We start from the raw sequence: 57,671 nt of genomic DNA on the forward strand, positions 1-57,671 counted from the left end.
GCTTGGGCGTACCCCGCTCCACGCGATTGCGCCCGGACGTCTGCCGCGGTACAGCGCCGCATCGGCTTGTTGCATCGACGCTTCGAGTGCCTGCGCGATGGTGAATACATCCGATACGCCGACTGTGACGGTGCAGCGAATGGATTCGTTCAGACTGCTTTCCGCCACCGCGCTCTGTTCAACCGCCGCGCGCATCCGCTCTGCCAGGTGCAGGGCGCCGGCTTCGTCGGTGTCCAGGCACACCACCGCAAATTCCTCGCCGCCCAGCCGGCAGGTGAGATCGCCCTGACGTGCCGCGGCGTGGAGTACGTCGGCCACGTGGCACAGCACGAGATCGCCCACGGTGTGGCCGTGGGTATCGTTGATGCGTTTGAAGAAATCGATATCCACCATCAGCACGTACGCAGGCCCGGCGCGCCGGGAGCGGAAGTGCGCATTCAGCCCGTCGGTGAGCCCGCGTCGGTTCAGCAGATGAGTGAGCGGGTCATGGGCGGCCATGGTGCGCAGTTCATCGGTAAGGCGGCGCAGCACCAACCATACGGCGCATGGGGGAAGCACGGTCGCCAGGAAGGACATGTAGATATAAAAGGTGCGCTGGAAACTGGTATTCAAATCCAGCGCTGCCAGGCCGCCGGTGAGAATCAGCCAAAACTTCGCCGCATTCAGTGCACCGATGCCGCTGATTAAAATAGCGACCACCACCATTTCCACGCCCAGGTCTTTCGCAACGTTTTTCCTGGCATACAAGACGGCCACGGTCATCGCGAGAAACAGCAATGCGCACGAACCGCCAGCAAGGCGTGGCGCTCTTCACTGCCGAGCAGCCATTGCACCAGCACCTGCAACGCCGTGTAGCCTCCGGCCAAGCCAAGCAGCGGCTGCCACACGGGAGTAGGGCGATCAAAAAAGCGCAAGGCGCCGAGCACATAGGCGACTGGGGCGCAGAGCGTCATGGTGTGGTTGACGACACTCATCAGGCTCCAGCTCGCTGGCCCATCAAGCAATTGCAAGATATAGGCAAGCCCGAGCAACAGGTTGCCCAGCGCAAAGACTTCCATGCCCATTTTCTTGCCGTTGAGCCGCGTGCTGATCAGTAGAAACATCACGCTGAAACACAGCAGGTGCACGCAGAGCATGCTGAGGATAACGGTGGTGACCATGGATTCGCGCAAGTGGAAGACGGCTATAGGAGCCGAGCATTGAATGAATGACGAGGGCGCGCGCTAAAAACGGCGGGCGCGCTGGCGCATTCGGCAGGGCTGTCTGGAAGGATAAATCCTAGTCGTATCGCATGTAGGAAGGCAATCTGCCAGCCAACCGCTCCGCGTTGCGTCATGGGCGCTACAATGGCGCCCACACCGATCCCCGAATCGGCCATGCCCGGAGCCCGCTTCACGATGTTCACCCTTGTACACCTGGAAACCCCGCCGCCCGAGTCCCTGAAAAGTCAGGTGCTGCAGCTGGTGGTGGATGACTTCAGCGACATCAGCCCCGTGCCGCTGACGCCGAGCAATCCGCTTTATCAGCTGTACCAGTACGTGATCGGCTACGAGGTGCACTTGTATCTGCAGGCTATGGACAGCGCGCTGGCCAGCACGGCGCGGTTGATTCTGGCGCTGGATGATGAAGACCCGTCCCAGGTGCTGGGCTTTGCCCTGTACCTGCCCAGCGAGGATGACCGCGACGCCTGCACGCTGGCTTACCTGGCGGTAAAAACCAGCCACCGTCAGCATGGAATGGCCAGGGCTACGCTGCGCGAGATCGTCGCCCGCCGCCCGCATATCGAGGTGGCCTGCGCAGTAAGCAAGGTGCCGACCTTCGAGGCCTTGGGCTTTCAGGTGCTTGCTGCGCAAGGGCCGCACGTTGTGCTTAGTACGCGCAATTACCGCTCGGGCGGCATGGTGGCGGTGCAGGATCTGGCGCCGATTTACCAGGCCAAAGAAGTGCGGCAGATTCACGCCTATCTGGTGAAACAGCACGGCGAGAGCGCCATGGGCGAGGCCGAAAGCCAGCGTGATCACCTGCTCGACGAGATGGCCTTTGAGGCCCAAGCCTTGGTGAAAGAACGTTTTCCGACGCTTCACTGAGCCCAACCCGACTACAACACCGTGCGGCCGATTACTTCCGGCGCACCGCTAAAGGAAACCGCCGCCATGGCCTCTGCAGACAAACAGCAAAAACGCGCCCAGCGGGCCAAAACCAAGGCCAAGCAAAACCGCATGGGCAAGGCCAAAGCCAATGTCGTGCACCCGGTGCTGGCCAATCCGCTGATCGATGAGCCGTTCGATGATGTGGAAATCGATCTGAGCACCTTCGACTTCAAAGACATCGAAGAAACGGGTTCGACCCTGCGCACTTCGACGATCTGTTCCAGGCCATGAAAGTCGGCGAAGGCATCAGCCTGCTGGCGATGTGCGTGGTGTTCCTGCAATACCCGGTGCTGGAATTGGTGATTGCGGAGGAGGCCGAAGAGCCGGCGACCGACTTTATGATGGGCCTGCTGATTACCTATCGCGGCATCTTCCACGATGAAGACGAAGACACGGCGGTGGAGTGGATCGGCGGTGACGCCTTCCAGAATGCGTACAACGAGGCGTCGAATATTCTGCTGAAAAAGAATGCGCGCAGTGCGGGTGCCCGGGGTTAAACGCGCTGGTGGAAAGGAAACGGGACGGAGCAAGTCCGCCCCGTTTCGGATGCCGCTTTAAATCTGTTGCCCCACATCGATCCGATTGCCATCGGGGTCTTCGAACACAAACGCCCGTAAACCGTACTCCTGGTTTTCAGGCCTTTGATTACCCGTAGCCCGTGCTCCACGCAGCGCGCGTGCAAGCGGTCGACGTCATCCACCATCAGATGGGCCACATTGAAACTCGTGGCTTTGTACTGGGTTGCAGGGTCAGGTGCAGCTCGCCCTGGTCCCGTTTGAGAATCATGAAACCGACCGGACTGCCGTTCTCAAAGGTCTTGGTAAAGCAACAACGGCGTTGCCGTTTAGCGTGCGTCGTCTGTCCGCTCGTGCCAGGCGCGGTCGCTTAAGGATCATTTAGAGTCGGCGCTTTCTGGGGTCGTTGGTTCTGATGGGTGCCTGGCTGTTGACGGGAGCGAAGGCGTACTCAATAATGGATTAACGCTTAACGTTAAGGATTAAAGCGTGATTGTTGATTTTGCTTGTAGGGATACAGAGGTGTTGTTTGAAACCGGTCGCTCAAGGCGTTGGAACAACATCCTTAACGTTGCGACCCGCAAGCTTGCAATGTTGCATGCCGCCGTTGAGCTTCGCGACTTGCGGGCACCGCCGGGCAATATGCTGGAGGGCTTGCTGGGCAACAAAGCAGGGCAGCACAGCATTCGAATCAATGGTCAATTCCGCATCTGTTTTGTCTGGACAGAGGCGGGCCCCACACATGTCGAAATTGTCGATTACCACTAAGGAGGTCGACCATGCCTGTTAACGGTATGCCCGCAGTTCACCCGGGCGAAATACTGCGTGAAGAGTTTCTGGTGCCATTGGGCATCACTCCCACCGCACTCGCACGTGCGCTGCATGTGTCCACGCCAACCATCAATGACATCGTTCGGGAGCGGCGTGGCGTAACCGCCGATGTGGCGATCCGCCTGGGCCGCTATTTCGATACCACGGCACAGTTCTGGATGAACCTGCAAAGCGAGTACGCACTGATTACAGCTTTGGCTGCATACGGCGAAGCGATCGAGCAAGAGGTCGAGCCACGCGTGGCTCAAGCCTGAGGGGCATTTCGCGAGACTAAGGCCCAGCGCCTGATAAGTGCGCTAGCTCTACAACCCGTTTCCGACAATTCACCATGGCATCGCGCAGCAGGCGATCTTTCGGTTTGCGGTGACGTTGCTGTTTCCGCGCTAACGCCTATTCGAGGTGCGCAGCAAACCCGGTCTGGCCTTCGGCAATGCCGGGCGCAGGGTGAGTGCCGGAATCTCGTAGTCGCCGGCGTTCTGCCGGCGGTAGGGAATAGGCGCGGTGGTCTGCAGGGTGTCCAGGCGTTCGCCGAGTTCGTTGCACGCGGCGGCATAGGCGGCTTCATCGACGCGGCTGCTGCGGTACAGCAAAAACGGCGGCAGCACGTCGAAGCCGGGATAGAACAGCATGCCGTGCTGGATGGGAAATAGCAGGTCGTCCATCGGCCCGTTTACGCCGCGCCCGTCGTAGTGCGAGGCCCAGCCGCCGGTGGTTACCACCAGCATGGCGCGCTTGCCGGCCAGGTTGCCTTCGCCGTAGCGGTCGCCCCAGTGGGAGCTGGAGTGCTCGCCCACGCCATAGCCGAAGCCATAGGCGTACACCCGCTCGAACCAGCCTTTGAGAATCGCCGGCATCGAAAACCACCACAGCGGAAACTGGAAAATCACCGTGTCGGCCCAGCGTAGTTTTTCCTGCTCGGCCGCGATGTCGGCGGCTTGGCGGCCGGCGGCATAGGCGTGTTTGGAGTCAAGCGAGGCGTGGAAGGGCGTGCCTTCTTGCCAGTCAAGGTTATCGCCGCCGTCGAGCGTGGCTTTCCATTGCATGGCGTACAGGTCGGATACTTGCACCGTATGGCCGGCCTGTTCCAGGTGGCTGACGGCAAAGTTTTTCAGCGACCCATTGAGCGAGGTGGGTTCGGGGTGCGCGTACACATACAGGATTTTCATGGGGCGATCTCCAGGGCTAGTGGCGGCCATGCTCGGCGCTTGCCTGGTATAGTGGAAATGAATATCTGATATTCCAGGTATAGCTATGAATAATCTGCGTCGTATCGACCTCAACCTGCTGCTGACCCTCGATGTGCTGCTGGCCGAGCACAACGTCACCCGGGCTGCGCAGCGTCTCAACTTTTCTCAGCCGTCCATCAGCGTGCACCTGGCTAAGCTGCGCGAGATTTTCGACGACCCGTTGTTGCTGCCGGGGCCGCGCGGTATGCGCCCAACGGCGCGGGCCGAGGAACTGCGTGCGCCGTTGCGCGACGCCCTGGCGGCGTTGGAGCAAGTGGTGGCGCCGAGCAGCCCGTTCGACCCGGCAGCTGCCGAGCACACCTGGCAACTGGCGGTGTCCGACTACGGCGAGCAGACCATCGTGCAACCGGCGCTGGGCAGGCTGCTGGTCAGCGCGCCAAATACGCGGCTGGCGTTGGTGGCCCTGGCACCTTCGCGCATTGCCAAACAGCTGGAGCAGGGCGAGGTGGATCTGGTTTTTCATACGCTGCACGACTCGCCGCCAAGCCTGCGCCATCGGCTGCTGTTCAAGGAACGTTATGTACTCGCCGGCCGCCGTGACCATCCCAAGCTCAAGCGGCGGCCGAGTCTGGCGCAGTTCTGCAAGCTGGACCATGTGCTGGTGTCGCCAGTGGGCAGCGGGTTTGTCGGGGTGACCGACGAGGCGTTGGCGCAGGTGGGGCTGACGCGCCGGGTGGTGTTGTCGGTGCCGCGCTTTCAGTCGGTGGTGGCGGTGCTTACCAGCACCGATCTGGTGGCCATGCTGCCGGAGCGGCTGGTGCTCGGTAACTCGGCATTGCGGCTTTACGAGCCGCCGGTGGCGGTGCCGGGCTATGAAATGGCGATGCTCTGGCACGAGCGCTCGCACCGCGATCCGGCGCACCAGTGGTTACGCGAGCAGTTGGTCAACTAGAGGAAAAGTGACTGGCCAACCGCATGGGTTGGCCAGAGGCGCCGCAGTCGTTTAGATAAACGCTTGCTTGGCGGCGCCGCGCGGCAGGCGATTGCGGCCGGGCATTTGTTGCAGGCGCTGTTGCCATTCGGCACGCGGGCTCAAGGTCGGGGTGGCCTTGGCGATTTCGGCAGCGGCGGCTGCAGCCTTGGCGGCTTTGGCGGCGGCGCGCAGTTCAGCCAGGGTTGGGGTTTTGCGAGCCGGTTCGCTGGCGACTTTCTCAACCGAGCGCTGGCACAGCTTGCATGAAACCTGGGCGATATCCTGAGTGGTTTCCAGGCTCGCGCCTGTGCGGCCACAGGCAATCGATTCCGGTGACGCGCTGTAGTGAATGGCCAATGGGGTGTCTCCTGCATTTACGGGGCGGCGGATTTTACACAGTCAGTGGGCAAAGGGATAAATTCGCCGGAAAAACCACGGGCTGGCGCGACTATCGGTAGGGCTTCACGCGCGCCCCCCCGGTGCAAACCCCCGCGCTTTCTGATTTGATTGCCGGCACAACAGGGGCGACTGGAAGCGCTCCCATAACTGACCCCGGTGCACGAGTAAGTGGTTCTGAAAAACTTTACCCGAGACGAGCTTGAGGCCGAGGTCACTCGCCTGCGTTCCGCGCTTGAGGAAGCCGGACGCGCTCCCCAGCATTTCGCCGAGCAGGTGCTCGAAGAAACCCAGGAACGCTATCGGCTGGCCGGCAAAGCCACCAACGATGCCATCTGGGATTGGGACCTCACCGCCAACCAGGTGCTCTGGAACGACGCCCTGGAAGAGGCTTACGGCCATCCGCTGACCGCCATCGACACCACCGGCGATTGGTGGCTCGCGCACATCCATCCTGATGACCGTGCACGCATCTCCACCTCCATCCATGCGGTGATCGATGGCACGGGCAGCGCCTGGACCGATGAATATCGCTTCTGCCGCGCCGATGGCTCCTACGCCGAAGTGCTCGACCGTGGCCATGTCATCCGCAATGCCCAGGGGCTGGCAGTCCGCATGATTGGCGCCATGCTCGACCTCACCCAGATGCGCAGCGCGCAAGCAGCCCTGCACCGCAGCGAAGAGCGTTTTCGCACCATTCTGGAAACCAGCGAAGCCGCGTTTGCCATCGTGCAGGTGAAGTACGATGCCGACGACTATCCGGTGGACTACTGCTTTGTCGAAGCCAACGAGGCGTTCGAGCGTCAGGCCGGGGTCAACCTCAAGGGCAAGTGGGTGACCAGCTTCGCTCCGGACCTTGAGCGTTTCTGGTTCGACACTTATGGCCATGTGGCCAAGACAGGCGAACCAGCCAATTTCGAAAGTTATGCCAAGGGCTTTGAGCGTTGGTTCGACGTGCGCGCCGTGCGCGTGGGTGACCCGGCCGAGCGGCAAATCGCGATTCTGTTCAGTGACGTCACCGAGCGCAAAAACGCCGAAGCACGCCTGCGCGTGAGCGAGGCCGTAGCCCGCGAAAACGGCGAGCGGGTGCAGTTGGCGTTGGCGGCCGGGGCCATTATCGGCACCTGGCACTGGGACTTGCCCACCGACTGTTTCACCGTTGACGAACCCTTCGCCCGCGCCTTCGGCCTCGACCCGGCCTTGGGTCGTAGCGGGCTAAGCCTGGAACAGATCATCGCCACCGTGCACCCCGAAGACCGCGACGGGTTGACCACCGCCATCAACGAAGTGATCACCCGTAGCGGCGCCTATGCCCACCAGTACCGGGTGCGACGGGTGGACGGCAAGTATTACTGGATTGAAGCCAACGGCCGCGTAGAACACGGAGCCGACGGCACGCCGCTGAGCTTTCCCGGCGTGTTGATCGACGTGGAAGGTCGCCGCGCCGTGGAGGCCGAACGCGACCGCGCCATCACCGCGTTGCGCGCCTTCAACGACACCCTGGAACAACGGGTTGCCGCGCGTACCGCCGAACTGATGCAGGCCGAAGAAAAACTGCGTCAGTCGCAGAAGATGGAAGCGGTCGGCCAATTGACTGGCGGCCTGGCCCATGACTTCAACAACCTGCTGGCCGGTATTTCCGGCGCGCTGGAACTGATGGGCGCGCGCCTGGCTCAAGGCCGCACCCAAGGCATCGAAAAATATATCGCCACCGCACAAAGCGCCGCCAAACGCGCGGCGGCGTTGACGCACCGGTTGCTGGCCTTCTCCCGCCGGCAAACGCTCGACCCGCGCCCCACCGACGTGAACGCATTGATGGTCGGTATGAGCGAGCTGATTCAACGTACCGTAGGCCCGAGCATTCTGGTGCGCACCGTGCAAACCAGCGGCCTGTGGCCGGCGCTGGTGGATATCAGTCAGCTGGAAAACTCGCTGCTCAACCTGTGCATCAATGCGCGCGACGCGATGCCCAATGGCGGCCATATCACCGTCGAAACCGCTAACCGCCGCATGGGCGGCGAGGCGGCTCGCGCGCTGGATATTCCCGAGGGCGAATACCTGTCGTTGTCGGTGACCGACACCGGCATCGGTATGACCCCGGAAATCATCGCCAAGGCCTTCGACCCCTTTTTCACCACCAAGCCGCTGGGGCAGGGCACGGGGCTGGGGTTGTCGATGATTTACGGGTTTGCCCAGCAGTCCGGCGGCCAGGTGCGCATTTATTCGCAGGTGGGGCAGGGCACCACGGTGTGCATTTACCTGCCGCGCCACTACGGCGATGCGGCGCTGGAAGAAAGCACCGCTGGCAACGCCTCGGCAATCGTCTCCAAGGGCGGCGCGACCATTTTGCTGGTGGATGACGAGCCGACCGTGCGCCTGTTGTTAACCGACGCGCTGGGCGATCTGGGTTACACGCTTATCGAGGCGGCCGACAGCCTGGCCGGTTTGAAAGTGCTGCGCTCGGATGTGCATATCGACTTGCTGATCACCGACGTCGGCTTGCCCGGCGGCATGAACGGCCGGCAAATGGCCGATGCCGGGCGCGAGCTGCGGCCCGCGCTGAAAACCCTGTTTATTACCGGCTATGCCGAGCACGCCGCCTTCTGGCATGGCCGCCTGGAGCCGGGCATGGAAGTGCTGACCAAGCCGTTCGCCATGGACGCGCTGGTGACGCGGGTAGCGGAGTTGATGGGGGCTTGAACACACAAACGTAGGGTTGCAAATACTCGCCTATTTGATGAAAATGCGAATAATTGCTAAATACTAGCCGTGTGCATCCGCATGTCCGATTTGCGCGTCACCTCCCAAGACCCCTTCCATATCCTCTATGCGGAAAACCACCGCTGGCTGCAGGGGTGGTTGTTGCGTCGCTTGGGATCGCATGCCGATGCCGCCGATCTGGCGCAAGACACTTTTCTGCGTACCCTGAAATCCCAGCCAATAACCCTGATCGAAGAACCCCGCGCCTTCCTGTGCGTGGTGGCCAAGCGTGTGCTGTGTTCGTTCTGGCGCCGCAATGAGCTGGAGCGCGCTTACCTGGAAGCCATCGCCGGCCTGCCCGAAGCGGTGGTGCCGTCGGAAGAAGAGTTCGCCTTGCTGCGCGAAGCCGTGGCCACCATCGACGCGATGCTCAACGACTTGCCCAACAGCGTGCGCCACGCCTTTCTGCTTAACCGCCTGGAAGGCCTGACCCATCAGCAGATTGCCGAGCAATTGAATGTGTCGCTGGCCACGGTGGAACGCTGGATAAAACGCGCCGTCACCCAGTGCTACCTGGCCACCCTGCGATGAACGCCGAACACCCGAGCCTGACGCCGGCCGTGAAAGCCGCCATCGAATGGCTGGTGTTTCTCGATTCCGGCCGCGCCAATCCCACCGACCAGCACCGCTTCAGCACCTGGCTGGCCGCCGATAGCGATCACCGCCGCGCCTGGGAAACCGTTGCCGGCGCCGTACAAACGCCGTTCACACAATTGGCCGACGCCCAGCGCCGTTTGCCCGGCAGCGTGCAAGCCACCACCCAGGTGCTGCGCAGTTCCGGCATTTCCCAGGAGCGTCGGCGTCTGTTACGCGGCGGGGTAACGTTGGCCTTGCTAGCGGGCTTGCCCAGCGTGCTCACCCTGCAACGACGCATGCCGCTGGAAGGCTTGCTCAGCGATTTCTACAGCGGCACCGGCGAGCGTAAACAGGTGCAACTGGCTGACGGCAGCCTGCTGACCCTGAACGCGCGCAGCACCGCCAATGTGCTGTTCAGTCGCGACAAACGCCAGGTGTCCTTGCTGCAAGGCGAGCTCAGTATTCAGGCCGTCAGCGATACACAGCGCCCGTTCGAAGTGCTCACCGCGCAAGGGCGCATCAGCACGCTGGCCGCGCGTTTTGTGGTGCGCCAATTGCCCGAGCAAACCCTGGTCAGCGTGCAGCAAAGCAGCGTGCAAGTGTTCAGCCAGAGCGGCCAGCACGGGCAGGTGAATGCCGGGCAAACGCTGCTGTTCAGCAACGCCGAACTGTTCACCGCAACCGCCAGCCGTTCCCGTGACGACGCTTGGCTGGACGGTCGCCTGGATGTCGACGATGAATCCCTCGGCGCCGTGGTCGATGCCCTGCGCCCTTACCGCTACGGTTTGCTGCGGGTGTCACCAGCCGCCGCCGGCCTGCGCGTATTCGGCGTGTTTCCGCTGGACGACAGCGACCGCACGCTGCAATCCCTGGCCCAGGTGCTGCCGATTACGGTGCAGCAATACGGCCCGGTCACGCTCATCGATCTGGCTTGATCAAAAAATAATTCAAAACGCGTGAGGGGTTTTTCCCGCTCACGCGACATAGCAGGAAATCTCTCTAATCTCCTGCAAGGAAAGTCCCTCCCATGCGTTCTCACTCACCTCGCGCAGCGCGCCTGGCCATGGCGGTTGCCTTGGCCTTTACCGGCGGCCTGACCACCCTGAGCCCGATCACCGCCCACGCCGAAGAGGCGGTGCAGCGCTACGACCTGGCGGCCATGCCGCTGGAGCAGGCGCTGCGGCAGATCGCCCGGCAGAGTGGGCGCAGCATCGTCGCCGATCCGGCGCTGGTGCACGGCCGCACGAGTGCGGCAGTACAAGGTGACTTCGGCGCCGAGGCCGCCGCGCAGAAAGCCTTGAGTGGCAGTGGCCTGGCGTTGCGCGTGACCGACAACGGCACCCTGACGGTAGAGAAAATCGAAGCCGCCAGCGACGCCCTGCAACTGGGCGCCGCCAGCATCGAGGGCACCGCGCAGCAAACCGCGTTCGAACCGGTGCCGGGCTATTTCGCCAGCAACGCCAGCAGCGCGACCAAAACCGACAAGCCGATTCTGGAAACCGCGCAAGCCATCAGCGTGGTCACTGCCGAGCAAATCGCCGACCGTAAAGTCGATCGCGTGGAAGACGCCGTGGCCTATGCCTCCGGCGTGCGCGTCGGCGCGTCGGGCCTGGACCCGCGTTTCGACATGATCAGCATCCGCGGCTTTACCACCACCGAAAGCGCCGACTTCCTCGACGGCCTGCGCCAGCCCGGCAGTGGCTGGTTGTCGGTACCCTCGGTCGAGGCTTACAGCCTGGAACGCATCGAAGTGCTGAAAGGCCCGGCCTCGGTGTTGTACGGGCAGATCAGCCCCGGTGGCATGGTCAACCGGGTGAGCAAGCGCCCGAGCCTGCTGGCTAAAAACGAAGTGGAAGTGCAGGACGGTAACTACGACCACAAGCAAGGCCAGTTCGATATCGGCGGCAAGCTGGATGACGACGGCGACGTGCTGTTCCGCACCGTGGGCCTGTACCGCGATGCCAATTACTCCATCGAACAAATGGACAACAACGCCCGTCTGCTGGCGCCGTCGCTGAGCTGGCAGATCGACCCGGATACCAAGCTGACCCTGCTGGCGCAGTACGAAGAACGCCAGACCGCTGGCTCGCCGATGCTGTACAGCGACAACGGTCACCTCACCAATTTTTGGCCCGGCGACGAAAAGTTCGACAAGCTGCAGCAGCGCCGGTCGACCTTCGGCTATGAGTTCGAGCACACCTTCAACGAGACCTTCAGCCTTGAGCAGAACGTCCGCTACTCGAAGCTCAACACCACCAACCAGTACCTCAATTTCGCGGACAGCGGCGACGGCAATACCTTTAACCGCAGCTCGGAAGGCAGCTACGAGGACATGACCTCGCTGTCTACCGACACGCGCTTGCTCAGTCGTTTTGCGACCGGCGATCTGCAGCACACGCTGGTCACCGGTGTGGACTACGCCTGGCTCGACACCTCGTTGCTGTACGCCTACGGCGATGCGCCGGACATTACCCGCAGCAACCGGACCACCACCAATACGTAGGCCGGCCTACCGATGTGCAAGTGGACCGCGATGGCCTGGAATTTCGCAGCGGCGTGTATGTGCAAGACCAGATCGAACTGAACCGCTGGCGCTTGTCCGCCGGCCTGCGCCGCGATTGGGTGCACCAGCGGTCCAACGGTATGGAGTGGGGCGCGGATATCACCGACACCCGCATCGACAACCAGAAAACCACCGGCTCGGTCGGCGTGCTGTACCTGTTCGATAACGGTGTAGCGCCCTATGCCAGCTATGCCACCTCGTTCCTGCCGCAAAGCGGTGGCCCGGCCGGCGGCGGCAATTTCCAGCCCACCGAAGGCAAGCAATACGAGATCGGCCTCAAGTACCAGCCGCCGGGTACCAGCACGATGCTTACCGGCTCGCTGTATCACCTGACGCAAACCAACGTGCTCACCCAGGACCCGGCAGACATCAACTTCCAGGTGCAGAAGGGCGAGCAGGTGAACAAAGGCCTGGAGCTGGAAGCGGTGTCCGATCTCACCGACCGCTTGAGCATGACCGCCAGCTACAGCATCACCAACGCCGAAATCACCAAAGACACCGAATTCAAAGGCAAAAGCCCATCAACGTGCCGCGCAACCTGGCGTCCGTGTGGCTGGACTACAACTTGCCCATGGGCCTGGGATTCGGCGCCGGCGCTCGTTACACCGGCAGCAGCTACGCCAATGAGGCGAACACCGAAAAGAACGAGGACTACACCCTGTTCGACGCCGGCGTCCACTACGACTTCGGCGCAAGCCTGGACGGCGTGCGTCTGGCCTTCAACGCGCGCAACCTCACCGACCGCCGCTATGTCACGTGCGAAGGCGACTACTGCTACCGCGGCGAAGCCCGCAGCGTAGTCACCAGCCTGAGCTACAGCTGGTGACGGCCGTTACCTGGCTGCACCGCGCCGCACTCGCGCTGGGCCTGCTTATGTTCGGCAGCGCCCAGGCCGATCCGGTAACCCTGGACGGCACCGAACAATGGCTGATGAAAAGTGCCGAGGGCCGTGACTACCGCATCATGATCAGCCTGCCGGAGGGCGAGGTGCCCTATACCGGCGGTTACCCGGTGGTGTACGTGGTCGACGGCAACGCCCTGTTCCCGGCACTCCACGCCGCCAAGCGCGCGCAGGATGCCTACAAGGGCTCGATTGTGGTCGCCATCGGCTACCCCAGCGACACGCCCTACGACTACAACCGCCGCGCCTTCGACCTGTCGCCCCCGCAACCGGCCGAGCGCAACGACCCGCCGCAAGGCGGCCAGGACCTGTTTCTCGACTTTATCGAAAGCGCCTGATGCCCAAGGTGAATGAACGCTTCAAGGTCGACCAGGACCAGCGCAGCCTGGTGGGCTGGTCGTTCGGTGGCATGTTCGGCATTTACGCGCTGTACACCCGGCCGACGCTGTTTCAACACATCTACGCCGTGAGCCCGAGCCTGTGGTGGCGCGACCGTTTCTTGCTGGCGCCGGAGCGCACGTTCACCCAGCAAGCACACGACGGAAAAATCGACCTCACCCACAGCAGCCTTACGTTGCTGATGGCCGAGCGCGATATGCCGCAGGAAATTCAGGACGCTCGTTCGCTGCAAATTCGCCTGGAAAACCTCTCGCAGTACGGCTTGCGCAGCGACTTTCAGATCGAGGCGGGGGAGGACCATATGTCCATTCCGTTCCGCATTTCGAATCGGGTGTTGGGGGAGTTGTTGAGTACGCGGCGGTATTGAGCGAGCCCGAGCGGGCGGCGTACGCCTCACGATTCTGGATCCCAGCCTGCGCTGGGATGACGGGGATTTTTGTCCAGAACACCGTCATTCCCGCGCAGGCGGGAATCCAGACTCTTGAAGAGGATCGAGTTCGAAATCCCTGAGTCATTTACCGCGCTTTCACCAACACCGCCTGCTCCCGATACCGATCCGCAAACACCTGCTTTAGATTCGCCACCTTCGGCAAATCGTTAATCACGATATAGGGGTAGTTGGGGTTCTCGGTGAGGAAATCCTGGTGATAATCCTCGGCCGGGTAAAAGCTGGCGTGCTCTTCAACACGGGTAACAATCGGCCCGCTAAACGAGCCAGCACCTTCCAACTGCGCGATATACGCCTGGGCCACTCGCGCTTGCTCGCTGCTGGTGGGGAAAATGGCTGAGCGGTATTGCGTGCCATGGTCCGGGCCCTGGCGGTTGAGTTGGGTGGGGTCGTGGCTCACCGAGAAGAAAATCTGCAGCAACGTGCCGTAGCTCACCTGGGTGGGGTCGAAGGTCACCTGTACTGATTCGGCATGGCCCGTATCGCCGCTGCTCACCAGCTCGTAATCGGCGGTATCGGCCTTGCCGCCGGCATAGCCGGACACCGCGTTTTGCACGCCCCGCACATGCTGAAACACGCCCTGCACACCCCAGAAGCAGCCACCGGCAACACTGCCGTTTCGCTGTGCTGGTCGCCGGGCGCTTCGTCGACGGCGGGCGGCGCGAGCACCACCGCTTGTTCACTGGAGTAGGCGCGGCTTTGCCAGAGCAACACGCTGCTGCTGATGATCAGCGCCGCCGCGAACAAGCCAAACAGGCCGCGCTGGCCGGATAACGTAGAAAAACTGTGCATGCTCGGTGCCTCGTCAATTAGCCGAAGGTGAAGGCGTAAGCCGCTACGCCGGGGTCGAGAAATTCGATGCTGAAAGTGTGCTCGTCTACGTCGCCGGGTTGGCGCACCAATTGGTACAGGCGCTGTTCAGTGACCACGCCGCTGCCGTCATCGCCCACATCCATGCCGTGGGCGGCGCCGGGTGCCTGACCGTCGACCGTGACCTTGAACCGCACCGGTTGGCCATTGCTGCCGGGGCCGAGCACCAGGTGCAGGTCGCGGGCCTGGAAGCGGTAAACGATGCGTGCGCCAGGAGCGGTGGCTGTGGCTTGTTCTTCGCCCACATTCCAGCTGCCATCCAGGCCCCATTGGTTCAGGCTCGGTTGGTTGGGTGCCTGATAGCGGTTGCTCTGGTCGTGGCGGGCGCCGCCGGGGGAGGCGAAATTTTCTGCGCGGCCATAGCCCACGTAGGTTTCCGGTGAGCGCACGACGGCCAGGTCGCCGGCCATTTGTTCGCCGCTGGCCTGCACGGTGCTCAAACCGGGGCTCACTTGCTGGCCCGCTTCCTTGAGCAACTGCTGAATCACCCGTTCCGAACGGGCATATTCGCCTTCGCCAAAGTGGTGAAAACGCACGCGGCCCTGGGCGTCGATAAAGTAATGCGCCGGCCAGTACTGGTTGTTGAAGGCGCGCCAGATGGCGTAGTCATTGTCGATGGCCACCGGGTAGGTGATGCCCAGGCGCTGCATGGCCTGAGTGACATTGCCCACGTCGCGCTCAAAGGCGAACTCCGGCGCATGTACGCCAATCACCACCAGGCCCTGGTCGCGGTATTTCTCTGCCCAGGCTTTTACGTAGGGCAATGAGCGCAGGCAGTTGATGCAGGAGTAGGTCCAGAAATCCACCAACACCACTTTGCCCTTGAGGCTTTCACTGGTCAGCGCCGGGCTGTTCAGCCACTGCACGGCGCCATCCAGCGACGGCAGCTGAGCTTCCACCGGCAGCGAACTGCCGCCGGAATGCGCTGCCGCCATCATCATGCCGCCGCCTTGCATCATCGCCGGTGCGGGCTCTGGGGGACGCAACTGGTCGACCAGTTTCTGTTCCAAGGTGCCGGTGGAGGCGGTGGACAACTGCGCGAGCACGCCGGTATCAAAGCCCAGCGCGATGGCTGCAACGCCCACTAACATGGCCGCGCCCAACCCACGGCGCACCCATTCGCCAGCGCCGAGGGAGCGCTTCAAGGCTTTGAATACCCGACCGCCCAGCAGCAAGGCCACCGCCAACGACGTCGCCGCGCCGGCCGCATAGGCCAGCAGCAACAGCGTGGAGCCGGTGTTGGCGCCTTGCAGCGCGGCGCCGGTCAGCACCAGGCCGAGAATCGGCCCGGCACACGGCGCCCACAGCAAACCGGTGGCGATGCCCAGCACAAAGGAAGTGGCCGGTTGCGAACGGCCCTGGGTTTGCGCCGCTTCGCTAAGACGATTGCCAGCGGCCACCAGCGGCCGGGTCAGGCGGTCGGCAATCTGCGGCAACAGCAACGCCAACCCAAACACCGCCACCAGCAACAAGGCCAGCCAGCGCCCGTATTGGTTGGCCGCCACCACCCACGCGCCGCCCACCGCCGCCAGCGAGGCGACCAGAGTAAAGGTCAGCGCCATGCCGGCCAGCAGCGGCAAGCCACTGCGGCGGAACGGTTGCCCGGCGCTGGCAAACACAAAAGGCAGCACCGGCAAAATGCACGGGCTGAGGATGGTCAGCGCGCCACCGAGGTAGGCGAGTACAAGCAGCAACATGGGGTGTCCTCGAGAACGTTAAGCGGCGTCAGCCTTGAAGGTCATGGCCACGCCATTCATGCAGTAGCGCAGGCCTGTCGGGTCCGGGCCGTCGTCGAACACATGGCCCAGGTGCCCGCCACAACGGCGGCAATGCACTTCGCTGCGCAACATGCCGAAGCTGGTGTCGCTGGTGTTGCCCACGGCGTTGTCCAGCGGCTGCCAGAAACTCGGCCAGCCGGTGTGGCTGTCGAACTTGGTGCTCGAGGCAAACAACGGCAACGCGCAGCCGGCACAGGCAAAGGTGCCCACCCGGTGCTCGTCGTTCAGCGGGCTGGTAAAGGGCCGCTCGGTGCCTTCTTCACGCAGCACCTCGTACTGGGCGGGCGTCAGCCGTGAACGCCATTCGGCGTCGGTGTAACTGACTTCGAAGGTTTCCTTGGCGTCGGCGCTGAACACCAGGCGCGGCAGCATGCCGGCGGCCAGAGCGGCGCCGCTCAGAAGGGCGCTGTGGAAGAGAAACTGTCGTCTGGTAGCCATGGATGTCTCCAGCGGGAACGCGGCAAGGGCGGGTGTGAAGCTAGGCTAGAGAACTGCCGGTCGCGAAGTCCTCACGTAAAGTTAAACAAATCGTTATACCTGGCCCCGGCCAATCCCCGCACAATGGCCACCTCGCGCGCCCACAAGGAAACGCTTCGATGGAGCAGCAACGCCGCGTCCTGCTGGTTGAGGACGACGCCCATATCGCCAACCTGTTAACCCTGCACCTGCGCGACGAGCAGTTGCACGTGGTGCATTGCGCCGACGGCAACGAAGGTCTGCGCCAACTGCAGCAGGGCGGCTGGGACGCGCTGATTCTTGACCTGATGCTGCCCGGCGTCGACGGCCTGACCCTCTGCCGCGAAGCCCGCGCCATGACCCGCTATACCCCGATCATCATCATTAGCGCGCGGGCCAGCGAAGTGCACCGCATCCTCGGCCTGGAACTGGGCGCCGACGATTACCTGGCCAAACCGTTCTCGGTATTGGAACTGGTCGCGCGGGTAAAAGCCCTGCTGCGCCGCGTCGACGCCCTGGCCCGCAACGCCCGTTTGGACACCGGCAGCCTGAGCAGCGGCGGCCTGTTTATTGACCCTCTGGCCCGCGAAGCTTCCCTGGATAACCAACGCCTGGACCTGACCCCGCGCGAATTCGACCTGCTGTATTTTTTCGCCCGCCAGCCCGGCCAGGTATTTTCCCGCATGGATCTGCTCAACGCCGTGTGGGGTTACAGCCACGATGGCTACGAACACACGGTGAACACCCATATCAACCGCCTGCGCGCCAAGATCGAGCGCGACCCGGCGCAACCGGCGCGCATTCTGACCGTATGGGGCCGCGGCTATAAATTTGCCGCCGAGACGGTGGTATGAGGCTGAGCCTGACGCAGCGCCTGTCCCTGGTATTTGCCGCGTTGCTGCTGGTGTCGTGCGCGGCCTCGGCCTGGCTGCAACTGCGCGCCAACCATATGCGCGAGCTGGAAGTGGTGCAGGGGTTGTCCCGGCAACTGGCCGCCACCATCGCCCGCGACAGCCATCTAATGGACGCCAACGGCTTACGGCCGGATGCCGCGCGGCAATTGTTCAGCCAGCTGATGGTGGTTAACCCCAGCGTGGAGGTGTACCTGCTCGACGACCAAGGCGCCATCATCGGCCACGCCGCCCCCGAGGGCCGCTTGCACCGTGACCATGTCGATCTGGCGCCGCTGCGCCGTTTTCTCGCCGGCGACCGCCTGCCGGTGCTGGGCGACGACCCGCGCAGCGTCGATGGCCGCAAGGTATTCAGCGCGGCGCCGCTCAAAGTACAGGGCCGCGATATGGGGTTTATCTACGTAGTACTGCTAGGTGAAGACCACGACCAACTGGCCGAGCAGGACGCCACCAGCGCGGCACTGACCACCACCTTGTGGTCGTTGGCGCTGGTGGCGTTGTTGTGCCTGGTCGCCGGTCTTTTAGCCTTCGCCTGGATCACCCGACCGCTGCGGCAACTGACCGACACCGTGCGCCAGTTCGACATCAATGGCGTGCCCGCGCCGCTGCCCGGCGCGGTGGCTGAAACCGTCCATGAAGGCCATGAAATCGCCGTACTCGACAGCGCCTTCCGGCAAATGGCCGAACGCCTCGGCGAGCAATGGCGCGAGCTCACCCGCCAGGACCAGCAGCGCCGCGAGCTGATCGCCAATATCTCCCACGACCTGCGCACGCCGCTTTCGTCGTTGCACGGCTACCTGGAAACCCTGCAACTCAAAGACGCCACGCTCACCCCGGCCGAACGTCAACGCTACCTGGGCATCGCGCTGGACCAGAGTCGCAAAGTGGGCGCCCTGGCGCAGTCGTTGTTCGAACTGGCACGCCTGGAATACGGCTTCGTCAAACCCGAGCTGGAACCCTTCGCCCTGACCGACCTGCTGCAGGACGTGCTGCAGAAATTCGAACTCAGTGCGCAGTCACGGGAAGTGACTATGCATGCCCATTTCCCCGCCCACGTGCCGCCGGTGCGGGCCGACCTGGGTCTTATCGAACGGGTGCTGACCAACCTGCTGGATAACGCCTTAAGACACACGCCGGTCGGTGGGCGGGTGGATATCCACCTGCAACCCCAGGGCCTCGACGTGCTGATCACCGTCGCCGACACCGGCCCCGGCATCGCCCTGGAACTGCGTGAAGGTCTGTTTCAACGGCCCTTCACCTTGGGCGGCGCGCGGCGCGATGGCGGTTTGGGCTTGCGGATCGTGCACAGCATTTTGCAACTGCACGGCAGCTCCATCCGCCTGCTGGACCAGCCGCAGGGTGGCACGGCGTTTTGTTTTGGGTTGCCGCAGGCGTAGAAATGTCGCTTCACTGATATTTCCCGGCCCCGTTCTCCGGCTAAATACCGCCCCCCTGAACGCAGCGGCCAAAAGCCGCCTGCGTTCTGACCGATTTCTGCCTTACTCATTACGTAAGCTGCGTGCGTCGGTCCCTTTGCCGAAAATTCTGGAGAGCAGTGCAATGGCGCTCAATCTGAAGTTCCGCCACAAGATTTTGTTGGCGGCAGGTTTAACCGTGGTGTTTGCGTTCACGGTGTTTGTGCTGTTCAACGATTACCGCCAGCGGCAAACCCTGCGCGTGGATGCCGGGCGTTCCATGGCCGAGTTGGGCGCGTTGACCACGTCCAATATCCAGACTTGGCTGCGCGGCAATATGGCGCTGGTCGATTCCATGGCGCAGCAGATCGCCGCGCAGGGTGCCGGGGCGGATGCGCTGAAGCAGATCGTCGGCTTGCCGGTATATGGCGCGGCCTTTCAGCTCAGCTATTTTGGCGGCGCCGATGGCCTGATGTTCTCGGTGCCAGCTGGCTCGCGCGCGGCGGATTACGACCCGCGTGCCCGTGGTTGGTACAAGGCGGCGATGGCGGCGGGGCAGACGGTGGTCACCGAACCCTATATCGCTGCGTCGTCCGGCAAGCTGGTGATTACCGTCGCCACCCCGGTGAAACAGGGCGGTCAGGTAATTGGCGTTGCGGGCGCGGATATCGATCTGGGCAGCGTCAGCGCCACCATCAACTCGCTGGATTTCGATGGCCACGGCCATGCCTTTATCGTCAGCAGCGACGGCAAGATTCTGATCCACCCCAACAAAGACCTGATTCTGAAAACCCTCGCCGAAGCCTTCCCCGGCAGTGGTCTGGTGGCCAAGTCGGGCTTGAGCGATGTGACCGCCAATGGTGAAGACCTGCTGGTGCAGTTCACTCCGATGCAGGGCATTGCCTCGGCCAACTGGCAGCTGGGCCTGGCGCTGGAGCAGTCGTTTGCGTTTTCGATGCTCAAGGAATTTCGCGTCACGGCCTTGCTGGCCACGGTGATTGCCGTGGTCGCCATCATCACCTTGCTCGGCATTCTGATTAACGTGCTGATGCAGCCGCTGTTTGTGATGGGCAAAGCGATGCAGGACATCGCCGAAGGCGAGGGCGACCTGACCCGCCGTCTGCACGTGCAGCGCCTCGACGAGTTTGGCCAGATGGCCGCCTCGTTCAACCGCTTTGTGGAACGGATTCACCAGTCCATCAAGGACGTGGCCTCGGCCACCCACCACGTAAATGAAGTGGCCTCGCGAGTGGTCAGCGCCTCCAATGCCTCGTTGCTCAACTCCGACCAGCAGGCCACGCGCACCACCAGCGTGGCCGCCGCCATCAATGAACTGGGCGCCGCCGCCCACGAAATCGCCCGCAACGCCGCCGTGGCGTCCGAGCATTCGGCCGATGCCAGCGCGCTGTCGGCTGAAGGCCAGCAGGTGCTGGGCCAGTCGATTGCCTCCTTGCGCGAGCTGTCGCAAAAAATCAGCGACTCACGCGGCACCATCGAGGAGCTGAACGCCAAGACCGTGAACATCGGTCAGATTCTCGAAGTGATCACCGGCATTTCGCAGCAGACCAACTTGCTGGCCTTGAACGCCGCCATCGAAGCAGCGCGTGCCGGTGAAGCCGGGCGTGGATTTGCCGTGGTGGCCGATGAAGTGCGCAACCTGGCGCACCGCACGCAGGAGTCGGCGCAGCAGGTGCAGAAGATGATCGACGAACTGCAGACCGGCGCCCGCAGCGCAGTGACCACCATGGCCGAGAGCCAGACTCAGAGCGATAAAACCGTGCAGGTGTCCAACCTGGCCGGCGAGCGCCTGGGCAGCGTGACCAGCCGCATTGATGAAATCGACGGCATGAACCAGTCGGTGGCCACCGCCACCGAGGAGCAAACCGCCGTGGTCGAAACCATCAATATGGATATCACCGAGATCAACACGCTGAACCAGGACGGCGTGGAAAACCTGCGCACTACCCTGCAAGCGTGCAAAGAGCTGGAGCAGCAGGCGGCGCAGTTGAGTCAGCTGGTGCGCAGCTTCCGCATCTAACCCAGGCGGATACACAACAGCGCGGCGGCGGCCAGTACCACGCCGGCTACTGCGAGCGGCGGGGAAAACGACTGGTTGGCTGCGTAGAGGTAGTTGGCCACCAGCGGCCCGGCGATCTGGCCGACGCCGTAGGCGGCAGTCATGGCGGCGACCACGTTAAAACGGACGCTGCCGGCCAGGCGGCTGGCAGCGGACAAGGCGATGGTTGCCGTGCCCATAAAGGTGCCGCCGACAATGATGGCGCTGGCCAGATAGGCGAGTGGCGAGGCGCTGAATACCGGCAGCACCACGCCCACGGCTTGCACGGCCAGGTTGGCAAACAGCGCGGTGCGGGTGCCCCAGCGGACCACCGCGCGCTGCCATAAAAAACACGACGGCACGGCGCCCAAGCCGAACAATGCCCATACGTGAATGGGCGGCAAGTCGGCCACGGCCTTGCTGACCAGCAGGGGCAAAAACGTGGCGGTGACGATATAGCCGAAGCCGGCCAAGCCATAAATACCGATAAGTTTGCCGATGCCCAAGGTGAGCGTGCCGGTTGGTGCGGTCTGAGTCGGTTTGGCGTTTTCATCGCTGGCTCGATGGCTCATCCCGGCCACGGCCAGGACTGCCAACGCCGTCGCGCTTACGGCCAGCAAGAGCCATAACCCGTGGCTATGCAGACCAAAAAACTGCCCGGCCGCGAGTATTTCCGCCGACACCAACACCCCGACGCCCACCCCGGCATACAGCACCGGCGCGCCCTGGCTGTAGCCCTTGTTTTGCAGCAACCACACCGAGGCGCCGACCATCGCCAAGGCGCTGAACACGCCGGCCAAACCACGGATCACCACGATCAGCCAGGTGCTTTCGGCCAGCGCCAGCGCAGCCAGGCTAAAGGCCGTGGCCGCCAGCATGGCGAGGCACAGGCAGTAGGCATGACGGTTGGCAATGCCCACGGCGAGTAGCGCGCCGAGCAGGTAGCCGCCGTAGTTCACTGAAGCGGCAATGCTGCCGGCATGCACGGTCAGCAACCCGTCGCCGACCATCACCGGGTAGATGCCAGTAAAGGCAAAGCGGCCAAAGCCCATAGCGACAGCCATCACCAGAGCAGCGGCGAGGGCTGCGATCAACGGTTGATGGCGGGTCACAACGCGTCTCGCAGTGCAGCAAAAGTGGGCGTGTTGAAGCCGCGGCGCCAGACCAGCCAAGTGTCGATCTGCAGCACCGGGTGGGTGTGAATGGCGGGCGGGTCACGCAGCAATTCCAGCACGCTGCGCGGCATCAGGCTCACGCAGCTGCCGGCCGCCACGCAGGCGAGCATGGCGTGGTAGGAGCCCACTTCCTGAATCGTCAGGGCAGAGTTGGCCAGCCAATCTTCGGCGATGGACCGGTAGCTACAGCCGGGGCGAAACGCGGCGAGTGAACGGACCGCCACATCACGCGCATTGCTAATCGGCAGATGGGAGGCGGGCAGCAGCAACAGCAGTTCCTCGCGAAACACCGGTGCTCCTTCAAGGCCGATGGCATCAAGGTCTTCAATGTCTTTGGTAAGGGCGACCAGCGCGCAGTCCAGCACGCCATTGCACACGGCATCCAGCAACGGCCGTGAAGGGCCGGTGGTAATGCGCAGCTGCACGTCGGGATAACGGTTATGGAACTGCGCCAAGGGCGTAGGCAGGCGGCTGGCGGCGGTGCTTTCCATACTGCCCAGGCGCAATACGCCCTGCGGCGCTTGCGGGCGCAGCATCTGCCGGGCTTCTTCGGCCAGGGCCAGCAGCCGGTTGGCGTAGTCGAGAAACCGCTCACCTTCGGCCGAAAGACTCAGGCGTTTGCCTTCACGCACAAACAGCGCCACACCCAGTTGCTCTTCAAGCTGCTGAATACGCGTGGTCACATTCGACTGCACACGCCCCAGCTGCTTGGCGGCACGGGTAATACTCAGTTCGGCGGCGACAGTGCAGAAGATTTCCAGGGATTGATGATCCACTTTACAAATCTCGTTTAGAGAACATAAAGTAAATACTATTCTGTAAATAAGATTTATGAAAGCCGGAGTCTGCCGCCCATGTCCATTCTCAACTTGTTGAAGATTCAGCACCCGATCATTCAGGCGCCCATGGTGGGTGTGTCTACGCCGGAGCTGGCGGCGGCGGTCTCCAATGCTGGTGCGCTGGGCTCTATTGGTCTTGGCGCCAGCAGCGCGGCGCAGGCCGAAGCGATGATTCGCGCCACCCGTGCGCTGACCTCGGCGCCTTTTAACGTGAACCTGTTCTGCCATCGCCCGGCGATTGCCGATGCGACGCGCGAAGCGGCCTGGTTGGCTGAACTGCAGCCGCTGTTTGCCGAGTTCGATGCACAGCCGCCGGCCCGATTGAATGAAAGCTACCGCAGCTTTCTGGCCGGTGAAGACACCTTGAACGTGCTGCTGACAGAGCGCCCGGCGGTGGCCAGTTTCCATTTTGGCTTGCCGCCCAAGGCGTGGATCACGGCACTTAAAGCGGCGGGGATTGTGACGTTGGCGTGCGTGACTTCGGTTGAGGAAGCGCAGTTGGCGCAGGAGGCCGGGGTAGATGCGCTGGTGGCGCAAGGCGTGGAAGCCGGTGGGCATCGGGGGGTGTTTGATACGACGCAAGATCGCCTGCTCGGCACCTTCGCCCTGACGTCGTTGGTGGCGAACGCCAGCACGCTGCCGGTGATTGCGGCGGGCGGCATCATGAATGGCGCCGGCATTGCGGCGGCGCTGCAGTTGGGTGCCAGCGCGGTGCAGATGGGTACGGCGTTTATTCTCACGCCGGAGTCGGCGGCCAATGCGCACTACCGTGCGGCGCTACAAGGTGCGCGTGCACACAACACTCGGGTGAGCGCGGCGATTTCCGGGCGGCCGGCGCGGGGGATGGTGAATCGGTTGTTTGATGAGCTGGATGCGTTGGGGGCAGGCAATCTGCCGGATTACCCGATTGCCTATGACGCGGCGAAAGCGTTGGTGGCGGCGGCGAGTGCCAAGGGCAATACCGACTTCGCCGTGCAATGGGCGGGGCAGGGCGCGCCGCTGGCGCGTGAGTTGCCGACGGCGAAGCTGATTGAAACGTTGGTGGAGGAATTGCGGTTGGCGCGGGGTACGCCGTAAGGCGATGGATTCTGGGTCCCCGCCTGCGCGGGGACGACGGTGTACTTAAAAAAACATCCGTCATTCCCGCGTAGGCGGGAATCCAGGAGGCGGCGGATGGGGTCGTTCAGCAGTGTCCTTATCAATCGCGCAGATACCAACCCCATTTCTCAGCAGTGGCGTACTCCGTAATTTGCTTCGTCTCCAAATAGTTGCTAAACCCCATTCCCCAGCTCCCGCCCAATCCCGCTCTGCTTGTACCCACCCCAAGGCGCTTGCACAAAAGTCGGTTGCGAGCAGTTGATCCACACAATCCCCACCCGTAACGCACGGGCCACACGTTGGCACCGCGCGGTGTCTTGCGACATCACCGCCGCCGCCAACCCGTACTGACTGTTATTGGCCTGGGCGATGGCATCGGCTTCATCGGTAAACGTACGCACTGCCAACACCGGGCCAAAAATCTCTTCACACCACAGCGCGCTGTCAGCCGGTACATCGGTAAAAATCGTCGGCTCAACAAACCAGCCTTTATCCAGGTGCGCCGGACGTTTGCCGCCGCAGAGCAACGTGGCGCCGTCGCGTTGTGCCTGGGCGATGGCCTCCAGCACTTTGTGGTACTGGCCCTCGCTGACTAACGGCCCCAGCAACGTGCCTTCAGCCAGGCCGTCGCCGATGCGAATCTTCTGCGCCTCGGCCACCAGCCGCTCGATGAGCCGCGGGTACAACCCTTCCTGCACCAACAGGCGCGAGGTCGCCGAACACACCTGGCCCTGGTTAAAGAAGATGCCCATCAGTACCCATTCCACGGCGGCGTCTAAATCGCTGTCGTCGAAGGCGATAAAGGCCGATTTGCCGCCCAGCTCCAGGCTAATGTTTTTCAGGTCCTGCGCGGCGGCCTGCATGATGCGCCGGCCGGTGGGCACGCTGCCGGTGAAGGCCAGTTTGTCCACGCCTGGGTGTGCGCTCAGCGGCGCGCCGCAATCCGGGCCGAGGCCGGTGACGACGTTCAATACGCCCTTGGGCAAGCCTGCGGTTTCGGCGGCAGCGGCCAATTCCAGTGCGCTAAGCGGGGTGATTTCGGAAGGCTTCAAAACGGCAGTGCAACCGGCAGCCAGGGCCGGGGCGACTTTCCATGCGGCCATCAGCAATGGGTAGTTCCAGGGCGTGACCAGCCCGGCGACGCCAATGGGTTCGCGCACGGTATGGCAGGTAAAACGCTCGTCTGGCAGTTCCAGCGGCGTACCGTCGGTGTTGAGGGTTTCGGCCATATCGGCGTAGAAGCGGAAGCAGCCGATGGCATCGGCCACGTCCCACTGCGCTTCGGTGAGGGGCTTGCCGTTGTCGAGCACTTCCAGGCGAATCAGTTCGTCCTGGCGGGCTTCCAGGGCATCGGCCATGGCGCGCAGGTAGCCTGCCCGTTCAGCGCCACTCAGGGTTGGCCACGGGCCTTCGTCGAACGCACGGCGGGCGGCGGCGACGGCCTTGTCGATATCCCGCGCATCGCCGGCGGCGACATGGTGCAGCACAGCTTCGGTGGCGGGGTTGTACACGGCAAACCGCTCGCCGCTGGCGGCCGGCAACCACTGGCCATCGATAAACAGGTGTTCACGCATTGCCGCTTCTCCGTACTTGCAAAGCTTCGGAGCCTAGCGTTCTCGTTCAAGCGGATGAAGAGGGGCTTTTCTCAACGGGTCCGCTGCAACACGTATTGCTTGGGCGTAACCCCGGTGTGTTGCTTGAAGCAGCGATAGAACGTGGACAGCGAGTTGAACCCCGCCGCCTGCGCCAGCTCATCGATACGGCTCGGCGCTTCGCTGGCATGCAAGCGTTCCAGCACCTCGCTCAAGCGCAGGTCATTGAGAAACGCGTAGAACGTTTGCCCGCGCACCTGGTTGAGAAAAAAAGAAATCTGATTACGCGTGTAGCCGGTCGCGGCGGCCACTTGCGGCAGGTCGAGGGCGGGGTTGAGGTAGGGTTTGCTCTGCTGAAAATACTCGTGCAGGTCCTTGGCCAACGCGCCCACCTGACGGGCCGACAAGCCCAGGCGGCTGATGGTGTCGCTGCCTTCCCGGGTTGCCGGTTTTACCGTGGCATTGCTGACCAGCACGGCGTATTCGTTGACCTTGAAAATCAGCCCGTCGCGCACCGACAACGCCTCGATGGCGCTCAGCGACACCAGCCCGTCGCTGCCGTTGAGGGTCACCTGGTATTGCAGCACGGCGGTGTCGCCGTCGATCAGCAGGCGCTCGGTGTAGGTCTGCAATTCTTCCGCGCCCAACGGCATGCTGGCGGCCAGGTAGTCGCGCAACTGGGTGTAGGCGATGCGGCGGTTTTGCAGTTTGTCGTGGTAGTCGATGGCTGGGTCGTAGAGCGCCATGAGGGCGTCCAGGTCGCGGTTTTTCCAGGCCTGGTGGTAGGCCAGGATGACCGCGTGGGTGGCGGCGCCGGCGGGGTCCGGGTGGAAGACGGCAGCGGTGGGCAAATCAGGGACTTTCACAACAAGCTCCAGCTCACAGGATTGGCATCAGGTTCGGGAGTATTCCAGAAGCGCAACTTTTCCGCGCGTGCCCGCTGCGAGGTGGGCGCCCTCGCTAACGGCGGTGGCTTTCCTTTAGAACTGGCACATCGTTTTGTTCTGGAGCACCTGTGCATGTCCGCCAACCTGCTGCTGTCTGCGGCCTGTCCGTATCCGTATTGGCAAGACTCCCACCCCCGCGCAGAAACCGCGCCACGGCTCACGGCCGATATCAGCGCTGACCTGGCGATTGTCGGCGGCGGTTTTCTGGGCCTGTGGACGGCGCTGTTGGCCCGCAAACGTTGGCCGCACGCCAGCATCGTGTTGCTGGAAGCCGGCGAGTGCGGCCTGGAAGCCAGCGGGCGCAACGGTGGTTTTTGCGCGCCGAGTATTTCCCACGGTGTATCCAATGCCCTGAAACGCTGGCCCAAGGAAGCAGAACAACTGATCCGCATCGGCCGGGAAAACCTCGAAGCGTTTGCCGAAGATTTGCAGGAATTCGGCCTGCAGGTGGAGTTCGAACGCGCCGGCAAACTCAACGTCGCCAGCCAGCCCTGGCAGGTTGAGGGCTTGCACGCCATGCAGCGCAACTACGCGCGGTTTGGCGTGGAGTGCGAGTTTTTGGAGGGCGCCGCGCTCAAGGAAAAACTCGATTCGCCCGCTTACGTGGCCGGTATTTTCGAGCCCAATTACGCGCTGCTGAACCCGGCAAAAATGGTCGGCGAATTGCGCCGCGTGTGCCTGGAGCAGGGCGTGCAGCTGTTCGAGCATTCGCCGGTCAGCGGCCTGCGTAGCGATGGCAATCAGCAGCTCTTGGAAACCGGCCTCGGCACGGTGCGCGCCGGCAAGGTGGCATTGGCGACCAATATCGCGCCGCCGCTGCTGGGCAAACTCAAGGCGGCGGTTATCCCTATCTACGACTACGCGCTGGTCACCGAGCCACTCAGCGACGACCAACTGGCCGCCATTGGCTGGCGCGAACGCTACGGCATTGCCGACAGCGGCAACCAGTTTCACTACCTGCGCAAAACTGCCGACAACCGCATTTTGTGGGGCGGCTACGACGCCATCTACCACTACGGCAGCCGCCGCGATGAAGCGCTCACGCAGCGCCCGGAAAGTTTTCTGCGCCTGGCCGAACAATTCCAGAGCACCTTTCCAGCGCTGGCCGGCGTGCCGTTCAGCCATGCCTGGGGCGGCATTATCGACACCTCGGCGCGCACCACGCTGTTCTGCGGCACCGCCTCCAATGGCCAGGTGGCTTATGCCCAGGGCTTTACCGGGCAGGGCGTCTCGGCCACCCGCTTTGCCGCGCTGACGGTGCTGGACCTGCTCGAAGGCCGCACCAACGAGCGCACGCAGCTGGCGATGACCGGCACCGCGCCGTTTCCTTTTCCGCCTGAACCGCTGCGCTATGTCGGCATCAGCCTGGCCCAGCGCGCGCTGGCCGAGGAAGACCAGACCGGCCAACGCAGCTTGCTGCTCAAAGGCTTCGACGCCCTGGGCATCGGCTTTGACTCCTGACTTTACGCACAACTTTTACCTGAAACGGAACCGACCATGACCCCACAACACGTGATTGATTTTGCCAACCCGCAACTGGCGCCCGTGGAGTTTGAAACCAACGACCCGCAGGCCGTGGACACACCCTATACCGCCCGCAGCTGGCGGCATTTTGTGGAGCCGAGCAAGAAAGCCACCGCCGGTATCTGGGAAGCGCCGCCGCACCTGGAACGCTGCGAGTGCGACTACGACGAGCTGTGCCATTTGCTCGAAGGGCAGGTGCGGTTGACCGATAGCGAGGGCGTGAGCCGCGAGTTCAATGCCGGGGATACGTTTGTGGTGGCGGCGGGGTTTAAGGGCACTTGGGAGAACCTCACCAAGGTGCGCAAGGTATTCATGATTTTGCGTGGCTAGAGTTGAGCGCCGTTCGGGCGGACAACGTGCATGGCTTTCGAGTCTGGATTCCCGCCTGCGCGGGAATGACGGTGAACGGGAGTTAAGCCTCCGTCATCCCCGCGCAGGCGGGGATCCAGAATGTTGCGGCGTACATTTTCTTTTGTACCAACCCCGTCAGCCGACTCTTTCAATCAACTCCAATTCCCTTACCAACCAATCCGCAAACGCCTTGGCCAGCTCATTCGCCCCGCGCGGCGGCATGATGATGAAGTACGGGTGCGGCGCCGGAAATTCGATATCGAACAAGCGAATCAACGTGCCCTGGGCCAACTGCTCGCCGGCCAGAATATGGTCGCTAATGGTGATGCCCGCCCCGGCAATGGCGGCGCCAATGGTCAGCGAGGCGTTGGGCAGATAGATGTTCTGCCGGCCTTGCAGGCTGGGAATACCGGCCGCCAGAAAATAGCGGCTCCAGTCGTAGCCGTCGTCTTCGTGCAGCAGCACCTGGCGCGCCAGGTCGCGGGGTTTGCGCAGCGGTTCGTTGCCGTTGAGCAAACGCGGGCTGCACACCGGGAAGTAGAGGATGTCGCCCAGCGCGGCAATGCGCTGGCCTTCCACTTCGCTGTCGCCAAAGGAAATCACCATGTCCACACCCTGGTTGGCATGTTCGATGGAGAGCAGATGCAACGCCACATCCGGGTAGTCACGCAGAAACCGATCGAGCATGCCGGAGATACGCGCGAGCAGCGCCGGCGCGCAGGCGATGCGCAAATTACCGGCCGGGGTGGCGGTGGGCAGGGCGGTTTGAATATCGCGCAGTTGCTCGAACGCGCCGTTCACCAACTGGCTGAGCTTGCGCCCGGCGGGGGTCAGGTGCACGCCGCGGCCTTGGCGCTCCACCAACGCCACTTCCAACTCTTCTTCGAGCTTCTTGATCTGATGGCTGATCGCGCTGTGGGTAACGTGCAGCTCCAGGGCCGCAGCCCCCGTGCTGCCTTGCCTTACGAGTGCCTCAAAAGCGCGCAGAGCGATCAGCGAGGGCAGGCGGCGTGTGGCTTTCAGGTGCATTTTTGGCGGCTTTTATGTGAATTGAATTCACACGAAACCTAGAAAACAAATCAGTTGATGTCAATTTAATTTGCCGTGACGATAGGGTCACAACAAGACGCCAAGCGCGCTTTGATTACGAGGTCAGTCCCATGTCGGTATCCGCAGAACACTTCGTCGACCTGCTGCAGTTGGGCAAAAGCTATGGCGAAACCCGTGCCTTGAGCGACCTGACGCTGCATATCAAGCGCGGCGAATTTCTCACCCTGCTGGGCCCGTCCGGCTCAGGCAAAAGCACCACCCTGATGATGCTCGCCGGCTTCGAACAGCCGAGCGAAGGCCGCATTCTGTGCAACGGCCAGGACATCACCGGCTTGCCCGCCGACCAGCGCAATTTCGGCGTGGTGTTTCAGGGCTACGCGCTGTTCCCCATATGAGCGTGGCGCAGAACATTGCCTACCCGCTCAAGGTGCGCAAAGTGCCGGCCGCCGAGATCAGCGAGCGCGTCGGCCGCATGCTGGAGCGCGTGGGTTTGGCCGGCAAAGGCGACCGCAATATCAAGCAGCTTTCCGGCGGCCAGCAGCAACGCGTGGCCCTGGCCCGTGCGCTGATTTTCGAGCCGCCGTTGCTGCTGCTCGATGAACCGCTGTCCGCCCTCGACCGCCGTCTGCGCCAGGAAATGCAGGTGGAGCTGGCGCGTATGCACAAAGAATTCGGCACTACCTTCGTGTTCGTCACCCACGACCAGGAAGAAGCCCTGGCGCTGTCCGACCGCGTGGCGGTATTCAACCACGGTCGTCTGGAACAACTGGGTACGCCGCAGGAAGTGTACGAGCGCCCGGCCAGCCGGTTTGTGGCCAACTTTCTCGGCGACACCAACCTGCTCAGCGTGCGCGATATCAGCCGCCGCGACGATGCCTTGGTGTGCAGTTATCAAAGCCGCCCGCTGTGGGTAACCCAAGGCGTGCAACAGCCACTGCCCGCCGTGAGCAGCGAAAGCTGGCTGGCGATTCGCCCCGAACATGTCGACCTGCAGCCGCTGGCCCAAGTCGGCAACGGCAATGGCGTGGTGGCGCAGGTGGAACACCTGACCTACCTCGGCACCCACGTGAACGTGGACTTGCGCACGCCCGATGCCCAACAGATTGCCCTGCGCATTCCGGTCAGCCACCCGTTGTTGAACGGCCTGGAGCGAGGGCAGCCGTATTGGTGCACCTGGAGCCGCCAGCATGGCCATCTGCTTTCCACCTAATAACAAAACCGCTCGATCACCTGCCGCCACCTTTGAAGGGAACCTGGGATGAAAGACAAACAGCGCTTTATCGATGACGCCGTAGAAATCGCGCAAGAGCGCGTAGAAGCCGGCACGCTCAGCCGCCGCAGCTTCAACCAATTGCTGATGGTGATGGCCGCCGCAGCCGGCATGGGCCCGCTGCGCCATGCCTTTGCCGATGGCGGCAGTCTTGTCGTGGCCAACTGGGGCGGCGATGCCGTACCGGCCTTTGAAAAGAGCTTCGGCGGCTTTAACGCGGCCAGCGGTTTGAAGCTGATGGTGGACGGCAGCGGCCCCACCGAAGGCGCGGTGAAAACCCAGGTGAACAGTGGTGCCGTGCGTTGGGATGTGTGCGACGGCGAAATGTATTCCTCGTATCGCCTGGGCAAGGAAGGCGTGCTGACGCCGATTGATTACAGCGTGGTCGACAAGTCGCTGATCGGTTACGGCGACATCCACGACTTTGGTCTGGCCAACTACACCTACAGCTACGTGATCGGGTTTGACGCGAAGAAATTCGGCAAGAACCCACCCAAGAGCTGGGCGGATTTCTGGGACGTGAAGAAGTACCCGGGCAAACGCACGCTGTACAAATGGATGAGCGCCAACCTCGAGTGCGCGCTGCTCGCCGATGGCGTGCCGGCCGACAAGCTCTACCCGCTGGATGTTGACCGCGCCTTGCGCAAGATCGAAGAACTGATGCCCCACGTGGTTACCCACTGGTCCACCGGCGCCGAGTCGCAGCAATTGTTGCGTGACGGTGAAGTGAGCATGGGTCAGATGTGGCACACCCGCGCCGAGCTGGTGAAGCAAGACACCGGCGGCGCCATCGACTGGACCTTCGACAACGCCATCGTTGCCCCATCCGTGTGGTTCGTGCCGAAGAACAACCCGGCCGGCGCCGCCAATGCCATGAAGTTCATCGCCTACGCCCTGCGCCCCGAAGTGCAGGCCAAGCTGATGGAGGTTTACAACATGGGCCCGGTCGATTCCAAGGTGAACAGCCTGCTGTCGCCGGAGCTGCAGCGCATCAACCCGACTTCGCCGGAAAACCTCGGCAAGCAGGTGTCGATGAACAACCTGTGGTACGCCGACCATTACAGCGAAACCCTCGACCGTTACCTGGCGTTGATTGGTGGTTGATATGACGTTGGCCAAAGGAAGAGGCGGGCAGGGCACGCTGCGCATTTATGCGCTGCTGATTCTGCCGCTGCCATTGCTGATCGTGGTGGGCTACCTGCTGCCGACCCTGGGCGTGCTGGGCTGGAGCCTCAGCCTGCCCAAGGTGGGCCTGCAGAACTACGCCACCATCCTCGACAGTGCGGCGATTCAGGCGGTGATCTGGCGCACCTTGCGCATCTGCCTGCTGACCACCGTGATCAGCGTGGCGATTGCCTACCTGATCGCCTTCCGTTGGCGCTTTGCCTCGGCGCGCGGGCGCTTGTTGATTGAGCTGTTCGTGCTGCTGCCGTTCTGGCTGTCGATGCTGATTCGCGCCTTCGCCTGGCTGGTATTGCTGCGTAACGATGGGCTGGTGAATCAGGGGCTGATGGGGCTTGGGTTGGTGGACGAACCCTTGGCGCTGGTGCGCAACGAACTCGGGGCGTTGATCGGCATGGTGCACTTTATGGTGCCGTACGCGGTGCTGCCGTTGCTGTCTTCCATGCGTCAGGTGGACGACAGTTTGCTCAGGGCCAGCAGCAGCCTGGGTGCCGGCCGCTGGCAGAGTCTGCGCGATGTGTTTCTGCCGCTGACCATGCCCGGCGTGGCAGCCGCTTCGGCCACGGTGTTTGTGTTCAGCCTCGGTTGCTTTGTCACCCCGGCACTGCTCGGCGGCGGCAAGGCGGCGATGCTGGCTGAAAGTATCTATATCCAGATGTTCCAACTCTCCAACTGGGGCCTGGGCGCTGCCCTGAGCATCGTGTTGATGGCCATGGTCGCGGTGTGCGCTGTGGTATTCGGCAAGTTGGTGGGCTTTGGACGGTTTACCGGGAGGCAGGCATGAGTACCGCGTTGAGTAACCCGGCCGCCGTGGTGGCTGCACCGACTGGCTACACGCCTCGGCTGAATATCGCCAAGTGGGTGTCGATTGCGGCGATGTTGCTGGCGGCGCTGTTTCTGCTGCTGCCGATTCTGGTGATTGTGCCGTTGTCGTTCGGTGACCAGCGTTACCTGTCGTTCCCCGACGGCGCCTGGTCGCTGCGCCACTACCTGACGCTGCTCGACACCGCCTGGCTCAGCTCGATTCTGCAAAGCCTGGGCCTGGCCATTGTGGTCGGGCTGCTGAGCACCGTGCTGTCGTTTCTGTTCGCCACCGGCATCTGGCTGGAGCCGCGTTACCGCGTGCTGCTGACCGCGCTGGTGCTGCTGCCGATGATCGTGCCGCAGGTGGTGTCGGCGATGTCCATCTATTACCTCGGCGCTCGGGTGCAGCAACTCGACTCGTTGATTGGCGTGGGCTTTGGGCACTTGATGATGGCGCTTCCGTATTCGCTGATCGCCATGCTGGTGGCGTACAGCCGGCTCGATACCAGCCTGTACAAAGCCTCGCGCTCCCTCGGCGCCGGCCTGGGCATGACCATCGTGCAGGTGCTGATGCCCAACGTGCGTGGCGGTTTGGCCGGGAGCTTTTTCATGGCCTTTATCATGTCGTGGGAAGAGGTGGTGGTGACGCTGTTCACCAGCGGTCTGCACGTGATCACGCTGCCCAAGCGTATCTGGGATGGCCTGCGCTACAACCTCGACCCGGCCATTGCGGCCATGTCCACGCTAATGGTGTTTCTCACCCTGGTGGTGTTGCTGGTGCGCTTGTACCGCCACGACCACACGTCCTCACCGGGCCGCTAGCCGGCCCCGCTTTTACGTAACACCCAACTTCGTATCACCCAACTCCAAGAACAACCCGAGCACCTTTTCCCTAAGGAGGGATTCCTCATGATGACTGCTTTCCCACTGCGCACGTACCGTCAACGCATTGAGGCGGTAAAACGCCGGATGACCGAGCGTGGTCTGGATGCCCTGGTGATCAACTACCCGGACAACATCAACTACCTCACCGGTTTCGATAGTCTGGGTTTTCTCTGGTACCAGGCGCTGATCATTTCGCCAAAACTGGCCAACCCGATTTTTCTGACGCGCACCAGTGAAGAGCCGTGCACCTATGAGCTGTCGTGCCTGGAAGAGGGGATTTTTTACGATATCGCCAAGCAGGACCCGCTGCGTATCGTCGCCGACTCGCTCGAAGGCCTGGGCTTGAGCCAGGGCCGTATCGGCCTGGAAATGCAGGCCTCGACCTTTAGCGCGCTGCAATACACCACGCTGCTGCGCCATATGCCCCACGCGCAATTTGAAGATGCCTCGGTGGTGGTCGCCGAAGAGCGGTTGATCAAGACCGCCGAAGAAATCGAATACCAGCGCACCGCTGCGCGTATGGCGGATCAGGGCATGCGCGCCGCGTTTGAAGCGCTGCGTCCGGGCATGTCTGAAGTGCAAATCTCCGGCATCGTCGCCAAGGCCCTGGGTGACGCCGGCAGCGAGTACGCCGCCATCAGCCCGATGTGCGCCACCGGCCGGCGCAGCACCATGACCCACGCCATGCCACACCGCCTGACCATCAGCCCCGGCGATGTGGTGATTCTGGAACACGCCGGCGTGTGCAACCGCTACCACGCGATTTTGATGCGCACCGCTGTCATCGGTAAGCCGACCGCGCGGGTGCGCGAAGTGTCGACCCTGCTGACCGAAGCCTTTAACGCCGCTGTCGATATCGCTAAACCGGGCACCCCGGTGGGCGAGGCCAACCGCGTGTGCAATGAAATTCTCGACCGCATCGACCTGTCGCGTACCCGCGTGCACCGCATCGGTTACAGCCTGGGCCTGGCGTATCCGCCTACCTGGTTGGAAGCGATGATGGTCGATGAAGCCGACGACCATGTGTTCCAGCCGAATATGTCGTTCTCCATCGAGCCGAATCTGTCGTTGTACAAGGAAGGCTTTGGCCTGAAATTGGGCGACACCGTGCTGTGCGGCAAAGACGGCTCGCAAAGCATGTCCGAGATTCCACCTGAGCTGCACGTGATCGACTGAGGAACGCGGCATGAGCAAAGCAATGGATGTGTTCTGGCACGACGACGTGCTGCGCCACGACACCGGGTTTGGCGTGTTTGAAGCGCCGCCCAGCGACCTGCTGGACCACCAGACCCAGCACCCGGAAAGCAGCCCGCGCCTGATGAATATGCGCGCGGTGCTGCGTAACGGCCCGGTGGCGGAACAGCTGGCCTGGCACGCCGGGCGGCATGCGACCGAGGCCGAGTTGCTGCGGTTTCATACGGCGGCTTACTTGCGCAGTATCGAAAGTGCCGACGGCAGTGGCCGGCGTTTCAGCAGTACCACGCTGATGAACGCGGGCAGTTTGTCTGGCTTGCTGGCCGCCGCCGGCACCAGCCTGGCTGCCCTGGAGCAAACCCTGGAAACACGCCGCCCGGCGATGGCCCTGGTGCGCCCACCAGGCCACCACGCGGCGCCGGCGATGGCCGATGGATACTGCTTTTTCAACAACGTCGGCGTGGCGGCTCAGGCTGCCCGCGCCGCCGGGCTTGAACGGGTGGCCATCGTCGACTGGGACGTGCACCACGGTAACGGCACCCAGGCCGGCTTCTACGCCGACCCAAGCGTGCTGACCATTTCGCTGCACATGGACCACGGCGCCTGGGGCCCCAGCCACCCGCAAACCGGCGGCGTGGACGAGCGCGGCGAAGGGGCGGGCGAGGGCAGCAACCTGAATATTCCGCTGCCCTTCGGTGCTGATGATCTGACGTATGCGATGGCGTTCGAGCGGTTTGTGGAGCCGGCCATTCGGGCATTCGCCCCGCAGTTGCTGATCATCGCCAATGGCCTGGACGCCTCGCAGTTCGACCCTAACGGCCGGCAGCTGCTGACCATGAAAGGCTTCAACCACCTGGCGCAGCGCGCCCGTGTACTGGCTGACGAACTCTGCGAGGGGCGGTTGCTGGTTGTGCAGGAGGGCGGCTACAACCCGGCCTACAGTGCCTACTGCCTGCATGCGGCGACAGAGGGGTTTATTGGTCAGGCGTCGAGCCTGCCGGATCCGTTGGCGTATATGCCGGCGTTTGCCGGGCGTAGTGAGGCGGATATCGCGGCGTTGGCGGCGGCGTTGGATAAGGTGGGTTGGCGGTTTTAACGCCAATACGTTAATCGTTGAAACGGCCGGGCGGCGATCTCAGCAGCCGCCCGGTACCTCGCTTGCCACGCGCTACCTCATGACACGCAGGCGCCTAACACGAGGCTTTTGTCGAGAACGGGGGCGTTTACTCCTTATAACCTCCTACATTAGGATGCGGTCGGCTTGATATTTTTGACGCGCTTCACGGTTTACCGAGCGCGTTTTCAATACGGCACGCGCTTCCAAATCACGCCGTTTTTCTGCCCCACCCGGGCGATATGTTCATTGCACGTTCAGCGTCGATCCGCAGAGGTTTATGGCTATTGATCGTAGTAGGGCAGCGGGCGTCAGCTTCGCTAAACGGGTCTACCACTCACGGATAGTGGGTTGCGCGCTGAGCCTGGTGTTTGTCGCGACAACGGTCTATCCGGCTGGCGGCTGGCTCTGGGCGCTGATGATCCTGAATGCCTTTATATGGCCGCACCTCGCGTTTCAACTCGTGCTGCGCTCGCCAGAACCATACCGGGCGGAAGTGCGAAATCTTCAGCTCGATTGTTTATTTGCCGGCGGTTGGATCGTCGTCATGCAGTTCAGCGTGCTGCCGACGGTACTGATGTTGTCGATGGCGGCGATGAACAGCGTGACCACCAAGGGGCTGCGGCTTCTGGTGCAGGGCCTGGTTGCCAATGCGCTGGGCGCAGTGCTTACCGGCGCGATAATGGGTTTTCAGATCAACCTGAATACGGCGCCCCAGGTCATCTGGGCGTGCCTGCCCATGCTGGTGCTGTATCCCTTTACGGTGGGTTGGTCGAGCTACGAGCTGGCCGTGCAATTGCTGCGGCAGCGAAAAGCCCTGGCCATCGTGACGGGCTTTGATGAGCGCATGTTTGTATCTGTCGATCGCTGGCTGTACCGCCTGGCGCAGGTGTTTCTGCGCTGCCGCTGCGGTTCAAGCCACGCTACCGTGGCCGTCATCCGCATCGATGAATTCCAGGCGCTTCGTAGCCAGCATGGCGCGCTGGTGATGGATGCCCTGAGTGCCCGTCTGGGGCAATTGATCAAAGGCGAAATTCGTAGCAACGACGTAGTGTGCACGCCGCAGGCCGGGGAGTTTCTGGTTCTTTGCTGCAATCCGGAGCAGGCGGTGCACGCTCGCTGACCGACCGTGTGGAAGCGTTCTTTAATGAGCGTGTCGACGAAGCGGACGACCTGCCGACAGGGCGTGTCTGTGTGGGCCTGGTCGAGTTTTCGTACGGGTTTTCGAGTGAAAACGAATGGCTGCGGTTGGCAAAGGAGCGTGCTGAAAAGAGCAAGCCGCAGGAGCACGTTGAGGGCGAAACTGCCGGGGCCGCGTTAGTTCCGCAATCGTCTTAGTTAGTGTGCAGCGGTTAAAAAAACAAGGGCGCCGATTGGCGCCCTTGTTGTTTAAGCACCCTGTAAACCCTGAGCGCTGCGCTGGCCAGGAAGCCGGATCGGCTTTTTTGGTCCGGATGGTTTTTCACATAGTCGTCGATGCGCTTGAGCAGGTTTCCCGGCAGGGTGATGTTCAGCTTCTCCGCGCGGCCCATATATTGGGTGACGTCGATATCCACCAACGCCCAGGTACAACCTGCGAAGTCGGGGTTGGCAGCATGGACGGTTACTTTGCTGGCGATAGGAATCGCGCCACCGTCTTCGGCCAGCACTTGCAGATGGCCTTCAATGGCTTCGCGCGCCATGGCCATCGCGTCGTCCAGATCATCGCCCGCAGAGAAACACCCTGGAATGTCTGGTACCTCGACTCCCCACGCGTAATCGTCGTCGCCGGGAAGGATCGCAATTGGATAAAGCATGGTCTGGTTTCCTTCTACGCTAAAAACACGCCGCTCGAGGTGAGCTGGGCCTGCTTCAAAATGCTGTTTACGGTTTTGATCTGCAGATCTTTTTTCGGGTGCGGGACGGTCACGATTCCCTTTTTGAAGGGGTGTTTGTAGTGATGGTGGCTTCCCGTAACCCTTACCAAATACCACCCGTCTGCCATGATCGTTGCTATCAGCTTGCGACTGTTCGCGCTGCCCATTTTTGCTTCCTTGCTGGTGGGTATAATAACTACCGTTTTAAATTTATCAACACTATACCCACCAAGTATTCCTGTTTCTGTCAAAGAAAAAGCCGGCTCTGGACGCAATCTCGGCGTGATATCTCTCCTTGAGAACCGGGTAATCGCCCGTTAAACGTCGCGTTAGAAAGGGGCCGCGCAAAAAAAACCGCGATCGCGAAGCGCTTCCCCGCAAATGCCAAAAAGGCATCGAAAATATTCAGGAAAGGAACTGGCCAGCCATCGGGCGCGCTCTCTTTATAGCCGCTCTTATCGCTAAAACGCATTGGTCTTGAATTTAATATGAGTAAACGTCCGAATTTCCTGCTGATTGTTGCCGACGACCTGGGCTTCTCCGACCTTGGCGCCTTCGGTGGCGAGATCGAGACACCCAACCTTGATGCGCTGGCGACCGCCGGTTTGCGCCTCACCGACTTTCACGCTGCCTCGGCCTGCTCGCCGACCCGCGCCATGTTGCTTACCGGCACCGACCACCATCTGGCCGGCATCGGCGCCATGGCTGAATTCAGCGACGAAACCATCCGCCGCAACCCCGGTTACGAAGGCCACCTGAACCAACGTGTGGTGAGCATCGCCGAGCTCTTGCGTGACGCCGGCTACCACACGCTCATCTCGGGCAAATGGCACCTGGGCCGCACCCCGGAAACCTCCGCAGCCGCCCGTGGGTTTGAGCGTGCGTTTATTCTTGAAGGCGCCGCACACAACCATTACGGCTGGGCGCCGGATGTGCCGCCGCACAAAATGCCGCGCTTGCTGCATGCGGTGGAGGGCACCTACCGCGATGGCCTTGAACCGCTGGCCGAGCTGCCGAAAGACTTCTATTCCTCCGACGCCTTTACCACGCGCCTGCTCGATTACCTGGGCGAGCGCCCGGCCGATGGCGACCGCCCGTTTTTCGCCTACCTGCCATTTTCCGCCCCGCACTTTCCGCTGCAGGCCCCGGATGAATTGATCGCCAAATACAAAGGCCGCTATGACGGCGGTCCGGATGTATTGCGTGAACAGCGCCTGGTGCGGCTTAAAGAATTGGGCCTGATTGGCGCAGATGTCGAAGCCCACCCGGTGGTGGCCAATACGCCGAACTGGCACGAGTTGGACGAAGAAGGCCGGCAACAATCGGCGCGCGCCATGGAGGTGTACGCCGCCATGGTGGATCGCCTGGACTGGAACGTGGGCCGGGTAGTGGAGCACCTGCGCGCCAGCGGCGAACTGGATAACACCGTGGTTATTTTCCTCTCCGACAACGGCGCCGAAGGGGCGGCACTGGAAGCCTTGCCCATCGTCGGCAAACGCGCCCAGCGCTTTATCGGCAAGCATTACGACAACAGCCTGGAAAACGTCGGCCGCGCCAACTCCTACGTGTGGTACGGCCCGCGTTGGGCGCAGGCGGCCACCGCGCCGTCGCGTCAATTCAAACTGTTCACCAGCCAGGGCGGCATTCGCGTGCCGGCCTTTATTACCTGGCCGGGGTTGCAACGCCAGGGCGCGATCAGTCACGAATTCTCCACGGTGATGGACATTGTGCCGACGCTGCTGGAACTGGCCGGCGCCAATCACCCCGGCACGCGCTACCAGGGCCGTGATGTGCTGCCGATTCGTGGCCGTTCATTGCTCGCTTACTTGCAAGGCACCGAGGTACAGCCGCATACCCAAGACGAAACCACCGGCTGGGAACTGTTCCGCGCCCGCGCCATGCGCCAGGGGCAATGGAAGGCGCTGTATATCCCCAAACCGGATGGTCCAGGCCGCTGGCAGCTTTACAACCTGGACCGCGACCCCGGCGAAATTCACGACCTCGCCGAAGCCGAGCCCGAGCGTTTGCGCGCGCTGATCGAGCATTGGGATCGCTATGTAAATGAAACCGGCGTGCTCGACTTCAGCTTTGGCGGGCGACTGCTGCGCGAGCTGGGACGCGGCATTGTGCGGGTGTTTACCCGGCAGCCACGGACGTTGTGAGCAAGCACCACCGACCTGGCTGATCGGCACTACCATGCCTTAGCCCTTTGCAGCAGCTGCATTGCGCTGGCCCTGCTGGCAAACTGATCGGCGGATTTGCTCGTAACGAGGTTTGCCGATGTCCAGCTGTGAACACCTGTTCTTGATGGCCGCTTACAACGCCGCCATGAACCACAAACTCTATGCCGCCGCGGCGAGCTTGCCGAACACCGAGCTGATGGCCGACCGGCAGGCTTTTTTCACCTCGCTGTTCGGCACGCTCAATCATGTGGTGGCGGGGGATATTGTCTGGCTGAAACGCTTTAGCGAACACCCGGCGGATTTTCCCGCGTTGCGCGAGATGGCGCAGATCGACAAGCCGGGCAGCCTGCGGGATTTGCTGTGTACCGAGCTGGATAAGTTGCTGGAACGGCGCTTGCGCCTGGACGGGATTATCAGCGCCTGGGCGGCGCAGGTTACAGAGCCGGATATGGCGCACTTGCTGCGCTATCAGAATTCCCAGGGCACCCAGCAGAAGCCTTTCGGCGCGCTGACCGCGCATTTCTTCAATCACCAAACCCACCACCGCGGGCAGGCCACGACCTTGTTGTTTCAGGCGGGGGTGGATGTGGGGTCGACCGATTTGCTCGATCAGATTCCGAATCAGGGCATCTAAAAAGCTTCGCGACCAAGGTCGCTCCTACGGGGTGCGTTGCCTGTGTAGGAGCGACCTTGGTCGCGAAGCAGTTGATCTTCTGATCAGTGGCTGATGTGTAGGCCACACTCGCGGTTGTCTTCGCCCTTGGTGGGGTCGAAGTAGTCGAAGTTATTCGGCAACCCATGCTTGGTCAGGTACTGATACAGATCCTTCGACGACCAATGCAGCAGCGGCGCGACCTTGATCAAACCATCCGGGTTGATGCTGATCGGGTCCATCGTGGCGCGCACGGCGGTATCGGTCGCACGCAGCGCGGTGAACCATACGCCCGGTGCCGTTTCACGCAGGGCGCGGGTGAAGGGTTCGAGTTTCACTTCTTCGGTAAAGGCTTCATGACGCGGATCGTCCAGGCCTGGCACCGGGCCTTCTAGCGCTTCGCGGTGGGCGCGGCTGCGTTTGGGCAGGTAGGTGATCAGGTTGAGGTTCAGCGCGCGCGTCACTTCATCGGCGAATTTGTAGGTGGCTTCGGTGTTGTAGCCGTTGTCCATCCAGATGATCGGGATGTCCGGCTTCACCTGGCTGACCATATGCAGAATCACGGCTTCAAACGGGCGGAAGTTGGTGGTGCAAATGGCGGTCTTGCCCAGGCCGAGCGCCCACTCCACCAGCTTTTCCGGCTGGTTGGCGAATTCGGCGTTCAGGGTGTCCAGATCGAGGTCCATTGCAAGGCTCCAGGTTCAGATGGGCGGGGAGGGCGATGGTAGCAAAAACCGCCGGGAGCCGGCAGCGCGCCGTGGTGATAGGCACTATCAGCGCCAATGAACCAGCGCCGATTAACGGAGCCCGGCGGCGCGTTGCGTGGGCGCAGGCAAGTCGCTAGAGTGCCGCCTTCTTTCTGAATCCCGTTTAGGAGTGCCCTGTGGAAATCGCCTGTCTCGACCTGGAAGGTGTGTTGGTCCCGGAAATCTGGATCGCCTTCGCGGAAAAAACCGGTATCGAAGCGCTCAAAGCCACCACCCGGGATATTCCGGACTACGACGTGCTGATGAAGCAGCGCCTGCGCATTCTTGACGAGCACGGCCTGAAGCTGGCCGACATTCAGGAAGTGATCGCCACCCTCAAGCCGCTGGAAGGCGCCGTTGAGTTCGTGGACTGGCTTCGCGAGCGTTTCCAGGTGGTGATTCTCTCGGACACCTTCTACGAGTTCTCCCAGCCGCTGATGCGCCAACTGGGTTTCCCGACCCTGCTGTGCCACAAGCTGATCACCGACGAAACCGACCGCGTGGTGAGCTACCAGCTGCGCCAGAAAGACCCCAAGCGTCAGTCGGTGCTGGCGTTCAAGAGCCTGTACTACCGCGTGATCGCCGCTGGCGACTCGTACAACGACACCACCATGCTCAGCGAAGCCCACGCCGGCATTCTGTTCCATGCCCCGGAAAACGTGATTCGCGAATTCCCGCAGTTCCCGGCGGTGCACACCTATGAAGACCTCAAACAGGAATTCATCAAGGCCTCCAATCGCGAGTTGAGCCTGTAAGGGCTCCTGTGGGAGAGGCTTCAGCCTCGATGCTTTTAAATCAAAAGCATCGAGGCTGAAGCCTCTCCCACACCGTTTTGAGTTGGATCACAGCCCTTCCAGCGTCTGCAATAACACCCGCACCTTGGTGATCGACTCGTTGTACTCCGACCGCCATTCCGAATCCGCCACAATCCCGCCGCCGCCCCAGCAACTGACCTGACCGTCCTTGATCAGCAGGCTGCGAATGGCGATCGAGCTGTCCATTTCCCCGCGAACGTCCACATACAGCAGCGAGCCGCAGTAAAGCGCCCGTTGGGTGGGTTCGAGCTCGTCGATAATTTGCATGGCGCGAATCTTTGGCGCGCCGGTAATCGAGCCGCCGGGAAAACTGTTGGCCAATACGTCCAGAGCGTCTTTGCCGGGGGCCAAGGTGCCGGTCACGCTGCTGACCAGGTGGTGTACGTTGGGGTAGCTCTCCAGCACGAACAATTCCGGCACCCGCACCGAGCCGGTGGCGCAGCTGCGGCCGAGGTCGTTGCGCAGCAGGTCGACGATCATCAGGTTTTCGGCGCGGTCTTTTTCGCTGGTCAGCAGTTCGTTGGCCAGCGAGCGGTCTTCCACCGACGTCTTCCCGCGTGGGCGGGTGCCTTTGATCGGGCGGGTTTCCACCTGGCCCTGATGCACGCGCACAAAGCGCTCCGGCGACAGACTGAGCACGGCCTCACCGTCGCCCAAGGTTTGATAGCCGGCAAACGGCGTCGGGCAGGCGTGGCGCAGGGCTTTATAGGCGGTCCACGGGTCGCCCTGGCACGGCGCACGGAAGCGTTGGGCGAAGTTCACCTGGTAGCAATCGCCGGCCTGGATATACCCCTGAATGCGCTCGAACGCCTGGCGGTACTGGGCTTCGCTGAAGTCGGCGGCAAAGTCTTGTAGCAGGCTGAAGGGCGCCGCGCTATCGGGCACGCTGGTTTCAAACAGGGTGATCAAACGCTGGCGTTCGGCATCGGGCAACGCCGGGTGAAACAGCAGCTGGCTGGTGCCCAACTGGTGATCGCTGATCAGCGCCCAGGCATATAAACCCAACTGCGCATCCGGCAAGTGCAGGTCATTCACGGCCTGAATCGGCAAGCGTTCCAGGCGACGGCCGAAATCGTAGCTCAGGTAACCCATCAACCCACCGGCAAACGGCAGTTCGCAATCGTCCGGAACCTCGGCCGGGCCCAGCTGGGCCAAGGCCGCGCGCAGGCGCTGCACAAAGTCGTTGGCCGATTCGTCAGCAGCCGGCGCCAGCGCTGCCAATGGCCAGGCGCTCATAAGGTCATAGCGTGCACGCTGGGACATAGGCCGACCGCCGTCGAGCAGCACCGCGCCCGGCGCCTTTCGGATACTCGAAAAGTACTCGGCAGGGTCTTCGCGGTACGGCAACGGGTGGAGCAAACAAGTAGGCATGGGCAGGGTCGGGCGGGCGCGGGCGCCGATTGTAGAGCCCCGCCAGCATTCATCCTAGAGCGAGTGAGTGGGTTTACTCGGAGATAGCGAGCTGATTAGTATGAACAGATCCCAAGGGTACGAAATTTCTTATCAGAATAATAATTTTCAAGGGATCCAGGTCATGGATGAAGTGCGAGATCCAGCCGCCGGCAGCCTGTTGCGCTCCAAGTTGCGGCCTCCGCAAGTACCTGCCGACTATATGCCGCGTCCACATGTGCAAGCCGCTCTGGCTGCCAACCCACATGCCCGGCTGATTGTGCTGTCGGCGCCCGCCGGCTTTGGCAAATCCACCGCCTTGGCTGCCATGGCCCAGGCTTATGCCGCTGCCGGTAACGCCGTAGCGTGGTTTTCCCTGAGCCCGGAAGACGACGACCCGTCGCGGTTTTTCCAACAACTTATCGAAGCCCTGCGCGCCGCCATTCCCGGTCTTGGCGATGACGCCCTCGGCTACCTGCAAAACACCATGCGCGTGCCCGCTGCGGCTTTGATGGAAAGCCTGCTGGCTGACCTCGCCCAGCGCGAACAGCCGCTGCTGCTGGTGCTCGATGACCTGCACCTGGTGCAAGACGCCGAATTGCTCGCCAGCCTCAACCGCCTCGTCAAACTGGCCCCGGCCGGCTTTGTGCTGGCCATCGGCAGCCGGTCCACGCCGACCCTCAATCTCGCCACCTGGCGCGCCAAGGAAGTGCTGCTGGAAATCGGCGCGCCTGAGCTGCGCATGAGCAAGGACGAAACCCGCGAATACCTCGACCGCGGCGGCCTGCACCTGGACGAAGTGGCCCTCAACGCCCTGCATGGCCACACCGAAGGCTGGGTAGTGGGCGTGCACCTGGCGAGCCTGTGGTTGCGCCATCAGCCGCAAGCTTCGGAACAGATGGCCGAGATGGGCGGCGACCAGGTGGCCGTCGGCGACTACCTGCTGCGCAGCGTATTCGAGCAGTTGTCGGCCGACATGCAGGAAGCGCTGCTGGCCCTGGGTGTGGCCACGCAATTGAGCGGCGACCTGGCCAACGCCCTTACCGGCCGCCAGGACGGCCAGCAACTGCTGGAAAAACTCGAAGCCATGCAGCTGTTTCTGCTGCCGCTGGACCGCGAGCGCCAGTGGTACCGCTTCCATAATCTGTTTGCCGACTTCCTCCGCTCGCGCCTGAAAGAGCGCGACCCCGACCGCCTCAGCCAACTGCACTTCAACGCCAGCCTGTGGTTTACCAACCACCATATGCAGAACCTGGCCATCGAACACGCGTGCCTGGCCGACGATCCGCAGATGCTCGCCGCGCTGGTGGACGGCTGCGGCCTGGAACTGATCAACCGCGGCCAGCTCAACCTGATTTATCGCTGGCGCCAGCGCGTGCCCGACGACATTGCCGAGCGTTTTCCGGTGCTGGTGCTGGCCGATGTGTGGAGCCGCGCCGCCGAGCTGTCGCTGCCTGAAGCCAACGGCATGCTCGACGAGCTGCTGGCGCGCTGGGGCAAGAACAAGTCCGAAGGGCCGCTGAGCGACAAGGTGCTGGCGATTCTGGCCATCAAGGCCGTGCTGGCCTTGCAGAAAGACGACCTCGACGCCTGCGTGGCCCTGGCCCGCAAAGTGGAAGCGCAGCTGGGCCAACACACCGCGTTCCTCGAAGTGGCGATGTTGATCATCGGCGCTCTGGCCCTGGTGATGCTTGCTCAACCCGAGCAGGCCCGGCGTCTGCTGGCGTTGGCGCAGCAGCGCAAACATTTCCTCGAAGGCCGCTACCTGGATATGCAACTGGCCAACGTGGAAATTCTCCTGTGCCTGGAACAAGGCCAGGTGAAGCAGGCGCAGCTGTTGTTCGATCAACTGCGCGCGCGGCTGATTCCCTGGTTCGGCGAAAAGTCCCGGGCGCTGGCGCTGCCGACCATTACCGAATCCTTGATTGCCTACCAGCAAGGGCGCTTTGCCGCGCTGGAAGAAAACCTGGGTTGGGCGATGGCCACCGTGGATGTCATCAACCCCATCGACCTTTACGCCCAGGGCATGCTCAGCCTGGCGCGCACCCAGCGTATTCAAGAAAAACCCAAAGACGCCCTGGCCACCCTGGTGCTGATGCAGAACCTGGCGGCGCGCAATCACTCCTGGCGCTTCTACGCCCAGGCGGCCGGCGATGAAATTGCCCTGATTCTGCAAGAGCCGGCCACCGACCGGATCAAGCGCGCCGAAGCGCGGTTCCAGAGTGTCGACTGGCCCAAGCTGGCCAGCCATTACAAAGGCATGAGTTTTAACCCGGTGCTGTGGGTGCAAGGCCTGACCCGCATCCGTCTGCAGCAGGCCCGCGCCCATTTCAGTGAAGCGCTGCACGAGATCACCCAACTGCGCGGCCAGCTGCAAACCGGTTGGCACGGCCTGCAACGCTTGCGCCTGGACCTGCTCTCGGCGCTCAGCTATCAGCGTCTGGGCTATCAGGAACGGGCGCAGTCGCTGCTGGTGCAGTGCCTGATCAGCGCCGAGCGCGAAGGCGTGCGCAGCCTGTTTATCGAGGAAGGCGAGGGCATTCGTTTGCTGCTGCAAAACCTTGAAGCGGCCGAGCGCCAGCCGGCGTTGCAGAGTTTATCCGTGGGTTGCTGGCCGTATGGCCGGGGCAGGATGCGCGCAAGTCGCTGGAGGTGCTGGAAGAAGGCCTCACCGACCGCGAGCGCGACGTGGTGCTGTTGGCCGCCAAGGGCATGTCCAACGAAGAAATCGGCCAGCAGCTGGCCCTGGCGTTGGGCACGGTGAAATGGCACCTGCATAACATTTACGAGAAGCTCAAAGTGCGCAACCGGACCAAGCCATCCGCCGCGCCCGCGAGTTGGGGTTACTGCAATGACCACGCCGATCACCAGCTCGTTAGCGCACCTGCCGACCTTGCCCCTGCTGCGCACCAAACTGTTTCCCGCCGATGCAGGCGGGCGTCCGCAACTGCTGCGCCAGGCGCTGATCGAGCGGCTGTATGCCTCCCGCTCGCAGCGGCTGGTTATTCTCAGCGCGCCGGCCGGCTTCGGCAAAAGCACCGTGCTGGCGCAATACCGCCAGCGGTTGTTGTCGACCAATGCCCGAGTGGCCTGGCTGTCGTGCGATGAAGCCGACAGCGAGCCGCAGCGTCTGCTGCAGTACCTGGTGGCTGCCATCAATGCCGTGGCGCGGGCTTTGGCAGCAACACTGCCGGCCTGCTGCAGGGCGACGTGAGCTGGCCGCAGGAGGCGCTGATCGACGCGTTTCTGTCCGACCTCAAACGCCTGGAAGGCGACGTGTACATCATGCTCGACGACTTCCATCGCATTCGCCACGCGGCCATGGGCCCGGCGGTGCGGTATTTGATCGAACACCTGCCGACCACCGTGCACCTCTTGGCCAGTACCCGCTACCAAGCGCAATTACTGGTGGAAGAGCCGTCGCTGAAACCCTGGACGCTGTGGCTGAAAGCCGAAGACCTGCGCCTGAGTTTTGACGAGACGGCGGCTTACTTCCGCGAAGTGAAACAGCTGGTGCTCAGCCGCGACGAACTGACCGTGCTGCAAAACCGCACCGAAGGCTGGATTACCGCACTGCACCTGGCGCCCTGGCTTTGGCGCGTCACCCGGACCGCGCGGCGTTTCTTGCCGGGCTGTCTGGCACCGAACGCAATATCGCCGACTACCTGGCCGAAGATGTGGTCGCCAGCCTGCCGGACAGCTTGCAGCTGTTTCTCGACCAGACCTCGGTGCTCGACGAATTCAACGCCGAGCTGTGCAACGCCCTGACCGGGCGTAGTGACGGCCTGGAGATGCTGGCGCGGTTGCAGACCGAACAGCTCTTTATCATTCCTCTGGACGAGCAGGGCGAGTGGTGCCGCTATCACCACCTGTTTGCCGAATTCCTTCAGGGCCGTCTGGCCAAGCATGGCGACCCCACCACCTTGCTGCATTCGGCCGCACGCTGGTGTGAAAGCCATGACATGCCCGACCGCTCCATCAAGTACGCGCTGCGCGCCCGCGACTACACGTTTGCCGCCGAACTGCTGGAGCGCCAGGGCGCCAAGCTGATCGCCAGCAACCGCGTGTACGGCATCCTGGCCATCCTGAAAAGCGTACCCACCGATGTGATTCGCGAGCACCCGGTGTTCCAGATTTTCTATGCGTGGCAGTTGGCGTTCGAGCAGAAGTTTGCCGACGCCGAGGCGCTTATTGAGGAAGTCAGCACCCGCCTGCTGCAAGGGCGCGGGCAAACCCTGCATTTTGCGCTGGTGGAATTGCTGGCCGCCGCCCAGGTGCTCAAGGCGTTGGTGCTGCTCTACCAGGACAAACTCGAAGCCTGCCTGAAAGTGGCCAAACACTGGCTGGGCATGGCGCCGGATAACCAGCCGGTGTTTCGCGTCAGTCTGTCCTGCGTGCAGGCGGCGGCGTACGCGTTGCTCGGCGAGTTTGGCGAGGCGGCGAAATCCATCGCCATGGCCCGCGACAACCTGCGCCAGACCGAAAGTGAATACCTGCACGCCATGACCAGCCTGATCGAGTCGCTGATCTGCAAGGAAAGCGGCGAGCTGGAGCGCGGCCGTGAGTTGGCTGAAGCTGCGCGCACGCGGGTGGAGCGGGTGTTTGGCCGGCGTAGCCGGGTGGGCGGGCCGCTGGCTCTGGCCTATGCCGACCTGCTGTACGAGCAGGACCGCCACGCCGCCATCCTCGCCGAACTACCGCTGGCCACCACCTGGCGCGATGTGGCCACGCCCACCGAACTGATCAGCCGCGGCAAATTGGTGATGGCCCGCGCGCGGTTCTTTGCCGGCGAAACCGAACAGGGGTTGGCTCAGCTGGATGAATGGCTGGGTGAGTTGCATGGCGCCGGGTACGAGCGGGTGTTTGCCCTGGGTATGAGCTGCAAAGTGCAGTTTTTGCTGTGGCTGCAACGGCCCAATGAGGCCGAACGCATCTGCCTGCAAATGCAGCAGCACCTGGCGGTATTGCCGGCCGGGCGTTACCTGGATGCGGAAACCGCGCTGGCTTTGTCCGAGGGCCGGTTGGCCCTGTGCGAGCGGCGCGCCGACAAAGCGCAAACCGCTCTGGAAAGCTGCCTGGCCAAACAGACCGCTGAGCACCAACGGGACCGGCGTCTGCGGCTGTCGCTGTTACTTTCTGTGGCGTACTGGCGCAAAGGTAACAGCGAAAAAGCCTTCGCTTTGCTGCAGCCCACCCTCGAAGACGCATGGAACAGCGGCTACCGGCGCCTGTTCCTGGACGACGCCTTGTGGCTGCTGCCGCTCTACGACGCCTGGCGCGCCGCCGAGCCAAAACGTGCGGCGCCCTGGCAGGGGCTGGCCGAAGTGCTGCGCGAGCAGTGCCGGCGCCTGAGCGTCGACCCGGAAAGTTTCAATGAAAATCAGGATGTTAGTCACCGCGAGCGGGAAATTCTGCGCTTCGTGGCGGCCGGCCTTTCCAACCGCGACATTGCCCAGGCGGTGCATTTGTCGGAGGCCACTATCAAGTGGCATCTGCATAACCTGTTCAATAAGTTGGGCGTGCGCAGCCGCACTCAAGCGGTGCTCAAAGGCAAGAGCATGGGGCTCTTGAGCGAAGCTTGAGTCAGGGCGTGTGGGGCAATGTGCTACTGCGGATACAAAGTGCCGTTTGCTCCATCCCTTGGATGGGCTGGCAGCCGCTTCGTTGGTCAGTAGCTTTATCACAGGGCGCGGAGCATCACGCTTCACGAATCCAGGTCTGTCGTCACCAGGAAGGGCGCGACAGGCATGGGGATCGGCGCAAGTCGATCCAGTTGCCAGTAACAGGAGTGGCTGGCAACACCCGGGATACCCACCTGTGATCTTGGAGATAAAAACAATGAAAAGCTTCAAACAACTCGCTCTTGCTGCAGCTGTACTCGCTGCACCGTTCATGGCCCAAGCTGACCTGCGCGCAATGGATGATTCCGCGCTGTCGAGCGTAACCGGCCAAGACGGGATCAGCATCTCCGGTAACTTCGGCGGTAGCGTCGGTAACGTGAAGTACTCCGACAACGACACCGGCGGCGGTAGCTTGAACATTACCAACGTAGGTTTCACCGGCTTCACCATCTCTGATGCGGCCCCTCTGAAAATCGACGTGGTTACCACCTCCATCGGCGGTACCGATACTCAGCAACTGGCCATCAGCCTGCCCAACATGACCGGTACCGTGTCGGTTGGCGGCATCTACGTTGGCGGCACCTACGCCAACGGCGCGACCACTGGTGCTGCCAGCATCGGTTCGCTGGCGATCTCCGATATCAACATGGCGGGCACCACCGTCAAGGTATGGGGACACTGAGTTAGCAACACCCCTTGCTAACCCGAAGCCTTATCGGTTCGTGCCGGTAAGGCTTTTTCTCAGCCAGCGTTACGCACTACCTACCTAATAAGAGTCGCTACATCAGGGCCAACCATGATCGAAATCCTTATCGGCAGCCTGCTCGGCGTATTCGGATTCACCGAAGCGGTGGACACCAAACCGCCCGCCCAAGGCACCGTCAACCTCACCCAGCAACTGACGCCCGGCATGCCGATGCGTGAGTCGGTGACGTTGGAGCCGATGAGCCAACTGCAATTTCGCAACGTGATCCGTCAGGCCTACGACTACAGCTGTGGTTCGGCGGCGCTGACTTCCATGCTCGACTATTTCCTGGGGCGCGACCTGCAGGAGCGTCAGGTGATGGAGGGGCTGTTGCGCTATGGCGAGGCCGACAAGATTGTCGAGCGGCGGGGGTTTTCCCTGCTGGATATGAAGCGTTTCGTGGCCGCGCTTGGCTACAAGAGCGGTGGTTTTCGGGCTGCGTTTTCCGACCTCGATGAACTGGAGCACCCCGCCTTGGTGCCCATCGAGTACGCCGGTTTCAAGCACTTTGTGGTGGTGCGTGATGTGTACAACGAGCACGTTTTCGTCGCCGATCCGGCGCTGGGCAACATCAGTTTTACCCGCGCGCGCTTTGAAGAAATCTGGGACCAGAACGTGTTGTTCGTGATTTACCCCAGCGGCCAGGAACCGAAGAACGCCATGGCCCTGACCGAGAAAGACCTGCGTCTGGTGGACGACCGCACCGTAAGCCTGCTGGCGTTTCGCGAGTTTCCACAGATCACCAAATTCACCACGAACCAGGCCGACGAGCTGGGTTCGGGCGGCGATATCAAGTACATCCGCCGCAAGTAAGCACACAGAAAACACCAACACGTACGGCAAGACCTGCCCGGCATAACAAGAAAATAACTGGGGATTGGCGTCATGGGGATTAAGGGATTGGCCTGCGTGGCCATGCTGACGCTCGCGGTGAGCGTGCCTGCCTGGAGCGAGGAGCCCTCGGTAGACGATGCCCGCGAAGCCTTGAGCAAAAAAGACGACGATGCCGACAGCTCCAAGGCGTTGGCCGAAGTGTTCCAGGCCGCCGAAAAAAGCTACACCTTGCTCAAGCAAGGCGAACGCACACTGACCTACGGCTTCGACTATTCGCTGCTGCGCGACACCCAGATCACCACGTACCGCACCGGCAACAACGTCTACAGCGTGATTGGCGAGAGCGAAGCGCAACACACCTTCACCAACTCGTTCACCTTCGACTACGGCGTGTGGGACAACCTGACCTTCAGCATGCGCATTCCGCTGGTGGCCAAGTACGACACCGAGCGTGACCTCAACGTGTACAGCCTGGGCGATCTGTCGGCCAGCCTGCGTTGGCAGCCGTGGGCCTCGCACCGCGGCAAGCCAGTCACCACCTTGTACGGCACCCTCGGTTTGCCGACCGGCACCAGCCCTTACGAAATCAATCCGGAACACGACCTGTCCACCGGCAACGGCTTTTACAGCATCGGCGGCGGGGTGAACGTGTCGTATGTGATCGACCCGGTCGTGCTGTTCGGTTCGGTGGGGTACACCTACAACGTGCCGGCCAACGTCGACCAGGAACGCGGCGGCCGCCACCTGGAAAAAGTCGACCCGGGCTCGAGCATGTCGATGAGCATGGGCTTTGCGTATGCGCTGTCGTATGACGTGTCGCTGTCCACCTCGTACCAGATGTCGCAAACCTTCAAACCGACCTACACCTTCTCGGACACCACGCTGGAGGGCAACGAGCAGACCAGTGCGCTGATGAACTTCTCCCTGGGGCTGCGCACCTCGCCCAATTACATCGTCAACATCAATGCCGGGTTCGGCATGACGGAAGACTCTCCCGACGTTTTGTTGGGGGTGTCGATGCCATTGGATATTCAAGGCCTGAAGGCCCAATAACCTAAGAGCGAAGACCGTCATGACGACACGACTATCGCCGCAGGTATGGGCGATTTCAGGGATCTGCTGGCTTGCTGCCGGGGTTTATGCCGGAACCGCGCAGGCCCAACTCGCCAACGATTTGACCATCGGCAACCCCAAAGCCATGGCGATGGGCAATGCCGTGACCGCCGATTCCACTGGTATCGACGCCGTGCACTACAACCCGGCGGCGCTCACCAAACTCAAAGGCCGGCAAACGACCATCAAGCTGCTGAGCGGGGTGATGGATATTCGCGCCAAGTTCAAGTCCGGCCCCAACTATGGCGATAACGCCATGGGCTACGACGATGACCCGGTCAAAGACAGCAGCAGCCGCACCCTGACACCGGTGGTGTACCTGCCCGGCATGGGCGGCATGACCGAGCTGCCGGTATTGATGGCGCCGCTGGCCGGTGTGTCGATCAACCCGCCGGGTTCCAAATTCACCTTTGCCACCAATATCTACGCGCCGATGGCGCTGGGTTATTCGCGCGACTCCGACGACGACGCCGGCCGCTATCAAGGCCGTGAAGTGGCGCTGCAACGCATCACCTACTTTTCGCCCTCGGTCGGCTACCAGGCCAACGACACGTTGGCGCTGGGTTTGTCGGTCGGCTTTTCCCATCAGGCCATGGCGCTCAATCAGGACTTCCGTAACCCCGGCATGCTGACCGGCGTGGTGCGGATGTTGAACGAGGCGGTTTGCCAGGACGGCATCGGCGATATTCTCAGCCCGCTGATCAACGTGTGCGGCGCCAAGATCGGCCCCTACGACACCCTGGCCAATATGGACCTGGACCTGCAACAAAGCCTGTCGCCCACCTACAACTTGGGCATTTTGTGGGAGCCCACCGATTGGTTCGCCTGGGGCGCCACTTACCAGAGCGAGGCGCGTATGCACCTGCAGGGTAAGTACCGCATGGACTACACCAAGGAGTGGCAAGGCTTTTGGTCCGGTCTGCAAAGCTCGGTATTCGGCCAGGTACTCAGCCCGCTGTTCCCGTACGGCAACGTCAGTGAGGAGAGCGGCAACGCGTCGTTGAACATCGTGCTGCCAGACAACTTCAACACCGGCATCAAGCTGCGGCCGTTCGACAAATGGCAGTTCAACTTCGACGCCAAGTGGAGCGATTACAGCGACTGGAACAAGTTTGAAATCGAGTTCGACCGCGAGCTGGATTTGTTGCGCATCGCCAAGATTTTCGGCGGCGGCAATGCCACCGACCACTCGATCATTCTCGACCGTGGCTACCAGGACACCTGGAGCTTTGCCGTCGGCGCGCAATACGACGTGACCGACCGCCTGGCCCTGCGCGCCGGTTACGAATACCGTCCCTCGGCCATCCCCAAAGACAAGGCCGACGTGCTGGTGCCAATCGGCGATGCCAACCTCTACGGCCTGGGCTTCGGCTACCGCTGGGACAAAGACACCACGGTGGATTTCGGCTTCAACTACTTCGTGTCCAAGCAAAGCATTCCGGCTGGCACCAGTTGCAACGTGAACTGCACGGGCATCGATAACCTGGTGTACAACCCGTACGCCGACCTCGATATCAAAACCACGGTAAAGGCCTACATCATGGCCCTGACCTATACCACCACCTTCTGAGGCATGGATATGCAGCGCTTATTTCTGCTGACATTGCTGGTGCTCGGAGCGGGTGCCGAGGCGGCCCCCGGCAAATACCTGACCTGGGTCGATGACCAGGGGCGGGTGCACAACACGTTTGTGGACAGCCACTACAGCCAGCAACAGCGCGACGCCGCCAAGCGCATTGTGCAAAGCGACCAGGAGCGGATGAACCAGAACGCGACGCCGACCTGGCCCAGCGAGAAAAACAACGGCGAAAGCAAACGCCGCTATTTCACCTGGGTGGATGCCAGCGGCAACCTGCAGAACAGCTTCTACGCCGGCGCGCAGATGGCCGGTGCCAAGGCCGATAACCTGCTGGCCAACGGCGAACACTCCAGCGACTACATCGACTCGGATGTACTCGAAGGCCGCAACTATGCCCGTCCGGAAAACGGCGTGGCGTATTACACCTGGACCGATGAACAAGGCCGTATGCGCAACTCGCCAGTGCCGGGGCAGGACAGTGCGGTAAAAGGCGAGGCGCCCAGCTCGGTGCGCTACACCGAAGGCCGGCAGATCGAGTTCGGCAACAAGGGCGCGGTGCTGCCGGCGCTGGATGGGCAACCGTCGGCCGCCATGCAGGCGCTGCTGACCGGCAGCGCCGCGCGCGACAGCGAAGGCTTGTATCAGAACCTGGTGCAGCAATGCTGCGGGCAACTGGCCGATAGCGACTTCACCGAACTGTCCGGCGAAGAGCCGCGCTACGAAGAACTCAACCGCTACTCGCCGAGCTTCAACTTCCCCATGGGCAAGAGCTACTACGCGGCGATGAAACTGCCGGCGGCGGGGCGCACCTACGGGTTGCGGGTGCGCAGTTTTGCCAACAAGAAGGTGGTGTATCCATCCTTGCTATTCCTCGACGAAGCCAAACGCCCGACGCGGTTGGTGAGCGATGCGGTGTACCAGTTGCACGGCGAAACCTGGTATCGCTATGCGTTTATCGAAGGCACCGTGCCGGTGAAGGCGGCGGAAGGGGAGCGCTATGTGCTGCTGCTGACCACCGACGAGGACAAGCATTTGCAGACGCTGGATAACAAACCGTTCAAGCGGCCGTTAGAGGATTTGGCGGTGGACGAGGCGGGGATGCAGGCGCATGCGCATACGGATGAGGGTGGGTTTGAGTTGGCGATTGTGAAATAAATCACCGCCTTCGCGGGAACTACGGAGGTTTTTGCCTCTGTCACCGTCATTCCAGCGCAGGCTGGAATCCAGAATGTTGGATGGATAGGCGTTCTTCCGGCTCATTCTGGGTCCCAGCCTGCGCTGGGACGACGGAGGTTTTTGCCTCTATCACTGTCATTTCCCAGCCACAAAAAAGCCCGACGCGCGCCGGGCTTTTGCATAACGGCTGAATCAGATCTCAGCCTTGAGCACATTGCCGAAGAGACTCTGCGCAAACTTCACTCGCTCTTCCGCAGTCTCCACCACACCCTGCGCCGCCAACTCCTCAATCCGCGCTTCCACCGCATGCGCGCGGTGCGTCAGCCCGCAATCGTTGGCGATCTGAATGTTCAACCCCGGCCGGGCATTGAGCTCCAGAATCAGTGGCCCCTTCTCCTGATCCAGCACCATGTCCACGCCGATGTAACCCAGACCGCACAACTCGTAGCAACCGGCCGCCAGCTTCATAAAGCCGTCCCAGTTGGGCAGTTGCACGCCGTCTACCGCGTTGGTGGTGTCGGGGTGTTTGCTGATCTTGTTGTTCAGCCAGGTGCCGCGCAGCGTTACGCCGGTGGCCATGTCCACACCCACGCCAATGGCGCCCTGGTGCAGGTTGGCCTTGCCGCCGGATTGGCGCGTCGGCAACCGCAGCATGGCCATCACCGGGTAACCCATCAACACAATGATGCGGATATCCGGCACGCCTTCGTAGCTGATGCTTTTGAAGATCTGGTCCGGAGTTACCCGGTATTCAATCAGCGCGCGGTCGCGGTGGCCGCCCAGTGAATACAGGCCGGTGAGGATGCTGGAGATCTGATGCTCCAGTTCTTCATGGCTGACGATCTTGCCGGACACCGTGCGGTAGCGGTCTTCGAAGCGGTCGGCGATCACCAGAATGCCGTCGCCACCAGCGCCTTGCGCCGGCTTGATCACGAAGTCCGGACGGTCGCCGATGATTTGCGGCAGTTTGTCGATCTGCTTTTCGGTTTCGATGATGCCGTACATCTCCGGCACATGGATGCCGGCCAGAATCGCCCGCTCCTTGGTGATGATCTTGTCATCCACAATCGGGTACAGGTGCCGTTTGTTGTACTTGAGCACGTAGTCCGCGTTGCGCCGGTTGATGCCCATGATGCCTTTGGCTTCCAGGGCCTTCCACGTTTTGATCATGCCGAACATGGCTCAGTCCTTCAGAAAGGCTTTGAAGCGGAACAGCTCGGTCAGGCGATAGCCGCGATAACGACCCATGGCCAACATAAAGCCCACCAGAATCAGCAGCACAGCCGGGAAGGTGAAAATGAAGTAGTTGAGCTCTGGCACGGTCATCAGCAGGTGCGCCAGGGAAGCGGCGAACAGGGTGCCGATGGCCACTTTCATGGCATGGCCGCCGCCGCGTTCTTCCCAGGTGATCGACAGGCGTTCGATGGTCATGGTCAGAATCACCATCGGGAACAGCGCTACTGAAAGGCCGCGTTCCAGGCCCAGCTTATGGCTGAGCAGGCTGATGGTGGCGATCAACACCACCACGAAGGTGAGTACCACCGACAACCTCGGCAGCATCTGCAGCTTCAAGTGTTCGAGGTACGACCTGAGCGACAGGCCCAGTGCGGTAATGATGGTGAATAGCGCAATGCCATAGCCCAGCTGCATTTCGCGGAAGGCCAGGGCGATCAGCACCGGAGTGAAGGTACCCAGGGTTTGCAGGCCGATCAGGTTGCGCAGAATCAGAATGACCAGCACGCCGATCGGGATCATCACCATGATCATAAAGGTCTGCTGGGTTTGCAGCGGCAGGCCGTACAGCGAGTATTCGAGGAAGTCGGCGTCGGTGTTTTCGTCGGTCAGCTTGGCCAGGCGAATCGCGTTCATCTGGCTGTTGTTCAGGCTGAAGCGCACCTGCAGTTTCTTGCCGCCCTCGATGCTCACCAGGTTTTCATCACCGGTCCACCACACCAGGCGATCGGCCGGCAGGCCGGATTCGCCGGTTTCCGGGCTGAAGTACAGCCAGTCGGTGCCGTTGAAACTGCGCAGCCACAGCTCCGGGGTTTGCGGCTGATCAGCAACCAGGCGAATGGTGTGCACGCGCTCCATCGGCACGTGGGCGATGGACAGCAACAGCTCGATGGTTTTGGCTTTGTTCTGGGTCGACGGGTCGCCGGCCAACAGCAGTTTGACGTTGTCGTCGTTGAGGTTGTTGACCCGTTTGATGGTTTCACTGATGAAGGTTTCGATATCCGCCGAGTGTTGGCGAATCGGCGCCATCAGGGCTTCGGCGGCGATTTTCTCGGCGCCTTCAACCGCAATGCTGTCGCGGAAGATCGGGCCTTTGGCCTTGGGTTTTTCGCCGCTGTAACGCTTGGTGAGCACCAGGCGGTAGTAGAGGGTTTGATTGCCGCTGACCCGGCGGGCCGACCAGGTGACCTTACGGTTGCCGTCGACGCGGTTGATGCTCACGCCGTAGTTATTGGAGATAAAGCTCTCGTTGAGGCTTACATAGTCCTGGCTCAGCGGCGGCACGAACATCTGCACTTTTACCGGATTTTTCGGCGTGGCCACGAACTCGACCTTGGCGTCGATGTTCCACAGATCATCGGTTTCATCCTCGGTGATCGGGATGCCTACGACGAAAATCTGGTAAGCCGTAATCAGAATGCCCAAGGTCACCAGAATGGCGATCAGGACTTTCAGATGCAGGGTAAGAGAGCGCATGTCGGGAACCTGTCCATTAATCAGTCTTGTCAGTGTCGCTGTA

Annotated in this window: 44 protein-coding genes and 9 pseudogenes; 35 read left to right on the forward strand and 18 right to left on the reverse strand. The window is 62.0% G+C overall.

Annotated elements, in window-relative coordinates:
* Both AC0V2S_RS21530 and AC0V2S_RS21535 read right to left on the reverse strand, forming a co-directional pair.
* On the reverse strand, positions 1-777 hold a 777-nt coding region (locus tag AC0V2S_RS21530; protein ID WP_475511505.1), incomplete at its 3' end, for a GGDEF domain-containing protein.
* Positions 759-1,160, reverse strand: coding sequence for a hypothetical protein (locus AC0V2S_RS21535; protein WP_475511506.1), 402 nt, complete (start codon positions 1,158-1,160; stop codon positions 759-761). The genes AC0V2S_RS21535 and AC0V2S_RS21530, both read right to left, overlap by 19 nt.
* 237 nt (positions 1,161-1,397) lie before the next feature.
* Between AC0V2S_RS21535 and AC0V2S_RS21540 the strand changes: the two genes are divergently transcribed.
* The 4 genes and pseudogenes from AC0V2S_RS21540 (at position 1,398) to AC0V2S_RS21555 (ending at position 3,750) form a co-directional block, all read left to right on the forward strand.
* Complete coding sequence (locus AC0V2S_RS21540; RefSeq protein WP_475511507.1) at positions 1,398-2,087, forward strand: GNAT family N-acetyltransferase; 690 nt, start codon at positions 1,398-1,400, stop codon at positions 2,085-2,087.
* Positions 2,088-2,153: 66 nt separating this feature from the next.
* A pseudogene (locus tag AC0V2S_RS21545) lies at positions 2,154-2,647 on the forward strand (hypothetical protein).
* 507 nt (positions 2,648-3,154) lie between these two features.
* Positions 3,155-3,433, forward strand: coding sequence for a type II toxin-antitoxin system RelE/ParE family toxin (locus tag AC0V2S_RS21550; protein ID WP_475511508.1), 279 nt, complete (start codon positions 3,155-3,157; stop codon positions 3,431-3,433).
* Positions 3,434-3,444: 11 nt separating this feature from the next.
* Positions 3,445-3,750 carry a HigA family addiction module antitoxin gene (locus tag AC0V2S_RS21555; RefSeq protein WP_475511509.1) on the forward strand — a complete coding sequence of 102 codons (306 nt, stop codon included), beginning with the start codon at positions 3,445-3,447 and terminating at the stop codon, positions 3,748-3,750.
* A 136-nt stretch (positions 3,751-3,886) separates the two neighbouring features.
* On the opposite strand, the pseudogene AC0V2S_RS21560 reads toward AC0V2S_RS21555, so the two are convergent.
* Positions 3,887-4,662, reverse strand: a pseudogene (locus tag AC0V2S_RS21560) (NAD(P)H-dependent oxidoreductase).
* Between the two features lie 85 nt (positions 4,663-4,747).
* On the opposite strand from AC0V2S_RS21560, the gene AC0V2S_RS21565 reads away from it, so the two are divergent.
* The gene (locus AC0V2S_RS21565; protein ID WP_475511510.1) at positions 4,748-5,635 is read left to right on the forward strand and encodes a LysR family transcriptional regulator; all 888 of its coding nucleotides are present in this window, start codon (positions 4,748-4,750) and stop codon (positions 5,633-5,635) included.
* A 51-nt stretch (positions 5,636-5,686) separates the two neighbouring features.
* On the opposite strand, the gene AC0V2S_RS21570 is transcribed toward AC0V2S_RS21565, so the two are convergent.
* Entirely contained in the window at positions 5,687-6,013 is a 327-nt protein-coding gene (locus AC0V2S_RS21570; RefSeq protein ID WP_475511511.1) for a hypothetical protein, read from the reverse strand.
* Positions 6,014-6,223: 210 nt separating this feature from the next.
* Here AC0V2S_RS21570 and AC0V2S_RS21575 point away from each other — a divergent pair, with 210 nt between their 5' ends.
* The 6 genes and pseudogenes from AC0V2S_RS21575 to AC0V2S_RS21600 all read left to right on the forward strand — a co-directional run bounded on the left by AC0V2S_RS21575 (position 6,224) and on the right by AC0V2S_RS21600 (position 13,618).
* Entirely contained in the window at positions 6,224-8,752 is a 2,529-nt protein-coding gene (locus AC0V2S_RS21575) for a PAS domain-containing protein (protein WP_475511512.1), read from the forward strand.
* An 81-nt stretch (positions 8,753-8,833) separates the two neighbouring features.
* The gene (locus AC0V2S_RS21580; protein ID WP_475511513.1) at positions 8,834-9,343 is read left to right on the forward strand and encodes a sigma-70 family RNA polymerase sigma factor; all 510 of its coding nucleotides are present in this window, start codon (positions 8,834-8,836) and stop codon (positions 9,341-9,343) included.
* Positions 9,340-10,323 carry a FecR domain-containing protein gene (locus AC0V2S_RS21585; RefSeq protein ID WP_475511514.1) on the forward strand — a complete coding sequence of 328 codons (984 nt, stop codon included), beginning with the start codon at positions 9,340-9,342 and terminating at the stop codon, positions 10,321-10,323. Before AC0V2S_RS21580 ends, AC0V2S_RS21585 begins: the two co-directional genes overlap by 4 nt.
* Positions 10,324-10,415: 92 nt before the next feature.
* On the forward strand, positions 10,416-11,891 hold the full coding sequence (locus AC0V2S_RS21590; RefSeq protein ID WP_475511515.1) for a TonB-dependent siderophore receptor: 1,476 nt from the start codon (positions 10,416-10,418) through the stop codon (positions 11,889-11,891).
* 59 nt (positions 11,892-11,950) lie between these two features.
* Positions 11,951-12,777: pseudogene (locus AC0V2S_RS21595) on the forward strand (TonB-dependent siderophore receptor).
* Between the two features lie 137 nt (positions 12,778-12,914).
* Positions 12,915-13,618, forward strand: a pseudogene (locus AC0V2S_RS21600) (alpha/beta hydrolase).
* A gap of 148 nt (positions 13,619-13,766) precedes the next feature.
* Here AC0V2S_RS21600 and msrA read toward each other — a convergent pair.
* The 3 genes and pseudogenes from msrA to msrB all read right to left on the reverse strand — a co-directional run bounded on the left by msrA (position 13,767) and on the right by msrB (position 16,785).
* Positions 13,767-14,491 (reverse strand): annotated as a pseudogene (gene msrA, locus AC0V2S_RS21605) (peptide-methionine (S)-S-oxide reductase MsrA).
* Positions 14,492-14,508: 17 nt separating this feature from the next.
* Positions 14,509-16,266, reverse strand: coding sequence for a cytochrome c biogenesis protein DipZ (locus tag AC0V2S_RS21610; RefSeq protein WP_475511516.1), 1,758 nt, complete (start codon positions 16,264-16,266; stop codon positions 14,509-14,511).
* An 18-nt stretch (positions 16,267-16,284) separates the two neighbouring features.
* On the reverse strand, positions 16,285-16,785 hold the full coding sequence (msrB, locus tag AC0V2S_RS21615) for a peptide-methionine (R)-S-oxide reductase MsrB (RefSeq protein ID WP_475511517.1): 501 nt from the start codon (positions 16,783-16,785) through the stop codon (positions 16,285-16,287).
* Between the two features lie 158 nt (positions 16,786-16,943).
* Here msrB and AC0V2S_RS21620 point away from each other — a divergent pair, with 158 nt between their 5' ends.
* The 3 genes from AC0V2S_RS21620 to AC0V2S_RS21630 all read left to right on the forward strand — a co-directional run bounded on the left by AC0V2S_RS21620 (position 16,944) and on the right by AC0V2S_RS21630 (position 21,167).
* Positions 16,944-17,657 (forward strand): response regulator transcription factor, encoded by a 714-nt coding sequence (locus tag AC0V2S_RS21620; protein WP_475511518.1) that lies wholly within the window; start codon positions 16,944-16,946, stop codon positions 17,655-17,657.
* Positions 17,654-19,111 (forward strand): sensor histidine kinase, encoded by a 1,458-nt coding sequence (locus AC0V2S_RS21625; RefSeq protein WP_475511519.1) that lies wholly within the window; start codon positions 17,654-17,656, stop codon positions 19,109-19,111. Before AC0V2S_RS21620 ends, AC0V2S_RS21625 begins: the two co-directional genes overlap by 4 nt.
* A 163-nt stretch (positions 19,112-19,274) precedes the next feature.
* Positions 19,275-21,167: a methyl-accepting chemotaxis protein gene (locus AC0V2S_RS21630; RefSeq protein WP_475511520.1), complete on the forward strand. Its 1,893-nt coding sequence runs from the start codon at positions 19,275-19,277 to the stop codon at positions 21,165-21,167.
* Here AC0V2S_RS21630 and AC0V2S_RS21635 read toward each other — a convergent pair.
* Complete coding sequence (locus AC0V2S_RS21635) at positions 21,164-22,297, reverse strand: YbfB/YjiJ family MFS transporter (protein WP_475511521.1); 1,134 nt, start codon at positions 22,295-22,297, stop codon at positions 21,164-21,166. The genes AC0V2S_RS21630 and AC0V2S_RS21635 overlap by 4 nt on opposite strands.
* Positions 22,294-23,136, reverse strand: a complete 843-nt coding sequence (locus AC0V2S_RS21640) for a LysR family transcriptional regulator (RefSeq protein WP_475511522.1) — start codon at positions 23,134-23,136, stop codon at positions 22,294-22,296. The genes AC0V2S_RS21635 and AC0V2S_RS21640 overlap by 4 nt, the downstream gene beginning before the upstream one ends.
* Positions 23,137-23,214: 78 nt before the next feature.
* Here AC0V2S_RS21640 and AC0V2S_RS21645 point away from each other — a divergent pair, with 78 nt between their 5' ends.
* Positions 23,215-24,276, forward strand: coding sequence for an NAD(P)H-dependent flavin oxidoreductase (locus tag AC0V2S_RS21645; protein ID WP_475511523.1), 1,062 nt, complete (start codon positions 23,215-23,217; stop codon positions 24,274-24,276).
* Positions 24,277-24,397: 121 nt separating this feature from the next.
* Here the strand turns inward: AC0V2S_RS21645 and AC0V2S_RS21650 are convergent.
* Positions 24,398-25,871, reverse strand: a pseudogene (locus AC0V2S_RS21650) (aldehyde dehydrogenase family protein).
* 71 nt (positions 25,872-25,942) lie between these two features.
* Positions 25,943-26,755 (reverse strand): helix-turn-helix domain-containing protein, encoded by an 813-nt coding sequence (locus AC0V2S_RS21655; RefSeq protein WP_475511524.1) that lies wholly within the window; start codon positions 26,753-26,755, stop codon positions 25,943-25,945.
* Positions 26,756-26,908: 153 nt separating this feature from the next.
* Here AC0V2S_RS21655 and AC0V2S_RS21660 point away from each other — a divergent pair, with 153 nt between their 5' ends.
* A complete protein-coding gene (locus tag AC0V2S_RS21660; protein ID WP_475511525.1) occupies positions 26,909-28,297 on the forward strand; it encodes an NAD(P)/FAD-dependent oxidoreductase in 1,389 nt (462 codons plus the stop codon).
* A 36-nt stretch (positions 28,298-28,333) separates the two neighbouring features.
* On the forward strand, positions 28,334-28,690 hold the full coding sequence (locus AC0V2S_RS21665) for a cupin domain-containing protein (RefSeq protein ID WP_475511526.1): 357 nt from the start codon (positions 28,334-28,336) through the stop codon (positions 28,688-28,690).
* Between the two features lie 156 nt (positions 28,691-28,846).
* Here the strand turns inward: AC0V2S_RS21665 and AC0V2S_RS21670 are convergent, their stop codons facing one another.
* Positions 28,847-29,740 (reverse strand): LysR substrate-binding domain-containing protein, encoded by an 894-nt coding sequence (locus tag AC0V2S_RS21670; RefSeq protein WP_475511527.1) that lies wholly within the window; start codon positions 29,738-29,740, stop codon positions 28,847-28,849.
* Between the two features lie 131 nt (positions 29,741-29,871).
* On the opposite strand from AC0V2S_RS21670, the pseudogene AC0V2S_RS21675 reads away from it, so the two are divergent.
* The 8 genes and pseudogenes from AC0V2S_RS21675 to AC0V2S_RS21710 all read left to right on the forward strand — a co-directional run.
* Positions 29,872-30,308: pseudogene (locus AC0V2S_RS21675) on the forward strand (ABC transporter ATP-binding protein); the annotation flags it as partial.
* Between the two features lie 111 nt (positions 30,309-30,419).
* Complete coding sequence (locus tag AC0V2S_RS21680; RefSeq protein WP_475511572.1) at positions 30,420-30,971, forward strand: ABC transporter ATP-binding protein; 552 nt, start codon at positions 30,420-30,422, stop codon at positions 30,969-30,971.
* A 48-nt stretch (positions 30,972-31,019) separates the two neighbouring features.
* On the forward strand, positions 31,020-32,135 hold the full coding sequence (locus tag AC0V2S_RS21685) for an ABC transporter substrate-binding protein (RefSeq protein WP_475511528.1): 1,116 nt from the start codon (positions 31,020-31,022) through the stop codon (positions 32,133-32,135).
* A 1-nt stretch (position 32,136) separates the two neighbouring features.
* Positions 32,137-32,997, forward strand: coding sequence for an ABC transporter permease (locus tag AC0V2S_RS21690; protein ID WP_475511529.1), 861 nt, complete (start codon positions 32,137-32,139; stop codon positions 32,995-32,997).
* Complete coding sequence (locus AC0V2S_RS21695; protein ID WP_475511530.1) at positions 32,994-33,839, forward strand: ABC transporter permease; 846 nt, start codon at positions 32,994-32,996, stop codon at positions 33,837-33,839. Before AC0V2S_RS21690 ends, AC0V2S_RS21695 begins: the two co-directional genes overlap by 4 nt.
* 87 nt (positions 33,840-33,926) lie before the next feature.
* The gene (locus tag AC0V2S_RS21700) at positions 33,927-35,078 is read left to right on the forward strand and encodes a M24 family metallopeptidase (RefSeq protein WP_475511531.1); all 1,152 of its coding nucleotides are present in this window, start codon (positions 33,927-33,929) and stop codon (positions 35,076-35,078) included.
* A 10-nt stretch (positions 35,079-35,088) separates the two neighbouring features.
* Positions 35,089-36,192: an arginase family protein gene (locus AC0V2S_RS21705; protein WP_475511532.1), complete on the forward strand. Its 1,104-nt coding sequence runs from the start codon at positions 35,089-35,091 to the stop codon at positions 36,190-36,192.
* A gap of 298 nt (positions 36,193-36,490) precedes the next feature.
* On the forward strand, positions 36,491-37,333 hold the full coding sequence (locus tag AC0V2S_RS21710) for an MASE2 domain-containing protein (RefSeq protein ID WP_475511533.1): 843 nt from the start codon (positions 36,491-36,493) through the stop codon (positions 37,331-37,333).
* A gap of 229 nt (positions 37,334-37,562) precedes the next feature.
* Here the strand turns inward: AC0V2S_RS21710 and AC0V2S_RS21715 are convergent, their stop codons facing one another.
* Together AC0V2S_RS21715 and AC0V2S_RS21720 are read right to left on the reverse strand one after the other, a co-directional pair.
* Entirely contained in the window at positions 37,563-38,006 is a 444-nt protein-coding gene (locus AC0V2S_RS21715) for a type II toxin-antitoxin system HicB family antitoxin (RefSeq protein ID WP_475511534.1), read from the reverse strand.
* A 14-nt stretch (positions 38,007-38,020) separates the two neighbouring features.
* The gene (locus AC0V2S_RS21720; RefSeq protein ID WP_475511535.1) at positions 38,021-38,233 is read right to left on the reverse strand and encodes a type II toxin-antitoxin system HicA family toxin; all 213 of its coding nucleotides are present in this window, start codon (positions 38,231-38,233) and stop codon (positions 38,021-38,023) included.
* 321 nt (positions 38,234-38,554) lie between these two features.
* Here AC0V2S_RS21720 and AC0V2S_RS21725 point away from each other — a divergent pair, with 321 nt between their 5' ends.
* On the forward strand, positions 38,555-40,228 hold the full coding sequence (locus AC0V2S_RS21725) for an arylsulfatase (RefSeq protein ID WP_475511536.1): 1,674 nt from the start codon (positions 38,555-38,557) through the stop codon (positions 40,226-40,228).
* A gap of 118 nt (positions 40,229-40,346) precedes the next feature.
* Positions 40,347-40,883, forward strand: a complete 537-nt coding sequence (locus AC0V2S_RS21730) for a DinB family protein (protein ID WP_475511537.1) — start codon at positions 40,347-40,349, stop codon at positions 40,881-40,883.
* Positions 40,884-40,966: 83 nt separating this feature from the next.
* On the opposite strand, the gene AC0V2S_RS21735 is transcribed toward AC0V2S_RS21730, so the two are convergent.
* Entirely contained in the window at positions 40,967-41,587 is a 621-nt protein-coding gene (locus tag AC0V2S_RS21735) for a phosphoadenosine phosphosulfate reductase domain-containing protein (protein ID WP_475511538.1), read from the reverse strand.
* Between the two features lie 197 nt (positions 41,588-41,784).
* On the opposite strand from AC0V2S_RS21735, the gene thrH reads away from it, so the two are divergent.
* Positions 41,785-42,402 (forward strand): bifunctional phosphoserine phosphatase/homoserine phosphotransferase ThrH, encoded by a 618-nt coding sequence (gene thrH, locus AC0V2S_RS21740; protein WP_108096708.1) that lies wholly within the window; start codon positions 41,785-41,787, stop codon positions 42,400-42,402.
* Positions 42,403-42,489: 87 nt separating this feature from the next.
* On the opposite strand, the gene pabB is transcribed toward thrH, so the two are convergent.
* Positions 42,490-43,833 (reverse strand): aminodeoxychorismate synthase component I, encoded by a 1,344-nt coding sequence (pabB, locus tag AC0V2S_RS21745; RefSeq protein WP_475511539.1) that lies wholly within the window; start codon positions 43,831-43,833, stop codon positions 42,490-42,492.
* Between the two features lie 163 nt (positions 43,834-43,996).
* On the opposite strand from pabB, the pseudogene AC0V2S_RS21750 reads away from it, so the two are divergent.
* The 7 genes and pseudogenes from AC0V2S_RS21750 to AC0V2S_RS21780 all read left to right on the forward strand — a co-directional run bounded on the left by AC0V2S_RS21750 (position 43,997) and on the right by AC0V2S_RS21780 (position 54,898).
* A pseudogene (locus AC0V2S_RS21750) lies at positions 43,997-46,706 on the forward strand (winged helix-turn-helix domain-containing protein).
* A pseudogene (locus AC0V2S_RS21755) lies at positions 46,703-49,433 on the forward strand (helix-turn-helix transcriptional regulator). Before AC0V2S_RS21750 ends, AC0V2S_RS21755 begins: the two co-directional pseudogenes overlap by 4 nt.
* Positions 49,434-49,689: 256 nt before the next feature.
* Positions 49,690-50,154 (forward strand): DUF6160 family protein, encoded by a 465-nt coding sequence (locus AC0V2S_RS21760; protein WP_475511540.1) that lies wholly within the window; start codon positions 49,690-49,692, stop codon positions 50,152-50,154.
* Positions 50,155-50,268: 114 nt separating this feature from the next.
* On the forward strand, positions 50,269-51,030 hold the full coding sequence (locus AC0V2S_RS21765) for a C39 family peptidase (RefSeq protein WP_475511541.1): 762 nt from the start codon (positions 50,269-50,271) through the stop codon (positions 51,028-51,030).
* A gap of 72 nt (positions 51,031-51,102) precedes the next feature.
* Positions 51,103-52,104: a transporter gene (locus AC0V2S_RS21770; protein ID WP_475511542.1), complete on the forward strand. Its 1,002-nt coding sequence runs from the start codon at positions 51,103-51,105 to the stop codon at positions 52,102-52,104.
* A gap of 19 nt (positions 52,105-52,123) precedes the next feature.
* Positions 52,124-53,734: an outer membrane protein transport protein gene (locus AC0V2S_RS21775; protein WP_475511543.1), complete on the forward strand. Its 1,611-nt coding sequence runs from the start codon at positions 52,124-52,126 to the stop codon at positions 53,732-53,734.
* A gap of 9 nt (positions 53,735-53,743) precedes the next feature.
* Positions 53,744-54,898 (forward strand): MalM family protein, encoded by a 1,155-nt coding sequence (locus AC0V2S_RS21780; protein WP_475511544.1) that lies wholly within the window; start codon positions 53,744-53,746, stop codon positions 54,896-54,898.
* Between the two features lie 213 nt (positions 54,899-55,111).
* Here the strand turns inward: AC0V2S_RS21780 and AC0V2S_RS21785 are convergent, their stop codons facing one another.
* Both AC0V2S_RS21785 and rloB read right to left on the reverse strand, forming a co-directional pair.
* The gene (locus AC0V2S_RS21785) at positions 55,112-56,098 is read right to left on the reverse strand and encodes an alpha-L-glutamate ligase-like protein (RefSeq protein WP_475511545.1); all 987 of its coding nucleotides are present in this window, start codon (positions 56,096-56,098) and stop codon (positions 55,112-55,114) included.
* A gap of 3 nt (positions 56,099-56,101) precedes the next feature.
* The gene (gene rloB / locus AC0V2S_RS21790) at positions 56,102-57,628 is read right to left on the reverse strand and encodes an osmotic stress tolerance membrane protein RloB (protein WP_475511546.1); all 1,527 of its coding nucleotides are present in this window, start codon (positions 57,626-57,628) and stop codon (positions 56,102-56,104) included.
* Positions 57,629-57,671 lie beyond the last annotated feature (43 nt).

This window comes from Pseudomonas sp. CC11G, from assembly GCF_056174845.1.

Excerpts from the sequence above, each read along its gene's own strand:
- AC0V2S_RS21535 (WP_475511506.1), bottom strand. The coding sequence starts at position 1,160 with ATGGTCACCACCGTTATCCTCAGCATGCTCTGCGTGCACCTGCTGTGT.
- AC0V2S_RS21540 (WP_475511507.1), top strand. The coding sequence starts at position 1,398 with ATGTTCACCCTTGTACACCTGGAAACCCCGCCGCCCGAGTCCCTGAAA.
- AC0V2S_RS21555 (WP_475511509.1), top strand. The coding sequence starts at position 3,445 with ATGCCTGTTAACGGTATGCCCGCAGTTCACCCGGGCGAAATACTGCGT.
- AC0V2S_RS21565 (WP_475511510.1), top strand. The coding sequence starts at position 4,748 with ATGAATAATCTGCGTCGTATCGACCTCAACCTGCTGCTGACCCTCGAT.
- AC0V2S_RS21580 (WP_475511513.1), top strand. The coding sequence starts at position 8,834 with ATGTCCGATTTGCGCGTCACCTCCCAAGACCCCTTCCATATCCTCTAT.
- AC0V2S_RS21585 (WP_475511514.1), top strand. The coding sequence starts at position 9,340 with ATGAACGCCGAACACCCGAGCCTGACGCCGGCCGTGAAAGCCGCCATC.
- AC0V2S_RS21590 (WP_475511515.1), top strand. The coding sequence starts at position 10,416 with ATGCGTTCTCACTCACCTCGCGCAGCGCGCCTGGCCATGGCGGTTGCC.
- AC0V2S_RS21610 (WP_475511516.1), bottom strand. The coding sequence starts at position 16,266 with ATGTTGCTGCTTGTACTCGCCTACCTCGGTGGCGCGCTGACCATCCTC.
- msrB (WP_475511517.1), bottom strand. The coding sequence starts at position 16,785 with ATGGCTACCAGACGACAGTTTCTCTTCCACAGCGCCCTTCTGAGCGGC.
- AC0V2S_RS21620 (WP_475511518.1), top strand. The coding sequence starts at position 16,944 with ATGGAGCAGCAACGCCGCGTCCTGCTGGTTGAGGACGACGCCCATATC.
- AC0V2S_RS21625 (WP_475511519.1), top strand. The coding sequence starts at position 17,654 with ATGAGGCTGAGCCTGACGCAGCGCCTGTCCCTGGTATTTGCCGCGTTG.
- AC0V2S_RS21630 (WP_475511520.1), top strand. The coding sequence starts at position 19,275 with ATGGCGCTCAATCTGAAGTTCCGCCACAAGATTTTGTTGGCGGCAGGT.
- AC0V2S_RS21645 (WP_475511523.1), top strand. The coding sequence starts at position 23,215 with ATGTCCATTCTCAACTTGTTGAAGATTCAGCACCCGATCATTCAGGCG.
- AC0V2S_RS21660 (WP_475511525.1), top strand. The coding sequence starts at position 26,909 with ATGTCCGCCAACCTGCTGCTGTCTGCGGCCTGTCCGTATCCGTATTGG.
- AC0V2S_RS21665 (WP_475511526.1), top strand. The coding sequence starts at position 28,334 with ATGACCCCACAACACGTGATTGATTTTGCCAACCCGCAACTGGCGCCC.
- AC0V2S_RS21670 (WP_475511527.1), bottom strand. The coding sequence starts at position 29,740 with ATGCACCTGAAAGCCACACGCCGCCTGCCCTCGCTGATCGCTCTGCGC.
- AC0V2S_RS21680 (WP_475511572.1), top strand. The coding sequence starts at position 30,420 with ATGCACAAAGAATTCGGCACTACCTTCGTGTTCGTCACCCACGACCAG.
- AC0V2S_RS21685 (WP_475511528.1), top strand. The coding sequence starts at position 31,020 with ATGAAAGACAAACAGCGCTTTATCGATGACGCCGTAGAAATCGCGCAA.
- AC0V2S_RS21690 (WP_475511529.1), top strand. The coding sequence starts at position 32,137 with ATGACGTTGGCCAAAGGAAGAGGCGGGCAGGGCACGCTGCGCATTTAT.
- AC0V2S_RS21695 (WP_475511530.1), top strand. The coding sequence starts at position 32,994 with ATGAGTACCGCGTTGAGTAACCCGGCCGCCGTGGTGGCTGCACCGACT.
- AC0V2S_RS21700 (WP_475511531.1), top strand. The coding sequence starts at position 33,927 with ATGATGACTGCTTTCCCACTGCGCACGTACCGTCAACGCATTGAGGCG.
- AC0V2S_RS21705 (WP_475511532.1), top strand. The coding sequence starts at position 35,089 with ATGAGCAAAGCAATGGATGTGTTCTGGCACGACGACGTGCTGCGCCAC.
- AC0V2S_RS21710 (WP_475511533.1), top strand. The coding sequence starts at position 36,491 with ATGGCTATTGATCGTAGTAGGGCAGCGGGCGTCAGCTTCGCTAAACGG.
- AC0V2S_RS21715 (WP_475511534.1), bottom strand. The coding sequence starts at position 38,006 with ATGCTTTATCCAATTGCGATCCTTCCCGGCGACGACGATTACGCGTGG.
- AC0V2S_RS21720 (WP_475511535.1), bottom strand. The coding sequence starts at position 38,233 with ATGGGCAGCGCGAACAGTCGCAAGCTGATAGCAACGATCATGGCAGAC.
- AC0V2S_RS21725 (WP_475511536.1), top strand. The coding sequence starts at position 38,555 with ATGAGTAAACGTCCGAATTTCCTGCTGATTGTTGCCGACGACCTGGGC.
- AC0V2S_RS21730 (WP_475511537.1), top strand. The coding sequence starts at position 40,347 with ATGTCCAGCTGTGAACACCTGTTCTTGATGGCCGCTTACAACGCCGCC.
- AC0V2S_RS21735 (WP_475511538.1), bottom strand. The coding sequence starts at position 41,587 with ATGGACCTCGATCTGGACACCCTGAACGCCGAATTCGCCAACCAGCCG.
- pabB (WP_475511539.1), bottom strand. The coding sequence starts at position 43,833 with ATGCCTACTTGTTTGCTCCACCCGTTGCCGTACCGCGAAGACCCTGCC.
- AC0V2S_RS21760 (WP_475511540.1), top strand. The coding sequence starts at position 49,690 with ATGAAAAGCTTCAAACAACTCGCTCTTGCTGCAGCTGTACTCGCTGCA.
- AC0V2S_RS21765 (WP_475511541.1), top strand. The coding sequence starts at position 50,269 with ATGATCGAAATCCTTATCGGCAGCCTGCTCGGCGTATTCGGATTCACC.
- AC0V2S_RS21770 (WP_475511542.1), top strand. The coding sequence starts at position 51,103 with ATGGGGATTAAGGGATTGGCCTGCGTGGCCATGCTGACGCTCGCGGTG.
- AC0V2S_RS21775 (WP_475511543.1), top strand. The coding sequence starts at position 52,124 with ATGACGACACGACTATCGCCGCAGGTATGGGCGATTTCAGGGATCTGC.
- AC0V2S_RS21780 (WP_475511544.1), top strand. The coding sequence starts at position 53,744 with ATGCAGCGCTTATTTCTGCTGACATTGCTGGTGCTCGGAGCGGGTGCC.
- AC0V2S_RS21785 (WP_475511545.1), bottom strand. The coding sequence starts at position 56,098 with ATGTTCGGCATGATCAAAACGTGGAAGGCCCTGGAAGCCAAAGGCATC.
- rloB (WP_475511546.1), bottom strand. The coding sequence starts at position 57,628 with ATGCGCTCTCTTACCCTGCATCTGAAAGTCCTGATCGCCATTCTGGTG.